The sequence below is a fragment of the Brevundimonas sp. LPMIX5 genome (genome assembly GCF_003576505.1).
GTDB classification, from domain to species: domain Bacteria; phylum Pseudomonadota; class Alphaproteobacteria; order Caulobacterales; family Caulobacteraceae; genus Brevundimonas; species Brevundimonas naejangsanensis.
In genome coordinates, this window is record NZ_QWTZ01000010.1 from 56,445 (window position 1) to 111,568 (window position 55,124).

The 55,124-nt window shown below is 68.0% G+C and carries 56 protein-coding genes (2 of these 56 cut by a window edge); 29 read left to right on the plus strand and 27 right to left on the minus strand.

What is annotated here, in order from left to right; all coding sequences use genetic code 11:
- From D1604_RS09915 to D1604_RS09940, 6 genes are all read right to left on the minus strand, one after another.
- On the minus strand, positions 1–270 hold the 5' portion of the coding sequence (locus tag D1604_RS09915; protein ID WP_003167517.1) for a Fur family transcriptional regulator. Its footprint begins 201 nt before the window's first position; only the first 270 of its 471 coding nucleotides appear in the window; the start codon lies at positions 268–270; the stop codon falls past the left edge of the window.
- 36 nt (positions 271–306) lie between these two features.
- Positions 307–744, minus strand: coding sequence for a ribosomal protein S18-alanine N-acetyltransferase (gene rimI / locus D1604_RS09920; RefSeq protein WP_024354393.1), 438 nt, complete (start codon positions 742–744; stop codon positions 307–309).
- The gene (gene tsaB, locus D1604_RS09925; RefSeq protein ID WP_119413151.1) at positions 741–1,454 is read right to left on the minus strand and encodes a tRNA (adenosine(37)-N6)-threonylcarbamoyltransferase complex dimerization subunit type 1 TsaB; all 714 of its coding nucleotides are present in this window, start codon (positions 1,452–1,454) and stop codon (positions 741–743) included. Before tsaB ends, rimI begins: the two co-directional genes overlap by 4 nt.
- A 57-nt stretch (positions 1,455–1,511) precedes the next feature.
- Entirely contained in the window at positions 1,512–1,880 is a 369-nt protein-coding gene (locus D1604_RS09930; RefSeq protein WP_119413152.1) for a helix-turn-helix domain-containing protein, read from the minus strand.
- 60 nt (positions 1,881–1,940) lie between these two features.
- Positions 1,941–2,573, minus strand: a complete 633-nt coding sequence (locus tag D1604_RS09935; RefSeq protein ID WP_233552030.1) for a helix-turn-helix domain-containing protein — start codon at positions 2,571–2,573, stop codon at positions 1,941–1,943.
- Between the two features lie 66 nt (positions 2,574–2,639).
- Positions 2,640–3,200 (minus strand): NifU family protein, encoded by a 561-nt coding sequence (locus tag D1604_RS09940; RefSeq protein ID WP_024354389.1) that lies wholly within the window; start codon positions 3,198–3,200, stop codon positions 2,640–2,642.
- A gap of 208 nt (positions 3,201–3,408) precedes the next feature.
- On the opposite strand from D1604_RS09940, the gene D1604_RS09945 reads away from it, so the two are divergent.
- The 4 genes from D1604_RS09945 (at position 3,409) to D1604_RS09960 (ending at position 5,855) form a co-directional block, all read left to right on the plus strand.
- Positions 3,409–3,876: a hypothetical protein gene (locus D1604_RS09945; protein WP_024354388.1), complete on the plus strand. Its 468-nt coding sequence runs from the start codon at positions 3,409–3,411 to the stop codon at positions 3,874–3,876.
- A gap of 104 nt (positions 3,877–3,980) precedes the next feature.
- Positions 3,981–4,538: a hypothetical protein gene (locus D1604_RS09950; RefSeq protein WP_119413153.1), complete on the plus strand. Its 558-nt coding sequence runs from the start codon at positions 3,981–3,983 to the stop codon at positions 4,536–4,538.
- A gap of 52 nt (positions 4,539–4,590) precedes the next feature.
- A complete protein-coding gene (locus D1604_RS09955) occupies positions 4,591–5,223 on the plus strand; it encodes a LysE family translocator (RefSeq protein ID WP_119413154.1) in 633 nt (210 codons plus the stop codon).
- A gap of 77 nt (positions 5,224–5,300) precedes the next feature.
- Positions 5,301–5,855 carry a CC0125/CC1285 family lipoprotein gene (locus D1604_RS09960; RefSeq protein WP_119413155.1) on the plus strand — a complete coding sequence of 185 codons (555 nt, stop codon included), beginning with the start codon at positions 5,301–5,303 and terminating at the stop codon, positions 5,853–5,855.
- A gap of 102 nt (positions 5,856–5,957) precedes the next feature.
- Here the strand turns inward: D1604_RS09960 and D1604_RS09965 are convergent, their stop codons facing one another.
- Complete coding sequence (locus D1604_RS09965; protein WP_119413156.1) at positions 5,958–6,698, minus strand: DUF6065 family protein; 741 nt, start codon at positions 6,696–6,698, stop codon at positions 5,958–5,960.
- Between the two features lie 92 nt (positions 6,699–6,790).
- Here D1604_RS09965 and D1604_RS09970 point away from each other — a divergent pair, with 92 nt between their 5' ends.
- The 7 genes from D1604_RS09970 to D1604_RS10000 all read left to right on the plus strand — a co-directional run bounded on the left by D1604_RS09970 (position 6,791) and on the right by D1604_RS10000 (position 12,437).
- The gene (locus D1604_RS09970; protein ID WP_119413157.1) at positions 6,791–7,345 is read left to right on the plus strand and encodes a prolyl-tRNA synthetase associated domain-containing protein; all 555 of its coding nucleotides are present in this window, start codon (positions 6,791–6,793) and stop codon (positions 7,343–7,345) included.
- Between the two features lie 52 nt (positions 7,346–7,397).
- Positions 7,398–7,616: a ParD-like family protein gene (locus D1604_RS09975; protein ID WP_119413158.1), complete on the plus strand. Its 219-nt coding sequence runs from the start codon at positions 7,398–7,400 to the stop codon at positions 7,614–7,616.
- Positions 7,613–8,383 carry a type I methionyl aminopeptidase gene (gene map, locus D1604_RS09980; RefSeq protein ID WP_119413159.1) on the plus strand — a complete coding sequence of 257 codons (771 nt, stop codon included), beginning with the start codon at positions 7,613–7,615 and terminating at the stop codon, positions 8,381–8,383. Before D1604_RS09975 ends, map begins: the two co-directional genes overlap by 4 nt.
- 129 nt (positions 8,384–8,512) lie before the next feature.
- Positions 8,513–10,279 (plus strand): tetratricopeptide repeat protein, encoded by a 1,767-nt coding sequence (locus D1604_RS09985; protein WP_119413160.1) that lies wholly within the window; start codon positions 8,513–8,515, stop codon positions 10,277–10,279.
- A gap of 239 nt (positions 10,280–10,518) precedes the next feature.
- The gene (gene trxA / locus D1604_RS09990; protein ID WP_119413161.1) at positions 10,519–11,418 is read left to right on the plus strand and encodes a thioredoxin; all 900 of its coding nucleotides are present in this window, start codon (positions 10,519–10,521) and stop codon (positions 11,416–11,418) included.
- Between the two features lie 10 nt (positions 11,419–11,428).
- Positions 11,429–12,088 carry an LON peptidase substrate-binding domain-containing protein gene (locus D1604_RS09995; RefSeq protein WP_024354378.1) on the plus strand — a complete coding sequence of 220 codons (660 nt, stop codon included), beginning with the start codon at positions 11,429–11,431 and terminating at the stop codon, positions 12,086–12,088.
- Positions 12,089–12,242: 154 nt separating this feature from the next.
- Positions 12,243–12,437, plus strand: coding sequence for a Trm112 family protein (locus D1604_RS10000; protein WP_003166576.1), 195 nt, complete (start codon positions 12,243–12,245; stop codon positions 12,435–12,437).
- An 81-nt stretch (positions 12,438–12,518) separates the two neighbouring features.
- On the opposite strand, the gene D1604_RS10005 is transcribed toward D1604_RS10000, so the two are convergent.
- Positions 12,519–13,772, minus strand: a complete 1,254-nt coding sequence (locus D1604_RS10005; protein ID WP_119413162.1) for a UbiH/UbiF/VisC/COQ6 family ubiquinone biosynthesis hydroxylase — start codon at positions 13,770–13,772, stop codon at positions 12,519–12,521.
- Between the two features lie 174 nt (positions 13,773–13,946).
- Here D1604_RS10005 and D1604_RS10010 point away from each other — a divergent pair, with 174 nt between their 5' ends.
- The 3 genes from D1604_RS10010 (at position 13,947) to xth (ending at position 18,413) form a co-directional block, all read left to right on the plus strand.
- Positions 13,947–16,427: an FtsK/SpoIIIE family DNA translocase gene (locus D1604_RS10010; protein WP_119413163.1), complete on the plus strand. Its 2,481-nt coding sequence runs from the start codon at positions 13,947–13,949 to the stop codon at positions 16,425–16,427.
- Positions 16,428–16,721: 294 nt separating this feature from the next.
- On the plus strand, positions 16,722–17,363 hold the full coding sequence (locus D1604_RS10015; protein ID WP_119413299.1) for a LolA family protein: 642 nt from the start codon (positions 16,722–16,724) through the stop codon (positions 17,361–17,363).
- A gap of 252 nt (positions 17,364–17,615) precedes the next feature.
- Positions 17,616–18,413: an exodeoxyribonuclease III gene (xth, locus tag D1604_RS10020; RefSeq protein WP_119413164.1), complete on the plus strand. Its 798-nt coding sequence runs from the start codon at positions 17,616–17,618 to the stop codon at positions 18,411–18,413.
- A 7-nt stretch (positions 18,414–18,420) separates the two neighbouring features.
- On the opposite strand, the gene D1604_RS10025 is transcribed toward xth, so the two are convergent.
- Positions 18,421–19,812 carry an SLC13 family permease gene (locus D1604_RS10025; protein ID WP_119413165.1) on the minus strand — a complete coding sequence of 464 codons (1,392 nt, stop codon included), beginning with the start codon at positions 19,810–19,812 and terminating at the stop codon, positions 18,421–18,423.
- Positions 19,813–19,898: 86 nt separating this feature from the next.
- On the opposite strand from D1604_RS10025, the gene D1604_RS10030 reads away from it, so the two are divergent.
- A complete protein-coding gene (locus D1604_RS10030; protein WP_119413166.1) occupies positions 19,899–20,792 on the plus strand; it encodes a hypothetical protein in 894 nt (297 codons plus the stop codon).
- A gap of 7 nt (positions 20,793–20,799) precedes the next feature.
- Here the strand turns inward: D1604_RS10030 and D1604_RS16025 are convergent, their stop codons facing one another.
- The 4 genes from D1604_RS16025 to D1604_RS10045 form a co-directional block, all read right to left on the minus strand.
- On the minus strand, positions 20,800–20,922 hold the full coding sequence (locus D1604_RS16025; RefSeq protein ID WP_003168275.1) for a hypothetical protein: 123 nt from the start codon (positions 20,920–20,922) through the stop codon (positions 20,800–20,802).
- A 95-nt stretch (positions 20,923–21,017) separates the two neighbouring features.
- Positions 21,018–21,959 carry a transcriptional regulator GcvA gene (gene gcvA / locus D1604_RS10035; RefSeq protein WP_119413300.1) on the minus strand — a complete coding sequence of 314 codons (942 nt, stop codon included), beginning with the start codon at positions 21,957–21,959 and terminating at the stop codon, positions 21,018–21,020.
- A 7-nt stretch (positions 21,960–21,966) separates the two neighbouring features.
- Positions 21,967–22,653 carry a response regulator transcription factor gene (locus tag D1604_RS10040; protein WP_003168277.1) on the minus strand — a complete coding sequence of 229 codons (687 nt, stop codon included), beginning with the start codon at positions 22,651–22,653 and terminating at the stop codon, positions 21,967–21,969.
- Positions 22,654–22,715: 62 nt separating this feature from the next.
- Positions 22,716–23,426 carry a YggS family pyridoxal phosphate-dependent enzyme gene (locus D1604_RS10045; protein WP_119413167.1) on the minus strand — a complete coding sequence of 237 codons (711 nt, stop codon included), beginning with the start codon at positions 23,424–23,426 and terminating at the stop codon, positions 22,716–22,718.
- Position 23,427: 1 nt separating this feature from the next.
- Between D1604_RS10045 and D1604_RS10050 the strand changes: the two genes are divergently transcribed.
- Positions 23,428–24,072, plus strand: coding sequence for a thiamine phosphate synthase (locus D1604_RS10050; RefSeq protein WP_233552031.1), 645 nt, complete (start codon positions 23,428–23,430; stop codon positions 24,070–24,072).
- A 3-nt stretch (positions 24,073–24,075) separates the two neighbouring features.
- Here the strand turns inward: D1604_RS10050 and D1604_RS10055 are convergent, their stop codons facing one another.
- Positions 24,076–24,480 carry an NtrZ family periplasmic regulatory protein gene (locus D1604_RS10055; protein ID WP_119413168.1) on the minus strand — a complete coding sequence of 135 codons (405 nt, stop codon included), beginning with the start codon at positions 24,478–24,480 and terminating at the stop codon, positions 24,076–24,078.
- 353 nt (positions 24,481–24,833) lie between these two features.
- Here D1604_RS10055 and D1604_RS10060 point away from each other — a divergent pair, with 353 nt between their 5' ends.
- The 4 genes from D1604_RS10060 (at position 24,834) to holA (ending at position 29,504) form a co-directional block, all read left to right on the plus strand.
- A complete protein-coding gene (locus D1604_RS10060) occupies positions 24,834–25,289 on the plus strand; it encodes a DUF3576 domain-containing protein (RefSeq protein WP_024354367.1) in 456 nt (151 codons plus the stop codon).
- Positions 25,290–25,376: 87 nt separating this feature from the next.
- Positions 25,377–27,956, plus strand: a complete 2,580-nt coding sequence (gene leuS / locus D1604_RS10065) for a leucine--tRNA ligase (protein WP_119413169.1) — start codon at positions 25,377–25,379, stop codon at positions 27,954–27,956.
- The gene (gene lptE / locus D1604_RS10070) at positions 27,953–28,441 is read left to right on the plus strand and encodes an LPS assembly lipoprotein LptE (protein WP_119413170.1); all 489 of its coding nucleotides are present in this window, start codon (positions 27,953–27,955) and stop codon (positions 28,439–28,441) included. The genes leuS and lptE overlap by 4 nt, the downstream gene beginning before the upstream one ends.
- Before the next feature lie 10 nt (positions 28,442–28,451).
- Positions 28,452–29,504, plus strand: a complete 1,053-nt coding sequence (holA, locus tag D1604_RS10075) for a DNA polymerase III subunit delta (RefSeq protein ID WP_119413171.1) — start codon at positions 28,452–28,454, stop codon at positions 29,502–29,504.
- A 294-nt stretch (positions 29,505–29,798) separates the two neighbouring features.
- On the opposite strand, the gene D1604_RS10080 is transcribed toward holA, so the two are convergent.
- The 10 genes from D1604_RS10080 to hemE form a co-directional block, all read right to left on the minus strand.
- Positions 29,799–30,686: a ParB/RepB/Spo0J family partition protein gene (locus D1604_RS10080; RefSeq protein ID WP_119413172.1), complete on the minus strand. Its 888-nt coding sequence runs from the start codon at positions 30,684–30,686 to the stop codon at positions 29,799–29,801.
- Between the two features lie 30 nt (positions 30,687–30,716).
- Complete coding sequence (locus D1604_RS10085; RefSeq protein WP_119413173.1) at positions 30,717–31,553, minus strand: ParA family protein; 837 nt, start codon at positions 31,551–31,553, stop codon at positions 30,717–30,719.
- On the minus strand, positions 31,543–32,163 hold the full coding sequence (gene rsmG, locus D1604_RS10090) for a 16S rRNA (guanine(527)-N(7))-methyltransferase RsmG (protein ID WP_119413174.1): 621 nt from the start codon (positions 32,161–32,163) through the stop codon (positions 31,543–31,545). The genes D1604_RS10085 and rsmG overlap by 11 nt, the downstream gene beginning before the upstream one ends.
- Complete coding sequence (gene mnmG / locus D1604_RS10095) at positions 32,163–34,076, minus strand: tRNA uridine-5-carboxymethylaminomethyl(34) synthesis enzyme MnmG (protein ID WP_119413175.1); 1,914 nt, start codon at positions 34,074–34,076, stop codon at positions 32,163–32,165. Before mnmG ends, rsmG begins: the two co-directional genes overlap by 1 nt.
- A gap of 63 nt (positions 34,077–34,139) precedes the next feature.
- A complete protein-coding gene (gene mnmE, locus D1604_RS10100; RefSeq protein WP_119413176.1) occupies positions 34,140–35,453 on the minus strand; it encodes a tRNA uridine-5-carboxymethylaminomethyl(34) synthesis GTPase MnmE in 1,314 nt (437 codons plus the stop codon).
- Positions 35,454–35,477: 24 nt separating this feature from the next.
- Positions 35,478–35,717 (minus strand): DUF6489 family protein, encoded by a 240-nt coding sequence (locus D1604_RS10105; protein ID WP_003166554.1) that lies wholly within the window; start codon positions 35,715–35,717, stop codon positions 35,478–35,480.
- A gap of 74 nt (positions 35,718–35,791) precedes the next feature.
- Entirely contained in the window at positions 35,792–37,288 is a 1,497-nt protein-coding gene (gene rho / locus D1604_RS10110; protein WP_199683751.1) for a transcription termination factor Rho, read from the minus strand.
- Positions 37,289–37,537: 249 nt separating this feature from the next.
- Positions 37,538–38,005 carry a CopD family protein gene (locus D1604_RS10115; RefSeq protein WP_119413177.1) on the minus strand — a complete coding sequence of 156 codons (468 nt, stop codon included), beginning with the start codon at positions 38,003–38,005 and terminating at the stop codon, positions 37,538–37,540.
- A gap of 10 nt (positions 38,006–38,015) precedes the next feature.
- A complete protein-coding gene (hemH, locus tag D1604_RS10120; RefSeq protein WP_119413178.1) occupies positions 38,016–39,095 on the minus strand; it encodes a ferrochelatase in 1,080 nt (359 codons plus the stop codon).
- Positions 39,092–40,126, minus strand: coding sequence for a uroporphyrinogen decarboxylase (gene hemE / locus D1604_RS10125; protein WP_119413179.1), 1,035 nt, complete (start codon positions 40,124–40,126; stop codon positions 39,092–39,094). The genes hemH and hemE overlap by 4 nt, the downstream gene beginning before the upstream one ends.
- Positions 40,127–40,610: 484 nt before the next feature.
- Between hemE and D1604_RS10130 the strand changes: the two genes are divergently transcribed.
- From D1604_RS10130 to dnaQ, 5 genes are read left to right on the plus strand one after another with little or no spacing between them, the layout of a single operon-like run.
- Positions 40,611–41,480 carry a pyruvate, water dikinase regulatory protein gene (locus D1604_RS10130; RefSeq protein WP_119413180.1) on the plus strand — a complete coding sequence of 290 codons (870 nt, stop codon included), beginning with the start codon at positions 40,611–40,613 and terminating at the stop codon, positions 41,478–41,480.
- Entirely contained in the window at positions 41,477–42,076 is a 600-nt protein-coding gene (locus D1604_RS10135) for a Maf family protein (protein ID WP_119413181.1), read from the plus strand. The genes D1604_RS10130 and D1604_RS10135 overlap by 4 nt, the downstream gene beginning before the upstream one ends.
- Positions 42,073–42,945, plus strand: coding sequence for a shikimate dehydrogenase (gene aroE / locus D1604_RS10140; RefSeq protein WP_119413182.1), 873 nt, complete (start codon positions 42,073–42,075; stop codon positions 42,943–42,945). The genes D1604_RS10135 and aroE overlap by 4 nt, the downstream gene beginning before the upstream one ends.
- Entirely contained in the window at positions 42,942–43,583 is a 642-nt protein-coding gene (gene coaE / locus D1604_RS10145; RefSeq protein WP_119413183.1) for a dephospho-CoA kinase, read from the plus strand. The genes aroE and coaE overlap by 4 nt, the downstream gene beginning before the upstream one ends.
- 5 nt (positions 43,584–43,588) lie before the next feature.
- A complete protein-coding gene (gene dnaQ, locus D1604_RS10150) occupies positions 43,589–44,314 on the plus strand; it encodes a DNA polymerase III subunit epsilon (RefSeq protein ID WP_119413184.1) in 726 nt (241 codons plus the stop codon).
- Here the strand turns inward: dnaQ and D1604_RS10155 are convergent.
- The gene (locus tag D1604_RS10155) at positions 44,272–44,613 is read right to left on the minus strand and encodes a putative quinol monooxygenase (protein WP_119413185.1); all 342 of its coding nucleotides are present in this window, start codon (positions 44,611–44,613) and stop codon (positions 44,272–44,274) included. The two genes, dnaQ and D1604_RS10155, sit on opposite strands and share 43 nt — an antisense overlap.
- 153 nt (positions 44,614–44,766) lie before the next feature.
- Positions 44,767–45,294 (minus strand): protein-export chaperone SecB, encoded by a 528-nt coding sequence (gene secB, locus D1604_RS10160; protein WP_119413186.1) that lies wholly within the window; start codon positions 45,292–45,294, stop codon positions 44,767–44,769.
- Between the two features lie 254 nt (positions 45,295–45,548).
- Here secB and timA point away from each other — a divergent pair, with 254 nt between their 5' ends.
- The gene (gene timA / locus D1604_RS10165; protein WP_119413303.1) at positions 45,549–46,166 is read left to right on the plus strand and encodes a TIM44-related membrane protein TimA; all 618 of its coding nucleotides are present in this window, start codon (positions 45,549–45,551) and stop codon (positions 46,164–46,166) included.
- The gene (locus D1604_RS10170; protein ID WP_119413187.1) at positions 46,166–47,287 is read left to right on the plus strand and encodes an MltA domain-containing protein; all 1,122 of its coding nucleotides are present in this window, start codon (positions 46,166–46,168) and stop codon (positions 47,285–47,287) included. The genes timA and D1604_RS10170 overlap by 1 nt, the downstream gene beginning before the upstream one ends.
- A gap of 6 nt (positions 47,288–47,293) precedes the next feature.
- Here D1604_RS10170 and D1604_RS10175 read toward each other — a convergent pair whose 3' ends face one another.
- Positions 47,294–48,808 carry a helicase HerA-like domain-containing protein gene (locus D1604_RS10175; protein ID WP_119413188.1) on the minus strand — a complete coding sequence of 505 codons (1,515 nt, stop codon included), beginning with the start codon at positions 48,806–48,808 and terminating at the stop codon, positions 47,294–47,296.
- A 116-nt stretch (positions 48,809–48,924) separates the two neighbouring features.
- Here D1604_RS10175 and D1604_RS10180 point away from each other — a divergent pair, with 116 nt between their 5' ends.
- A complete protein-coding gene (locus D1604_RS10180) occupies positions 48,925–50,082 on the plus strand; it encodes an AI-2E family transporter (protein ID WP_119413189.1) in 1,158 nt (385 codons plus the stop codon).
- Positions 50,083–50,506: 424 nt separating this feature from the next.
- A protein-coding gene (locus D1604_RS10185; RefSeq protein ID WP_119413190.1) for an NAD-glutamate dehydrogenase crosses the window boundary here: on the plus strand, positions 50,507–55,124 show its 5' portion. 245 nt of this gene lie beyond the right edge of the window; only the first 4,618 of its 4,863 coding nucleotides appear in the window; it begins with the start codon at positions 50,507–50,509; the stop codon falls past the right edge of the window.

Consider the following 55,124-nt stretch of genomic DNA (forward strand, 5'->3'; position numbering starts at 1 on the left):
CAGGTGGTCGTGGTGATCCTCGCCCGCCTCTTCATAGCGGCTGCGACCGTCGCCGAAGTCGTGCTTCTCGACCACGCCCGCCTCTTCAAACAGGCGCACGGTGCGATAGACGGTGGCGATGGAGATGTGCGGGTCGATCGCCGAAGCGCGGCGATACAGTTCTTCCACATCGGGGTGGTCTTCGGCGTTCGACAGGACGCGGGCGATCACCCGACGTTGCTCAGTCATGCGCATGCCGCGCTCGGCGCAGAGTTTTTCGATCCGGTCCATGCGGCGAAGATAGGATGGACCGTCGCCTTATGGAAGCTACCCAGAGAAGTTCAGGACAAGCGTCAGGGCGTCCTCGCGACGGCCGTCCGTATGCGAATAATAGCCGCGCCTGCGGCCCATCTCGACGAAACCGCTTCGGGCGTACAGGGCGCGGGCGGCGACGTTGCCTTCAGCCACCTCCAGGAACATGCGCTCAGCCCCCAGAGCAGCGGCGCGCACCACCGCCGCCTCGACCAGACGCCTGCCCAGCCCCGCCCGCCGCGCCGTCGGTCGCACCGCCAGGGTCAGGATCTCCGCCTCATCGACCACGACGCGGACGAGGATGAAACCTTCGGCCTCAGCCACTGCAAAAACGCCCGGCGAGGCCAGAAGCTCGGCCAGCGCCGCAGAGTCCCACGGCGTCTCAAACGCCTCAGCGTGGATGATCGCCAGATGGACGGGATCGACCGGCGGAAAAATCGGAGCCTCGCTCACGCGGCGGGTTGGCGTGGCTGGCCCGGCAAGCGGCTGGGCGGCGTAGCGTCGGGCGCGCGCAGATACAGGGGCGCCGGCGGCGAGGTCGCCGGATCGGCGGCCATCGTCAGGCGCGCCAGCGCTTCGGGATTTGGCGCGGCCAGCGGTTCAAGCCCGGCCCCGGCCAGTTCTGGAAAGGTCTCGGCCAGAAGCGTCGCCCCGCTGCCGACCAGAAGGACACCGCCCAGAACGGCGCTCCCCTGACCGGCCTCGGCCAGAATGCGGTCGCGCGCCGTCTCCAGCGGCCAGGCCTCGGCCTCGCCCAGAGGCGCCCCGTCGCGGAACAGCCGCCCATAGACCTGGCCCCGACGGGCGTCGATCACGGCGGCGACCAGACCCGGCGCCGCAACCGAGGCGGCCAGGCCGTCCAGCGTCGAGATCCCGACCACCGGCCGACCCAGCGCCGCGCCCAACCCGAGGGCGAAGGCCAGCCCGACCCTCAGGCCCGTGAAGGAGCCCGGCCCCACCGTCACTCCGATCCGGTCCACGCCGTCGAAACCGCCCGCCTCGGCCGCCGCATCGCGCGCCAATCCGCCCAGCCGCTCCTGATGGCCCTTGGTCATCAGCTCCCGGCGCAGGCCCAGACCGCGCACCGCGCCGCTCGCCGCATCGTCCGCGAACACCCCGGCGACGCAGGCGCCCAGCGCCGTATCAATGACCATGACCTTCATGATCCTGTCCCTAACGCCAAACCGGCGCCGATGCGACCGCTCAGCGTCTTGCGTCCGTCAGGCCGCCGCCATCGCCTGGGCTACACGGGTCAAGGCCCGTCGCGCGGCGACATCGGGAATACGGGCGAAAGCCTCGGCCAGGCCTCGCCCCTCTGCGCTGATCAGCACTGGGTGCAGGATGGCGCCTTCCCCCTCGACGCTCGAACGCGCGGGAAAGAAATCGGCCACCGAACATCCCATGGCGACGGCCGCCTGATGCAGGCGGGAAGCGGAGACGCGATTGGCCCCGGTTTCATATTTCTGGACCTGTTGGAAACTGACGCCCAGTTCCCGCCCGAGAACCGATTGCGACCAGCCCAGGGCCGACCGGCGCGCGGCGATCCGCAGGCCGACGGCCTGGTCGATATGATGACTGCGACGCGACATGACCCCTCCGATTTCAACCAGAGAGTTTCACGATCAAGCCCTCATTACAACTATTTTGTTTCACTCATCATCAAGACGGCTGGTGACCGCGGACATTGACTGGATGCGCGAGCGCGCGATCCGTTCCGACTGATCCAGCGCGCCAGCGCCGAGGACGACCACCTCCGCATCATCGGCCCGGTCATAGAGGCGAACCTTCCGCACCCCGTCTTCCATCTGGATGACGCAGCCCTGCCCCCGACGCGGCCAGCGCCCCAGCACATATTCCAACACCGTGCCTGCCGAGGCCCAGGGCGCCAGTTCATCGGTCTCAAGCCGCAAGCGCCGGGCCTGAGCGGGGACGTCTTCGAAGGCGCGGCCGCGCGCCGAAAGCCCTTGCGGCGCGGCGACTTCAGGAGAGGATTCTGGGCGGCGCGGCTGCCTGGACACGGCTGGATCGTCCTGCGATTGCAGCACCAGCGCCTCGGGCGTCGCGTCCAGGGCGCCGGTCAGACGTCGCTGAACATCGGGACGAAACAGACCGGGACGCTTGCCCGCCTCATAGAGGCCCCAGCCCTGGCCGGTCATGCCGATCCGGGCGCCGGCTTCGGCCTGGCTCAGCCCGCAGTCGCGCCGCAGCGCCGCCAGCGCCTCGCCCAGAACCCGCGCCTCGCCCAGAGCCCGCGCCTCGGATGTCTCGCCTGAACCTGCCATCGCGCCATCATGCCCCGCCGACCCGCCGGGCGCGAGCGTTTCATGTGAAACAGATCGGCGAAGGCGTCAGATGACCTGTTCGACGCTGGTCACTTCGGGAACATAGTGGCGCATCATCTGCTCGACCCCGGCCTTCAGCGTCGCTGAGGAGGACGGGCAGCCGGCGCAGGCGCCGCGCATCCGCAGGCGCAACACCCCGGTCTCTTCGTCAAAGTGGTCGAACAGGATGTCGCCGCCGTCCTGGGCCACGGCCGGGCGGATGCGGGTGTCCAGCAACCCCTTGATCTCGGCCACGATCTCGCTGTCGGGCGCTCCATCTTCCGGCGCCGCTTCCGCCCCCGCCCGCATCAGCGGCGCGCCCGAGACGAAGTGATCCATCACCACCGACAGGATCGGCGCCTTCATCGCCGTCCAATCCGGCCCGTCCGCCGCGCGCGTGACCGAAACATAGTCGGCGCCGAAGAAGACGCCCTCGACGCCTTCCAGCTCGAACAAAGCCTCGGCCAGGGGCGAGGCCGCCGCCTCGTCGATGCTGCGGTATTCCAGCGTCTGTTCGCCCGCGACATCGCGGCCGGGCAGGAACTTCAGGGCGTTCGGATTGGGGGTGGCTTCGGTCTGGATGAACATGACCCGCAGATGCGCCCTGTCGCGCACGGGTTCAAGAGGCCGGCCGGGCCGTGCTCGTGCACTTTCATGCCCAAATGCGCTTTCATACAAGGTCACGCTTGCGCTTCGTCGACGGCGCCCTCACCGTGGCGGCCATCTCCGGTCGCTCCCGGCCGGCGAGTTCTTAGTCTGACGGGCGCCGCGCCCGTCGCCTGCCGGAGCCCCCGACATGTCCCGCCTGACCCTCGCCGCCGCCGCTGCGGCCCTGGCCGTCTGCGCCGCCCCCGCCGTCGTCGCTGCTCAGGACGCCGCTCCCGCCGCGCCCGCCGCCCAGCCCGCCCCCTCGCCCGAGGAAGCCGCCTTCGAGGCCAAGGGCGAAGCTTTCAACGCTGAGGCTGAGCGCATGAAGGCCGAACTGGACGCCGTGATCGAGGACCCGGCTCTGGATCCCGCCGCCAAGCAGACGCGCGCCGACGCCATCATCACGCGCTATGAGCCGACCTTCAACGCCTTCGCCGACGAACTGGCCGCCTTCTTCCGCACCTTCGCCGAGAAGCCCGAGAACGCCGAGAACAAGGACCAGATCCTGGCCGCCGCCGAGGCCGCCCCGGCCCAGATCCGCGCCGTTCCGGCCCAGATCCGTCAGGCCGTGGCCCAGGCCGTGACCGCCCCGGCCGCCCCCGACGCCCAGGACTGATCAAACGGGAGAGAGGGCGCCCTTCCCGGCGCCTTACCGCGATTTCACTTGAGCGCGCGCGCCCTTCGGCGGACCCTGCCGACATCCGCTGAAGGAGCCTCGTCATGGTCCGCGCCCTCTCTCTTGTTCCCCTGTCTCTGGCCCCCCTGTCCCTGGCCGCCGCCCTGGCCCTGCTGCCGGTCTCGACCGCCGTGGCCGAGACGCAGAAGACCTCAGCCGAACTGCGCCTTGAATCCGCTGCCGCCGTCTTCGAACAGAAGATGGAGGAGTTCGGCGCAAGGGCGGAACGCATCCAGGCCGACGACAGCCTGAGCGAAACCCAGAAGGGCCTGCGCATCGCCGCCCTCTGGTCGGACTATCAGCCGCACGTGGCCGACTTCACCGCCGAGGCGACGCGCCAGGCCGGACAGATCGCCCAGGCCGCCCTGGCCGAAATCGACATCGAAGCCATCGTACGCGAGGCGACCGCCGGGATCGCGCCGATGGTCGAGAGCGTGTCGACCAACGGCGCCTGGGCTCAGGCCGACCCCGACCACATGGTCACCTATGGTCTGATCGCCCAGTACGGCATGGACCAGGCCCTGGATGCGATGGACGAGGTCGAAGCCGCCCTGGCTGTCCCGCCCTCGCCGCCCGTCCCGCCGATTCCCTCTGAAACCTGATCCGATGACCGCGACGGCTTGACGCAGCGCCCGGCGCGCTCGAAAGGGCCTCATGGCCGCGCTTCCTGTCGATCCGCATCTGTATCTGGCTTTTGTCGGCGTCATGGCCGTGATGGCGGTGACGCCCGGCCCCGCCAACATCTTCGCCGTCGCCACGGGCATGGAGAAGGGCAAGGCCGCCGCCCTGACCGCTGTCGTGGGCATGAACTCGGCCACCCTGGTCTGGTTCGGCGCCGCCGCCCTGGGCCTGGGCGCCCTGGTGATGGCCTTCCCCCAGGTCTTCCGCGTCATCGCCGTCCTGGGCGCCCTCTATGTCGCCTGGCTGGGCGTAAAGGCCCTGCGCGGCGCCTTCGCCACCGCCGCCGAGCCTTCGCACATCGAGGTCAAGCGCGGGCGCAGCGCCCTGATCGACGGCTTCATGGTTCAGATCGCCAATCCCAAGGCCATCCTCTTCTTCACCGCCGTCCTGCCGCCCTTCCTGGACATCAACCGCCCGCTGACGCCCCAGTTGGCCCTGTTCGCCGTCACCACCATCGGCATGGACGGCCTGTCGATGTGCGGCTACGGCCTGGGCGGGGCGGCGCTGGCGCGACAGATGACCGCGCCGCGTTTCCGCAAAGGCTTCGGCATAGTCGTCGGATGTCTTCTGCTGCTGGCCGCCGTCCTGATCGTCTCACGTCTGTGAAGCGCGATTTGGAACTTGGCCGTTCACCCGTCGTTCAGACCGAAGAGCGTTCACTGAACGCTCAAGGAGAGTTTTCCATGATCAAGCTTCGCAAGACCCCGGTGCTGATCGCCCTGGCGGGCGCGCTCGCCCTCAGCGCATGCGCCACGGCCACCCCTTATCAGCCCGCCGGCGTGAACGGCCAGCGCGGCGGCTACGCCGAGCAGCGCCTGGAGGCCAACCGCTACGCCGTCAGCTTTTCGGGCAATTCCGTCACCTCGCGTGATCAGGTCGAGATGTCCCTGCTGCTGCGCTCGGCCGAACTGACGGTCGAAAACGGCTATGACTGGTTCGCCACCGTCACCCGCGCCACCGACCGCGACACGCGCTTCTACACGACGCCGGACCCCTTCTACTACGATCGCTACGGCCCCTACTGGGGTCCGTCCTGGCGCTTCTACCAGCGCGGCTACTGGAGCACCTGGGACCCCTACTGGGGGCGGGACCGCGACATCCGCCAGGTCGACCGCTATGAGGCCACGGCCGAAATCGTCATGGGGCGTGGTCCCAAGCCCGCCGGCGACATGAACGCCTTCGACGCCCGCGAGGTCATCAACAACCTCGGCCCGCGCGTGATGCGGCCTGGGTCTTAAGTAGGCCGCTAACGCTCGCGACGCGGTCGCTCGCTGCTTGAGCGACGAGAGGCCCTGAAACGACAACGCCCGCTTCCGGCGACGGAGGCGGGCGTTTCTGCGTCAGCCGACGCGGGGGTTCTTCAGGCGGCGCTTGTTGGAGTGGGTGGCCGGCGCCGTGCCCAGGGCCTCCGGCACCTCGCCCTTGAAGTAGAAGCGCTGCCACGCCTCCTTGGCCGCGTCGGGATCGCCCGAAGCCAGACGAGTGTTGAAATCCGTCCGCGACCGGTTCCAGGCGTCGAACTGCCCCTTCATGCCGGGGTTGGACTCCAGCGAGCGGATCACCGGCTCGAACTGCTCCACCTTGCGGTGTTCGACCGGCAGGATGAAGCAGAAGGGCTCGCCCTTCTCGAACTTCACCCGTCCCGGCCGCGTGAAGATCCAGTTCATGGTGAAGGGAAACGGCAGCCAGTCCGTCTCGATCAGGCCGCTCAGCGGCTGGATGCCGTCCTTGACGTGGTTGGGCGAGCCCTGCGCGATCAGGCCCCAGCCCGGCGGCGTGCGGAACAGATACTGCGGGTGCATCGTCAGCACCCCGCGCGAGAAGTGCGAGCTGACGAAGTGGTCCATCTCCGGCTGATGCCGGTCGGGCGTGATGGTGATGTCGTTCTGCGACGGCCCGCCGTTCCACTCGGCGGTGAAGCCGAACGGGCACAGGATCTCCCAGCCCGTGGTGTTGGCCATCGTCAGAGGCAGACAGCGATAGGGGTGTCGACTGGCGAAGGCGTCCATCCAGTTGCGCGACTGGCGGCCCGGCACCAGGTCGCACGGACGCGCATTCATCGGATAGCATTCCAGTTCCAAGACGCGGCTCCCCAAGCTTGACGAATGAAGTGACGACCCTGAGGGTCGCCCCACTCCCCTATCGCCCTCGCCGCCCGCCCGACAAGACCGAGATGACCGCCAACACCGACCTCGCCGCGCAAACCCCGACTTCGCCCGCCCCCGAACCCGCCTACGATCGCGCCCGCCTGCTGGCCTGGATGGCCGAGCACGGGATCGCGCAGACCACCCACGACCACCCCGCCGTCTTCCGCGTCGAGGAAGGACTGGAGTTGAAGGCCGCCCTGCCCGGCGTCCACACCAAGAACCTGTTCCTCAAGGACAAGAAGGGCCGCCTGTGGCTGATCTCGGCCGCTCAGGACACGGTCATCGACCTGAAGCGGGCGCACCGCGCCATGGGCTCGGACCGCCTTTCCTTCGGCAATGAGACCCTGTTGTGGGAGACGCTGGGCGTGCGCCCCGGCTCGGTCACGGCGCTGGGTCTGATCAACGACCTGGACCGCCGCGTGACCTTCGTGCTGGACCAGCGCCTGTGGGAGGCCGACGTGGTCAACTTCCACCCCCTGGCCAACACCGCCACCACCGCCCTGAGCCAGAACGACTTCCGCAAGGTGCTGGCGCTGCTGGAGCGGCAGCCGATTGTCGTGGACTTCGACGCGCTGGACTGAAGCCAGCGCCTTCTATATGAACCATATACATATCGTATATGGAGAAGCCCCCATGGGCATCGTCAACATCGAGGACGAACTGCACGAACAGCTGCGCCGCGCCAGTCGCGTCTCGTGCCGCTCGATCAACGCCCAGGCCGCCTTCTGGATCAGGATCGGCATGTTGGGCGAACTGAACCCCGGCCTGTCCTTTCAGGAACTGGCCGCGCGCGAGCTGAAGGCGGCGGGCGTCGCCGCCCCCGACCAGACGACGGATCAGGCCGCCGCATGACCAAGACCCCGGCCGAGATCGAACTGATGGCCGAATCCGGGCGCCTGCTGGCCTCGGTCTTCACCTGGCTGGACGGCCTGCCGCTGGCGGGCATGAACACGCTGGAGATCAATGACCGGGTCGAGGCCTTCATCACCCACGACCTGGCCGCCCGTCCCGCCAGCAAGGGTCAGTACGGCTATGGCTTCGTGCTGAATGTCTCGCCCAATCAGGTCGTCTGCCACGGCGTGCCGTCGCGCGACGACGTGCTGAAGGACGGCGACATCGTCAATCTGGACATCACCCTGGAAAAGAACGGCTTCATCGCCGACTCCAGCAAGACCTATCTGATCGGTCAGGTCGCCGGTCCCGCCCGACGTCTGGTCGAGACGACCTATCAGGCCATGTGGAAGGGCATCCGCGCCGTGCGTCCCGGCGCGACCCTGGGCGACGTCGGCTACGCCATCGAGCGGCACGCGACGCGGCGCGGCTATTCCATCGTGCGCGACTTCTGCGGCCACGGCATCGGCCGCGAGATGCACGAGGCGCCTCAGGTGCTGCACTTCGGCCGCCCCGGCGCCGGCCTGACCCTGCGCGAAGGCATGGTCTTCACCATAGAGCCCATGCTGAACCAGGGGCGCCGCACCATCCGCACCGAGGATGACGGCTGGACCGTGGTCACAGCCGACGGCAAGCTGTCGGCCCAGTTCGAGCACACCGTCGCCGTCACCCGCGACGGCGTCCGCGTCCTGACTCTTCGCCCCGACGAGCGACGTCTGAACGCCTAGCCAGCGCTCGACACGGAAAGCTCTGTTTCCGCACTATTTCTCGGGAGCGGCGAAGCGTAAGATCAACGTTCGATCACACGCCGCATGCAAGGCGGTTCCATCGCGTCAGGCCCTGGAAGGGGACGGTGCATGAGACTGTTCTGGAAAGCCTTCGCCGTGGGCGGCGCCGGTCTGGTGTTGGCCGGGCCGATGACCGCCCTTCCATCGTCGGACGCCGCAATGATGCTACGCCCCAAAGGCCTTTTCGGCGGCGTCTGCGGGGAAGGCCGGGGCGGCGGCGGCCTGACCCGCAGCCTGCTGGTCGCCTCGGCCGTAGCGGCGCCCGCCAGCCAGACGCAACCCATCCCCCTTTATCCCGACCTGACCGCCTCGCCGTTCAGGGCGACCACCGACGACGCCGAGGCGCAACGCTATTTCAGCCAGGGGCTGACCCTGGCCTACGGCTTCAGTCACGCCGGGGCCGTGCGCTCCTTCCGCGAGGCGCAAGGCCGCGATCCCGACTGCGCCGCCTGCTGGTGGGGCGAGGCGATGGCGTTAGGCCCCAACATCAATGCGCCGATGGATGAGCGCGACCGGGAGGCGGCGCTCAGGGCCTTGAACCACGCCCTGGCCCTGCGCGACCGGGCCTCACCGCGCGAACAGGTGCTGATCGAGGCGCTGGCGCTGCGCTATTCGAACGATCCGGCGGCCGATCGCGCCACGCTCGACGCCGCATACGCCGACGCCATGCTGGCCGCCGCCGCCCGCTTCGCCGCCGATGACGACATCGCCGTCCTGGCCGCCGAGGCGGCGATGGACACCACGCGGTGGAACTATTGGGCGGCGGACCAGCGCACCCCCGTCGGCCGCATCGGCGAGGCGATCCGCCTGATCGAGACGGTGCTGGCGCGCGCCCCCGATCACCCGCAGGCGGCCCACCTCTACATCCACCTGATGGAGGCCGCCGATCCCGCGCGCGCCGAGGCGGCGGCCGACCGCATGGCCGTTTCCCGCCCCGCCAGCGCCGGCCACCTGGTGCATATGCCCGGCCACATCTACGTCCGGCGCGGCCGTTACGCCGACTCCATCCGCCTGAACGTCGCGGCGGCGCGGGCGGATGAAGCCTTCATCCGCGACACGGGCGACGAGAGCCTGGTCCGCTACGGCTATTATCCGCACAACATCCACTTCATCGTCGCCTCGGCCCAGATGGCCGGCGACATGGACACGGCCCTGAGCGAGGCGCGGCGTCTGCGCACCGTGCTGGACCCTGACACTTCGGCCCGCATCGCCTGGGTGCAGTTGATCGACGCCGCACCCTATCAGGCCCTGGCCCAGTTCGCCGGACCGCGCGCTATCCTGGCCGCGCCTGAAGCCGACGCCCGCCTGCCCTACGCCGTCGCCATGCGCCACTACGCCCGCGCCGTCGCCTATGCCCGGCTAAGGGACCAGCGTGGCTTCGACCGCGAACTGTCGCAGTTGGCCGCCCTGCGATCCTCCGACGCCTTCGCCGACATGGTGGAACAAGGCGTCCCGGCGCCCGAACTGCTGACCCTGGCCGAGGCCGTGGCGCGAGGCCGCATGGCGATGGCGCGCGGCCGTCCGGCCGAGGCGGCCGGCCACTATCGCCGCGCCGCCGATCTGGAAGCCGCCCTGCCCTATACGGAACCGGCCTACTGGTATTATCCGGTGCTTCAGTCGCTGGGCGCCGCCCTGTATCAGGCCGGTCGTCCGGATCAAGCCGCCGAGGCCTTCCGCCTCGCCCTGGCCCAGACCCCGAACAACGGCTGGGCCCTCTACGGCCTGGCCCGCGCCGAAGCCGCCCAGGGCCGCGCCGCCGAAGCCGCCGCCGCCGATCAGGCGCTGAAGACCGCCTGGCTGGGCGACGCCCGCTGGCTGAGAATGGACCGGTTGTAGATCCTCTTCCTTCTCCCACAAGGGGAGAAGGATACGGCGCAATCAACCATCCCCCCTCCGCCCCTGTGTTAGACTGCCCCCTCTCATAGGGAGATTTCAGACGATTCAGACGAATTGGACTCTCTTTTTCCGCTTCTGGCGCCTTCCCATGCGGCAAGGCGCGCTTGCGGCTTGATGCGCACGCATCCCGACGCCATCTGATCCGTTATCTTCCTTCGTCTTGCCTTGCGGACCCGACCATGACCTTCGCCGACCCGTCCCTGACCACCCCGCCCGACCTGATCAAGGACGGCACGGACGCCTCCTTCATGCAGGACGTGGTCGAGGCCTCGAAGCATCAGCCGGTCATCGTCGATTTCTGGGCCACGTGGTGCGGCCCGTGCCGCACGCTGGGCCCCGCGCTGGAGAAGGCCGTGCGCGCCGCCAAGGGGGCGGTGAAGATGGTCAAGATCGACGTCGACGCCAACCCGGCCTATGCGGGCCAGCTGCGCGTGCAGTCGATTCCGACCGTCTACGCCTTCGTCAACGGCCAGCCGGTCGACGGCTTTCAGGGCGCCGTGCCCGACAGCCAGATCAAGGCCTTCATCGACAAGCTGACCGGCGGCGAAGGCGTCAACACCGACGTCGAGCAACTGCTGTCGCTGGGCGAGGAGTCCCTGACCCTCAATGATCTGGGCGGCGCCGCCCAGGCCTTCGCCCATGTGCTGACGATGGAGCCGGACAACCAGAAGGCCATCGCCGGCATGGCCCGCGTCTATCTGGCCGAGGGCGACGCCGAGCAGGCGGCCCAGACCATCGCCATGGCCCCGGCCGACTCGACCGAGCCGACGGTTCAGGCCGTACGCGCCCAGCTGTCCCTGGCCTCGGCCGCCCCGACCGGCGCGACCGCCGAGCTGGAGGCCAAGCTGGCGGCGAACAAAAACGACCACGAAGCCCGCTTCGACATGGCCAAGGCCCTGGCCTCGGCGGGTGATCTGAAGGGGGCGGTCGATCATCTGCTGGCCATCGTTCAGGCCGACCGCGAGTGGAACGAACAGGCCGCCCGCAAGCAGCTGCTGACCGTATTCGAGGCCGCCGGCCCCAACAGCGAAGTCGCCCGCGATGGACGACGGCGCCTGTCCTCCATCCTGTTCTCGTAACGGCGCGATCATGGCTCAGGGCTACGTCAAGGCCAGCGAACTTCCGCAGGTGATCCCGGTCTTTCCCTTGCCGGGGTCCATCCTTCTGGCGCGGGGCCAGCTGCCGCTGAACGTGTTCGAGCCGCGCTATCTGAACATGGTGGATGATGCGATGGCGGGCGACCGGATGATCGGCCTGATCCAGCCGGTCGGCCCCGCCGGGGTCAATCCGCCCCTGACCCGCGTCGGCTGCGCCGGGCGGATCACCAGCTTCGCCGAGACCTCGGACGGGCGCTATCTGATCACCCTGACCGGGGTGTGCCGTTTCGTCGTGGCGACCGAGATGCAGGTGCGCACCCCTTATCGGCAGGTGCGCGCCGACTTCCTGCCTTATGAAGCCGACCTGCGCGCGCCCGATCCCGACGAGGCCTTCGACCGCGAGCCCTTCCTGTCGGCCCTGGCGCCCTATCTGTCCGGGCGCGGTCTGGACATCGACTGGGACACCGCCCGCGCCGCGCCGCAGGAGGCGCTGGTCAACAGCCTGGCGATGGGCCTGCCCTTCGAGGCGCCCGAAAAACAGGCCTTGCTGGAGGCCCTGACCCTGATCGACCGCGAAGCCGCCCTGACCGCCCTTCTCCGCATCGAAGCCATCGCCCCCGACGACGACGAACCCGGACCGGCGATGCAGTAGTCTCAGCAAGCTCGACGCGATAAACACACGGCCAACAGAATGGGGCGCCCGGCGCCCTCAAGCAGCAAGCGCCCGCGGCGCGAGCGATAGGGCCGGGCTCTAACTTCCTCAAGCAGTGAGCGCCCGCGGCGCGAACGATAGGAAACTAAAAATCATGAGCGACGCCTTCAACACCCCCGTCTCGGTCGATCCCCGCCTGCTGGAGGTGTTGGTCTGCCCGGTCACGCGCGGCCGCCTGACCTATGACCGCGAGCGCAACGAGCTGGTCTCGGCGGGCGCCAAACTGGCCTTCCCCATCCGCGACGGCGTGCCGATCATGCTGGCCGAAGACGCCCGCCCGCTGGACTGACACGCTCTACGCGCGGGCAAAAGAACGCCGACAACGGCCCTCAAGCAGCGAGCCGCCGCGCGGCGAGCGATAGGGCCTCTTTTAAAGCGCTTCTCCTCGGAGAAGCCTCGGCAGATCCCCCGTCGCTCCGCCCGCCTCGTGCATGAAGGCGCGGCGCAGGGGGGCGATGCGGTTGACCGCCGCCATGCCCAGATCGCGGGCCAACCGCACCGGGGCGATGTCGTTCGAGAACAGGCGCACGAAGCCGTCAAAGCCCGCCGCCAGCGCCGCCGTGTCGAACCGGCGCCAGCGGGCGTAACGCTCCAGCACCAGCTCCGAGCCGATATCCTCGCCGATGCGGGCGGCCTCGGTCAGCACCTCGGACAGGGCCGCGACGTCCTTCAGGCCCATGTTCAGCCCCTGCCCCGCCACCGGGTGCACCCCGTGGGCGGCGTCGCCGATGATGGCCATGCGCGGCGCGGTCAGGCGCTCGGCCAGCTGCAGCGACAGAGGATAGACGAAGCGCGGCCCCTTGATCGTCAGCCCGCCCAGAAAGTCGCCGAACCGGCGCGTCAAATGGGCGTGGAAGGCCTCGTCCGAGGCCGAGCGCAGGGCCTCGCCCCGGCGAGCGCTCTCGGTCCACACCAGATTGGCCCGGTTCTCCGTCAGCGGCAGGATGGCGAAGGGGCCGTCCGGCAGGAAATACTCATGGGCGACGTTGCCGTGCGGCTTCTCCATGCGGACGGTGCAGACCACGCCGCTCTGCTGATAGGTCCAGCCGAAGACGTCGATGCCCGCCGCGCGGCGCACGGTCGAGTTGCGGCCCTCCGCCCCGATCACCAGCGGCGCCGACAGGGTCGACCCGTCCTTCAGCGTCACCGTCGCACGACCCGGCCCGACGGCCACATCGGCCACGGCGGCGGGAGCGCGGACCTCCAGCCCCTGAGCGTTCACCAACTCGGCCAGGGCGGCGCGCAGGCGGCGGTTCTCGACCATATAGCCCAGCGGCTCTCCGCCATTGCGGTCGCCGATCTCGTCCGCATCGAAACGGATATAGGCGGCCGAAGGCTTGCGGCTGGCGGCGCCCGGACGGCGACCGTCCGTCACCAGAATGCGGTCCATGCGGCAGGCGTGCGGCTCCAGCGCCTCGCCCAGCCCCAGAGCCTTCAGCATGCGGAAGTTGGCGTAGGAGATGGCCGTCGCCCGCCCGTCGAAGGTCGGCGCCATCTGGGCGTCAAAGGGCTGAGGGTCCACCATGACAGGGCGCAGGCCGCCCTGCGCCGCCGCCAGTGCAAAGGTCGCCCCAACCAGCCCGGCGCCGGCGATGATGATGTCGTAGTCGTCCGATCCGCTCATGCTCTCGTTCTAGGCCCCTATCGCGCGTCACGCCACCTCAAGCCCGCCCGCCGAATGGGACATAAGGGCTCATCCCGCCCGCAAAGACCGGGCTGGTAAATGCCGCTTTAACCTTATGCGAGGCATTAGGGATCGGAGTCCCGCTGTCAGTCCCATTTCTGGGGGTCCGCCTTCATGTCCGCCGCCCTCGCGCTCGGTCAACGCGTCTGGAGCACCGTCCGCATCGTCTGGGCGGCGCCTTTCGCCGTGCGGTTCAGGGGAGTGCTGCAGGCCATGCTGGCCGCCCTGCTGCTGGTGGCCCTGATCTCGTGGAACCCGGCCGACCCCAGCTGGAACGCCGCATCGGCGCAGGCGCCGACCAACTGGCTGGGCGGCGCGGGCGCGACCTTCGCCGATCTGATCATGCAGTCGCTGGGGCTGGCCGCATGGCCGGCCGTCCTGCTGCTGATCGCCTTCGGGCTGGCGGTGGCGATCGGCGACGCCCTGCAGCACCGGCTGCAGCCGACGCCGTTCAAGGTTTTCTGCGCCGTCGCCGGCGTACTGCTGCTGTCGGCCGCCCTGTCGGCCCCGGCGGCGGCCGCGAAATGGCCGCTGGCGGCGGGCATGGGCGGGCTGTGGGGCGACGCCGTCACCGGCCTGGCCGCCAACGGTCTGGGCGCGCTGAAGGTACCGGCCGCGCGCATTATTCTGGGCCTGCTGTTCCTGGCGCTGGCGCTGTGGAGCCTGGCCTATACCGTGGGCCTGCGCCTGCGCGACTTCACCGACACCGCAGGCTGGGCCGCCCAGAAGGGCGCCGAGGCCCGCGCCGCCCGTCCTGCCAAGGCCGCCAAACCGGGCAAGACCCCGCGCGCTGCCGCCGAGGCCGCCGCCCCGGCCCGCAAGCCGCGCCATCGCCTGCCGGACGCCGACGAGATGGAAGCCGACGGTCCTCTGTCTGCACCCGCCCCGGCTGCTTCGGCTTCGGTTGCAGCCGCCTATGATGAGACCGACGAAGCCGACGCCTATACTCCGCCGTGGGAGGACGCGGCGCCCGCCCCCATCGCCCCGCCCTCGGCCCGCGCGAACCGGCCGGCCGAACCCAAGGTGGCGGCGGTCAAGGCGCCCAAGCCCGTCCGCAGCGACGCGGACCAGCAGGCCTTCGACTTCGCCAATGAGGGCGGCTTCGAACTGCCGCCGCTGGGCATTCTGGCCAAGCCCGGCCAGCGCGGCGGCGCCGTCGACGAGGAATCGCTGAAGGCCAACGCCAAGATGCTGGAGGGCGTGCTTCAGGAATTCGGCGTGCGCGGCCAGATCGACCAGATCCGCCCCGGCCCCGTCGTCACCCTGTATGAGCTGGTGCCCGCGCCCGGCGTGAAGCACGGCCGCGTCGTGGCCCTGGCCGACGACATCGCCCGCTCCATGTCGGCCCGCGCCTGCCGCATCAGCGTGGTGCAGGGCCGCAACGCCATCGGCATCGAACTGCCCAACGCCAAGCGCGAGACCGTCTTCCTGCGCGACCTGCTGGCGTCGGGCGAATACGACAAGAAGAGTCATCTGCTGCCGCTGGCGTTGGGCGAGACCATCGGCGGCGAGCCTTATGTCGCCGATCTGGCGCGAATGCCCCACCTGCTGATCGCGGGCACCACCGGCTCGGGCAAGTCGGTCGGGGTCAACGCCATGATCCTGTCGATCCTGTATCGCCACTCGCCCGCCGAGTGCCGCTTCATCATGATCGACCCCAAGATGCTGGAGCTGTCGGTCTATGACGGCATCCCGCACCTGCTGGCGCCGGTCGTGACCGATCCCAAGAAGGCGGTCGTGGCCCTGAAGTGGACCGTGCGCGAGATGGAGGACCGCTATCGCCGCATGTCCAAGCTCGGCGTCCGCAACGTCGCCAGCTACAACGACCGCGCCCGCGAGGCGCAGGAAAAGGGCGAGCATTTCGAGCGCACCGTCCAGACCGGCTTCGACGAACAGGGCCGCCCCGTCTACGAGAGCGAGAAGATCCGCCCCGAGCCCATGCCCTATCTGGTCGTGGTCATGGACGAGATGGCCGACCTGATGCTGGTCGCGGGCAAGGATGTGGAAGGCGCCGTCCAGCGTCTGGCCCAGATGGCGCGCGCTGCGGGCATCCACCTGATCATGGCGACGCAGCGCCCGTCGGTGGACGTCATCACCGGCACCATCAAGGCCAACTTCCCGACCCGGATTTCTTTCCAGGTCACCTCCAAGATCGACAGCCGCACCATCCTGGGCGAACAGGGCGGCGAGCAACTGCTGGGTCAGGGCGACATGCTCTACATGGCGGGCGGCGGACGCATCACCCGTCTGCACGGCCCCTTCGTCGGCGATCAGGAAGTTGAGGAAGTCTGTAAACACCTGCGCGCCCAGGCCGAGCCCGAATACCTCGACCTGATCACCGACGAACCGGACGGCGACGGCGACGGCGCCATGGGCGAAGACGGCGGCGGCACCGGGGACGACCTGTATGACCGCGCCGTGGCTGTGGTCACGCGCGACCGCAAGGCCTCAACTTCTTACGTCCAGCGCCGCCTTCAGATCGGCTACAACCGCGCCGCCACCCTGATCGAACGCATGGAGCAGGAAGGCGTCGTCAGCCCCGCCAACCACGCCGGCAAGCGCGAAGTGCTGGCCGGGCCGCCTCCTATGGTGTGATCGGCTTCGCCGAGGCGGCGGCTTTGCCGCCGGGCGCTATCACTCGCCGCGCGGCGGCTCGCTGCTTCAGCGCCAATCACGAGCGCACGCTTGGGAACCCAGCGGTTCAGTCGACGCTTAAACGCCTCACGTCCTCAAGCAGCGAGCCGCCGCGCGGCGAGCGCTATGACACTAAACAATGAACGCCGCTTCATCGGAGCGCCGGAATATGGTCAGGCTGGCGTCATCAGCCTGCCGGATGAAGTCCTCATCCTCATCGGGTCGAAAACCGTTCAGAACGGGAGAAGAAAAGACATGAGCATTTCCCGCCGCGCCTTCGGCCTCGGCTCCGCCGCCCTGGTCGCGCTCGCCGCCGCACCCGCCGCCGTCCTGGCTCAGGCCGGGCTGTCGGCCGAGGATCAGGCCGTGCTGCGTCAGGCCCAGACCTATCTGACCGCCATGACCACGGCTCAGGGGGCCTTCGTCGAAACCGGTCCGAACAATCAACGCCGCACCGGTCGCTATTATCTGCAGCGCCCCGGCAAGATGCGGTTCGAATACACCGAACCGGCTGGCCTGCTGGTGGTGGCCGACGGCAATAACGTCAGCCGCTGGGACCCGCGCCTGAATGTCTTCCGTCAGGCGCCGCTGGGCCAGACGCCGCTGTCGACCTTCCTGGCGCGCGAGGTCCGGCTGGATCAGGGCGTGACCATCGACCGGGTGACACGCATGGATTCGGGCGCCTTCGCCATCACCGCCCGCGACGCCAAACGGCCGAACGAGGGCTCTGTCATCCTGGCCTTCGCCGGGTCGCCTGTCCGCCTTCAGGAGTGGACCATCACCGATGCCCAAGGCTCGCGCACCCGAGTACAGCTGACCACGCTGGAGCCCGCGCCCGGACTGGCCGCCAGCCTGTTCCAGCTGCGCGATCCGACCCGTCGCAACCGCCGCAACTGACGTCACAAACGTGACGTGATCGGCACACATAAATTACAACGATGACAGTTTGACCTTTTTTGTTGCCCGTGACACTTTGGGCACAGGACGGCGGCGGCCGTCCCGCCCGCCACGGATTCATCCCCGCCTGGCGGCGAGAGAGACGAACTTCAAGCGCCCGGAGCAAGGCTCCGGGCGTCTTTTTATTTAGATGACGGCCCTGCCCGATCGTCGGCTTAGACCCTGCCCCGCCAAGCTGCTAAGGCCCGTGGCATGAGCCTTCGCATCGTTACCTGGAACATCAACTCGGTCCGCCTGCGCATCGATCAGGTCGCCCGTTTCGTCGCCGAGAACGCCCCGGACGTCCTGTGCCTGCAGGAGATCAAATGCACCGAGGATCAGTTCCCGCGTCAGGCCTTCATCGACATGGGCCTGCCCTACCTGCGGATCGGCGGCCAGAAGGGGTGGCACGGAGTAGCCATCGCCAGCCGTCTGCCCATCCTTGACAGCCCTAGGCTGGACGTCTGCCGCGAGGGTCACGCCCGCTGCGTCTCGGCCGTGGTCGAAGGCGTGGAGGTGCAGAACTTCTACATTCCAGCGGGCGGGGATCTGCCGGATCGGGCGCTGAACCCCAAGTTCGATCACAAGATGGACTTCTATGAACGGCTGACCGCCGAGATGAAGACCCGCGACCGCCAGCGGCCTCTGGTCCTGGCCGGCGACTTCAACATCGCGCCGGGCGAGAACGACGTCTGGAACCACCGCTTCATGTCCAAGGTGGTCAGCCACACCCCCGGCGAGGTCGAGACCCTCTACCGGCTTCAGGACGCCGGAGGCTTCGCCGATGTGGTGCGCGACCAGATTCCCGATCCGGTCAAACTGGCCAGTTGGTGGAGCTATCGCGCCAAGGATTTCCGCAAGTCGAACCGGGGCCTGCGCCTCGATCACCTGTGGACCTCGCCCGGCCTGACCCCCGCCGTGGTAAAGGGCAGCGCCCGCATCCTCGACACGGTGCGCGAATGGGAGCGGCCCAGCGACCACGCCCCGGTCGTGATGGATCTGGACGTCTGAACCCGCCTCAGAACGGGAAGAAGATCGGGATCGCCGCCATGCCTGTGGCCCAGGTGATCAGGTTCAGCGGCAGGCCGACCTTCACGAAGTCCATGTAGCTGTAATTGCCCATCTGATAGACCAGCACATTCGTCTGATAGCTGAAGGGCGTGGCGAAGGCGGCCGACGCCGCCATCATCACCGCCACCAGAAACGGTCGCGCATCCACCCCCAGCGCCGCCGCTATGGCCACGGCTATCGGCGAAAACAGCACCGCCACCGTGGCGTTCGACAGGATGTCCGTCGCGAACAACGTCACGCCGTAAAACACGAACAGCGCCGCCCACGGCCCATAGGGGCGGATCACGTCGATCAGGGCGTCGGCGCCGGCCTGCGCCAGACCCGTCACCTCCAGCGACGAGCCGATGACCACCATACCCGCCACCAGCAGCAGGATTTCCGGCCTCAGCCCGGCATAGGCTTCCTCGGCGGTGATCACCCGCATCAATATAAGAGCCACCGCCCCGGCGAAGGCCGAGGCCGCAATGGGCGCCAGACCGAAGGCCGAGGCGACGACCACGGCGACGAAAACGGCCAGAGACGCCAGGGCGCGTTTCAGCTCCAGCGGCCGCTCGGCGCCTTTTTCATACAGATCGACATTGCCCAGCACCGCATCGCCCGACCCGCCGGGGCTGGCGCGCTGTTCCATCAGCCACGGCAGGCGGAAGGACGACAGCAGGCTGCGCTTGCCCTTACCGGCCTCCTCGGCTTCCCGGCGCGCCGCCATTTCGGCCTCATCGCGCGCGGCGGTCTTCTCCAGCACCCGCGAGCCGATGAAATACAGATAAAGGCCGCCGACCGTGGCGATGCACAGACCCACGCCCGTGATTTCAAACAGAGAGAAGACCGGCTGACCCGTATTGCGGGCCATGTCGCTGACCAGCAGATTGGTCGAGGTGCCTATCAGGGTCAGCAGACCGCCCATGATGACCGCATAGCTGAGCGGCATCAGGAACCGCTTGGGCGACAGGCCCAGCGACAGGGCCATGTCGCGGACCACCGGCGCCGCCAGCACCACCACCGGCGTGTTGTTCAGAAAGCCGCCGACCGCGCCACACAGGCCGATCACGATCCACACGGCGTGTCGCCCGAACACCCGGGTCATGCCCTTGGCCTTGCGGATCAGCCAGGCCAGCAGGCCCGACAGCTCCATCGCGTAGGCGATGACGAACAGCCCCGCCAGGGCCATGATGGCCGGGCTGGCGAAGGCGCCCTGAACCTCCACCGGGCGCACCACGCCGAACAACAGCAGGGCCGCCGCGCCGCTGAGCGCCACCACATCGGACCGCAGACGTCCATGGATCATCACCCCGACCACGACGATCAGGACGACGAGAGCGATAATCTGGTCCAGCGTCACCCGCGCAAGAGCCCCTGTTCCGCCAGACGCCGGACCCGTTCACGGGCCGGGGCGCCAATCCGTCATTCCCGTGTTAGGCTGCTTCCATGTCGATCACAACGACCCGTCTCGCCGCGCCGATCGCCCTGGCGGCCGTCCTGCCCCTTCTGGCGTCGTGCCAGAAGCCGTCCGAGCCCGCCGCGCCCGAAGCTCCGGCGCCCGCCCCGCCGACGGTCGTGCTGGACTCCACCCTGAACCGCGCCGCCCTGCTGGCCGCCCTGACCGAAGCGAGAACCGCCACGGCCGACGGCCGCCCGCGCGACGCGGCTCTGAGCGGACGGACCGTATCGGTGCGTCTGCCTTTCGGCTGCGAAGGCGCAGGATCAACCGAGCAGGCGCAGCCGGGCCTGCCGACGCTGGCGCGCGGAGACGACGGCAGCCTGATGCTGAGAGTTCTGCCTGAAGATTTCGCCGCGTCCGGCCTGGTCGTCACGGCGGGCGCTGACGACGCGGCGACTTCCAGTCCCTGGGAGGCGGTCGAAGGATTCTGGATCGCCCGTCCCTGGAGCGGGCTGGAAACCTGTCGCCCAAGCGAGGCCGCGCAGACGGCTCTCCAGCCAGCGCAAGAAGCTGAAGTAGAAAGCAAATCCGAGGCCGAGGGTGTCGTTTCGCCTGCGCCTCAGCCGTCCGTTCAGACGGAGCGCACCTCAGGACTGGCGGCCGTGTTCGAGACGGGCGGCTCGCGCCTGGGCCGCCGTCAGGGCCAGGCCTATGTCCATGTCATTCGAGGAGACAGGGGCGTCGATCCGACACCGGCGCCGGGAGGCTATGCGCTGCGTCTGGAGGGGCGGTTGACCGCCTTTGCGGACGGAAAAGCCGTCCACTGCGTCCAGAAGGACGCCGAAAGCCGTCCGGTCTGCGTCGCCGCCCTGCGGCTGGACCGGCTGGCCTTCGAGGATGGAGCCACGGGCGCCCTTCTCAGCGAATGGCGCCCGCGTTGAGCTGATGTCAGGCAGCGCCCAGCAGGGCGGCGCCGGCCAGGACGCCCAGCAGGATCAGGGTGACGCTGCCGGTGAAGACGACGACGCCTTCGAACGAGAAGCCCGAAGCGCGGGGATGCACGAGTTTCATGATTGAGTTCCTTTCGGCGAGGGAGTTCCGAACAGCCTCAAGATAGGAAGCGCGACCCTGAAAGACAAACCACGGTTCGGCCGCATCGAGTGAGTTTAAGTCACCTGATCCGCTTCTGCGTCCCGATCGGGCCGTGATTCCGCCACGATCCAGTTGAGGAAGCGGCGCAGCTTGGGTTCGTCCGCCCGTTCGGGCAGGACCACGGCCCAATAGGCCAGATCATTGGTCAGGGCGTGGTCGACCGGCTGGATCAGCCGCCCCTCGCGAAGCTCCTCCGCCGCCAGGGGCGCCGAGGTCAGGGCCACGCCCCGCCCCGACAAGGCGGCTTCCAGCGCCAGATGGCTGTGGCTGAAGTGAGGGCCGCGCAGATGGTTCACGCGCGGATCCTCGACTCCGGCGCTTTCGAACCAGGCCTTCCAGCCGAGTCGGTTCGCGTAGGGCATGTCGTGCCAGGTCTCGTGGATCAGCACCACGTCCAGCAGATCGGAAGGCTGGTTCAACCGCCGCGCAGCGGCGAAGGACGGGGCGCAGACCGGGATCAGCCGCTCATTGACCAGCCGCCGCGCTACCTGGCCCGGATAAGGGCCTTCGCCATAGCGCAACGCCACATCCGCCTCGCCGTTCGACAGGTCGGCGATGCGGTCCTCGGCGAAGACGATCAGGTCGAGGTCGGGATTGTCCTCGCTGAACCGATGCAGACGCGGGGACAGCCATTTGCTGGCCAGGGACGGAAGGGCGCTGATCCGCAACTGACGCGAGCGGCCGGGCCGCACGGCGTCCAGGGCGCTTTCCAGCCGCTCGAAGGCGTCGGCGACGCCCTGGGCCAGGCGGACGCCATCGGCGGTCAGCCGCACCGAGCGGTTGAAGCGGTCGAACAGGCGCAGGCCCAGCCGCATCTCCAGCGCCTTCACATGGCGGCTGACGGCGCCGGGGGTGACGCCCAGTTCCTCGGCCGCCTCGCGGAAGCTGCCGTGGCGGGCCGCCGCGTCGAACGCCCGAAGCGCCACCAGCGGCGGGGTCGGGCGGCGTTCGCTCATCAGCAAATCAAGGCTGGAGGCGGTAGCCGCCGGCGTCGGTCAGCAGCAGCCGCGCCTGACCCGGCTCGGCCTCGATCTTCTGACGCAGGCGGTAGATGTGGGTTTCCAGCGTGTGGGTGGTGACCCCGGCGTTGTAGCCCCACACCTCCGTCAGCAGCTCTTCGCGCGACACCGGCTTGGCCCCGGCGCGATAGAGGTACTTCAGGATGTTGGTTTCCTTTTCCGTCAGCCGGACCTTCTTGCCCTTGTCGTCGACCATCAGCTTGGAGGCCGGGCGGAACTCATAGGGGCCGACCTGGAAGACGGCGTCCTCGGACTGTTCATGGCTGCGCAGGTGGGCGCGGATGCGCGCCAGCAGGACGGCGAACCGGAACGGCTTGGTGACATAGTCATTGGCCCCGGAGTCGAGGCCCAGAATGGCGTCGGAGTCCGACGACTGCGCCGTCAGCATGATGACCGGGGTCGAAATCCCGGCCTTGCGGATCAGGCGACAGGCCTCGCGGCCGTCCATGTCTGGAAGGTCGACGTCCAGCAGGATGAGGTCGGCGCGCGCCTCCTTGGCCTGACGCACTCCATCGGTCGCCGTCGCAGCCTGAGCCGGGCGGAATTCCTCGTGAAGCGCCAGCTGCTCGGCCAAGGCCTCGCGCAGGTCGTCGTCGTCGTCGATGATCAGAATGGTCTTGGGCGTGCGCATGGTCTCTTTAGAATGGCGAGGCTTGGGCCGAACGCCAAGGGCGCCGGACAGGATATTGCGTCCTAAGAGGTCGCAGGCGCCGTATTTCGTTCCCCGAACAGGGCCGAACCGACCCGAACATGGGTCGCCCCCGCCGCAATCGCCGTCTGATAATCCCCACTCATGCCCATCGACAGCACACCCAGGCCGTTACGCGCGGCGATGGCGGCCAGCAGGGCGAAATGCGGAGCCGGGTCTTCATCGGCGGGCGGAATGCACATCAGGCCCTCGACCTTCAGGCCGTATCGGTCGCGGGCGGCGGCGATCAGGGCGTCGGCGTCGCCGGGCAGCACCCCCGCCTTCTGCGGCTCGGCGCCAGTGTTGACCTGAACCAGCACGCTGGGGCGCCGTCCCGCCCGCGTCATGGCGGCCGCCAGAGCGGCGGCGAGCCGTTCACGGTCCAGCGTCTCGATGACGTCGAACAGTTCGACCGCTTCCAGCGCCTTATTGGTCTGCAAAGGGCCGATCAGGCGCAGTTCCAGATCCGGCAGGGCGGCGCGACGGGCCGCCCAGTGGCCTTGCGCCTCCTGCACCCGGTTCTCGCCGAACACGCGCTGGCCGGCGTCCAGCGCCGCCTGCAGCGCCTGTGCCCCTTGCGTCTTGGACACGGCGGTCAGCACCACCGAGGCCGGGTCGCGGCCCGCCGCCTTTGTCGCCTCGGCGATGCGGCCCCGCACCTGGGCGAAGCGGTCAGCGATGGACGAAACGGCGGCGGCGGGATTAGGGACGGTCATGATGCCCCTGTCTGACACCCTGTCCGAAGAAGCGCAAAGTCTGTGGGACGCCGCCCGCGCCCTGGCGCTCACGGCGCCGCAGGGCGGTCGCACCCTGCCTCCCCTGCTTTTCTTCACCGACCCGGCGCGTACGCCCCGTCCGTGGGAGACAGCCGCCCGACTGCCTGCCGGAGCAGGCGTGGTCTTCCGTCACTTCGGCGCCGCGGATCGAGTGGAGACCGGACAGCGCCTGCGCGAGGCGACGCACAGGGCCGGGGTTCGGCTGCTGGTGGGGCTGGACGCCGAATTGGCCGAGCAGATCGGGGCGGACGGCGTGCACCTGCCCGAACGGGCGCTTTCGGCCGCCTATGCCTTGTCAGGACGACGGCCGGACTGGTTGCTGACCGGGGCGGCCCATTCCACGAAAGCAGTGCGGACGGCGCGGGATCTGCACGCCCTTGTGCTGTCGCCGGTCTTCCCCGCGGGCGGCGCTTCTGCGGTCAAGCCAGCGTTGGGGGTAGAAGGATTTTCGGCTCTGGCGGCCCTGGCCCCCTGCCCGGTCTACGCTCTGGGCGGAATCACGGCGGCCAACGCCTCCCGGCTGCCGTCAACAGGCGCGAGCGGGCTAGCGGGCGTGGAGGCGATCCAGACGGCCTTCGCCGGCTAGGACTTAAAACTTGAAGATGGTCTCAAGCCGTACGCGCGGCGCGGCGCGGCGGTCGGCGGCGCTTTCGGGCGCCCGGGCCGGGTCGACTTCAGGCGAGGCCAGGTTCGCGGCGGCGCCGACGCGCAGGCGCGGGCTGAGGCGGTAATAGGCCCCGGCCTCGACATCGCCCCAGTCGGCTTCGCGGCCGACCGGCTGGTTCAGGTTGAAGTTCAGACCCCAGCGGCCGTTCTCGTTCCAGCGCAGGCCGCGACGCTGGGCCGGGGTTGTAGGCGTGGTCGAGGACTGGGCGGCGATATCGCTGAGATTGACGGAGGGGGTGCGGGCTCGCGTCTGAGCCGAGGCGTCGTTCGTCATCCCGGCCAAGGCCAGGGCGCCCACGCATCCAGCGATGACGGCGACGAAACGCATTCCACCTACCCAAAAGACCGACTTGAGCCGCCGATCCGTTATTGACGAGCCGGAACCATCCGACCTGGGGATAAGATATGGACTCGAGCCTCGCGGTCAACGCATGGAAGCCAAGCGATCACGGTTAGAGGCGACTCCGGCGGCCCCTGTGGCGCCTGCGTCACGCCGTTCCGACCTTTTGCCGTCGATATTGGCGGCGAGGAACGCCGGTTCGCCTTGTCATAGCCCCTTTTCAGCGTGTTATAGAGCGTCGCTGCGGCGCGTGCGCGCGCGGTCTCTTTCGATGATCGCCCCTCGGGGGGCCCTCGGAAGCGCCCGGCGTACGTCGTCCACCCCTTTACGGAGACTATGGAATGGCTCTTGTTCGCGGCGCTGCGGTCGCCCTGATCGCCTCGGGACTGCTGCTCGGCGGCTGCTCCAGCCTGCCCTTCGTCGGCGGCGGCTCCAAGGCCAAGGCGCCCAGCATGGAAGCCCAGCTGGGCATCGGCGTGAACGCCTATCTGTGGCGCGCCACCCTGGACACCCTGTCCTTCATGCCTCTGGCCAGCGCCGACCCCTGGGGCGGCGTGGTGAACTATGACTGGTACGTCAATCCGCAGACGCCGAATGAGCGTTTCAAGGCGACCGTCTTCATCCTGGATCGCCGTCTGCGCGCCGACGCCCTCAACGTCGCCGTGACCAAGGAAGTCAAGGACGCCTCGGGCGCCTGGGTCTCGGCTCCGGTCGCGGCCCAGACCGAAACCGATCTAGAGAACGCCATCCTGACCAAGGCGCGCCAGCTCAACCTCGCCAACGCGGCCCGTCGCTAAGGACCGGCCGCGCCTCACCTTTCGTCTCAAATGCGTCCTCAGGCCCGCCTCAAGCTTTGCGCCTGAGGCGCCGCCTCAGGATACGCCGTGGCCCGTTACGAGCCTAAGACCGCCGAACCCCGCCAACAGGCCCGATGGGCCGAGGCCGACGCCTTTTCGGTGTCCAACGCCGACACCGGCCGCCCGAAATACTACGTCCTGGAGATGTTCCCCTATCCGTCGGGCAACATCCACATGGGCCACGCCCGCAACTATGTGATGGGCGATGTGGTGGCGCGCTGGAAGCGGGCCAGCGGCTATGACGTGCTGCACCCGATGGGCTGGGACGCCTTCGGCATGCCGGCCGAGAACGCGGCGATGGAGCGCGGCGTCCACCCCGGCGACTGGACCTGGTCCAACATCGCGACGATGCGCGACCAGCTGAAGCTGCTGGGCCTGTCATTGGACTGGAGCCGCGAGTTCGCCACCTGCGACCCCGAATACTATGGCAAACAGCAGGAATGGTTCCTCGAACTGTTCAAGCGGGGCCTGGTCTATCGCAAGGACGGCGTGGTCAACTGGGACCCGGTCGACAACACCGTCCTGGCCAATGAGCAGGTCATTGACGGGCGCGGCTGGCGCTCGGGCGCCGTGGTCGAAAAACGCAAGCTGAACCAGTGGTTCCTGCGCATTACTCAGTATGCGGATGATCTGATCGACGGCCTGGCCGAGCTTGAAGGCCGCTGGCCGGAAAAAGTCCGCCTGATGCAGGAAAACTGGATCGGCCGATCCAAGGGCCTGCAGATGAAATGGGCCTGGGCGGGCGCCGCTCCGGCTGGTTTCGATGACGGACTGGAGATCTACACCACCCGCCCGGACACCTTGTTCGGCGCCAGCTTCATGGGTCTGGCCCCGGATCATCCGATCTCGAAGCAACTGGCCGAGGCCGACCCCAAGGTCGCCGCCTTCGTCGCCGAATGCCGCAAGGGCGGCGCCAGCCAGGCCGACATCGAACAGGCCGAGAAGATCGGCTGGGATACGGGCCTCAAGGTCATTCACCCCTTCACCGGCGCCGAGGTTTCGGTGTGGATCGCCAACTTCATTCTGTCCGACTACGGAACGGGCGCCATTTTCGCCTGCCCGGCGCATGACCAGCGCGATCTGGACTTCGCCCGCAAATACGATCTGCCGGTGATCCCGGTCGTCCGCCCCGAAGGCGCGGGCGACGACTTCGCCGTGGCCGACGAGGCCTATACCGGCCCCGGCTCCATCTTCCATTCCGACTTTCTGAACGGTCTGGACATCGAGACCGCCAAGGCCGAGGCCATCCGCCGCATCGAGGCAGCCGGAACGGGCCAAGGCGCGACCATCTACCGCCTGCGCGACTGGGGCGTCAGCCGCCAGCGCTACTGGGGCTGCCCCATCCCGATCATCCACTGCGAGGCCTGCGGCGTCGTGCCGGTTCCGGCCGACCAGTTGCCGGTCGAACTGCCCAAGGACGTCACCTTCGACGTACCGGGCAACCCGCTGGACCGTCACCCGACGTGGAAACACGTCAACTGTCCGTCGTGCGGCGGCGCCGCCCGACGCGAGACGGACACGCTGGACACCTTCGTCGATTCCAGCTGGTATTTCGCCCGCTTCGCCGATCCCAAGGCGGCCGAGCCGATCAACAAGGCCGCCGCCGCCAAATGGCTGCCCGTCGATCAATATATCGGCGGCGTAGAGCACGCGGTCCTACACCTGCTCTACGCCCGCTTCATCACCCGTGCCCTGTCGGACGCCGGCCTGATGGACGTGAAGGAGCCGTTCGCGGGCCTGTTCACCCAAGGGATGGTGGTCCACGAGACCTATTTCGACGGCCATGAAGACAGCGGCAAGCCGCGCTGGGTCGAGCCGTCCGACGTGCGCATCGAGACGGTGGACGGCAAACGCGTCGCCACCCGCCTGTCCACCGGCGCCGCAGTCTCCATCGGCGACATCGAAAAGATGTCCAAGTCCAAGAAGAACGTGGTCGCGCCTCAGGACATCATCGCCGCCTATGGCGTCGACGCCGGCCGCCTGTTCATCCTGTCGGACAGCCCGCCCGAACGCGACATCCAGTGGTCGACGGGTGGCGTCGAGGGCGCCGCCCGCTTCGTTCAGCGCGTCTGGGGCGAATACGCCTCGTTCGACCCGGCTGTCCCGGCCAACGCCGATGTGGACGCCGCCCTGATCCGCGAGACGCACAAAGCCATCAAGGCCGTCAGCGAGGGCGTCGAGCACTTCCGCTTCAACTCGGCCGTCGCCAAGCTCTACGCCTTCCTGGCCACCATCCGTCAGCACGACAAGGCGGGCGCCGAGGCGAAGAAGACCGCCCTGTCCGCCCTGGCGCGGCTGATGGCGCCCTTCACCCCGCACCTGGCCGAGGAATGCTGGACCCAGCTGGGCGAGGCGGGAATGGTTCTGGACGCGCCCTGGCCCGTCTATGACCCGGCCCTGGCCGCCGACGACCAGGTCACCCTGCCCGTCCAGATCGGCGGCAAGCGTCGCGGCGAGGTCGTCCTGCCGCGCGGTTCGGACAATGCGACGGTCGAGGCCGCCGCTCTCGCCAATCCGACCGTTCAGGCCTACCTTGCCGCCAACAACCTCAGCATCCGCAAGGTGATCGTCGTGCCCGACCGTATCGTCAATCTGGTGGCCGGATGATGCCCGGCGGGCGTCGTCTCCTGCTGGCCCTGGCCGGGACGGTTCTGCTGTCCGGTTGCGGCTTCACGCCCCTGTATGGCGATGCGGGGGTCAGCGGCGCCCTGTCGCGCATCGCCGTGACGACGCCCGACGACCGGCTGGGCTATCGTCTGCGCGAACAGCTGGAGGACGCCTTCGGGCGCGACGGCGCCCAGGCGCCGCTGTACCGTCTGGCGACCGAGGTCGAGCACAAACGCCGCCCGCTGGGCCGCCGCATCGACGACACGGCCAGCCGCTATGAACTGACGGTCAGGGCCGCCTGGTCCCTGACCCCCGTAGCGGGCGGCGAAACCCTCAAGGGCGTGCAGACCACCACCATCACCTACGCCGCCGCCGACCAGCCCTACGCCGCCATCGCCGCCCAACAGGACGGCGAGGACCGCGCCGCCGCCGATCTGGCGCGCCTGATCCGCCTGGACATGATGCGCGTCCTGGCGGGGCGTTGAAGGCCGCCGCATGATCCTGTCCCGGCGGCCCGACGTCGACCGCTTCCTCAAGGCGCCGGACGCCGGCGTCCGCGCCGCCGTCATCCACGGCAAGGACCGCTCGGGCGTGACCGAACGCGCCCTGACGCTGTGCAGGACGATCACGCCGGATCTGAACGACCCCTTCAACGTCACCCTGCTGACCGAAACCGACATCGACAGCGATCCCGTCCGGCTGGAAGAGGCCCTGACGGCGCTGAGCATGATCGGCGGGCGGCGTCTGGTGCGGGTGCGCATGGGCGACGCCAAGGGCGGCGTCGACAAGGCCGTGGCCGCCGCCCTGAGCGCCCACGCCGAGGGCGCCTACAACCCCGACGCCATGCTGGTGATCGAGGCCGGGGCGCTGGGTCGCGAATCGGCCCTGCGCAAGGCCGCCGAAAAGGCCCAGGGCGCGGTGGCCATCGCCTGTTATGAGGATGAGGTCGGCGACGTCGCCCGCATGACGCGCGAGGCCCTCGGCGCCGATAAGGTGGGCCTGACCTCGGACGCCCTGGACCGCTTCGTCGCCCGACTGCCCCGCGAGCGCGGCCTGATGCGTCAGGAGATCGAACGGCTGATCCTCTACATCGGCCCCGGCTCGGGCCGCACTATCGACGTGGAGGAGCTGGACGCCCACCTCGGGGTCGAACCCGACGCCTCACTGTCCGACGCCGCCTTACAGGCCTTCGGCGGCCGTCCCGCCCCCGCCCAGGCGGGCCTGCGCCGCGCGTTGGCCGAGGGCGAAAGCGCCGTCATGGCTGTGCGCATGACCTCGCTTCATCTCGGAAAGCTGCGCCGGATCAATATTCTGCAGGCCAACGGCGCCGGCGCCAAAGAAGCCGCCAAGGCCGCAGGCGTCTTCTGGAAACAGGAGGCGGAAATGCTGCGCCAGGCGCGCGGCTGGCGGCTCGAACTGCTCGACGAGGTGCAGGACAGCGTCAACACCGCCGACGTCATGACCAAAACCACAGGCATGCCCGAGGCCCTGATCGCCGAACGCCTGCTGCTGGAGATCGCCGCCCGCGCCAAACGCATGGGGCTATGACGCGCTCGCTCTCTCACATTTCTGGGTCATGGGCGTGCCCCCATCATGAGGCCAGAAAGAGGCCTCAGTCCATGCATCAGCCAGTCCTCCCTAGGGCCCTTAGGGGCTACCGATCACGTCAGACACGCAGTATTGACAGAAACGTATATAAGCGTTTCCTATAGGGAGGATCGGTCCTCGATCATTGATCGGATCATCCGGCGCGCTCCCACCTGCTGGCGTGTCGGCCCCGCTCTCATCCCCGACTTGCCCGTCCCGGCTCAGCCCTGGACGGGCTTTTTTTCGCTCAGTTGCTCAACCGCGCATCAGACGCCGGCACAGGTCGTCGAGTTGCTCCAAAGTGCCGTATTTGACGGTGATCTCGCCCTTGCCGCCCTTGTCGGCCAGCGACACCTTCAGACCCAGAGCGTCAGACAGATCCTGCTCCAGGGCGGCGATGTCGGCCGCGCCCTCCCCGTTCGGCATGGGCCGGGCCTTGGGCGTTTTCGGTCCCTCGGCCGAACGACGGGCCAGCGCCTCGGTCTGGCGAACGTTCAGGCCCTTGGCGATGACCTCAGCCGCCAGTTGTTCGGCGTTCGGCGCCGTGATCAGGGCGCGCGCGTGCCCCGCCGACAGTTCGCCGCGCACCACATGGTCGCGCACCGCCTCGGGCAGTTGCAGCAGGCGCAGGGTGTTGGCCACGTGGCTGCGGCTCTTGCCCACGACCCCAGCCAGGGCGTCCTGGGTACGGCCGAAACGCTCCATCAGGACGGCGTAGGCGTTGGCCTCTTCCATCGGGTTCAGATCGGCGCGCTGGACGTTCTCGATGACGCCGACTTCCAGCACCTCGATGTCGTCCATCTCGCGCACGACGATCGGCACCTGAGTAAGGCGGGCGGCCTGGGCGGCGCGCCAGCGGCGTTCTCCGGCGATGATCTGCCACACGCCCGCTTCCCCCGGCTGCGACCGCACGAGGATGGGTTGCAGGACGCCCTTGTCGCGGATCGACGCCGTCAGCTCGTCCAGATCGGTCTTGGCGAAGATCTTGCGCGGCTGATCCGGGTTGGGTTTCAGCGCCTCGATCGGGGCGCGTTGCACGCCAGCGGGAGCCGGACCGGCCGCATCGACAGCGACCGCTTCCTGCGCGTTTTCACCCAAGAGCGCCGAGAGACCCCGGCCCAGACCACGCTGACGTTCGGACAAGATGCTGTTTCCGTTTACTTATCAGGTTAATCAGGCCGCGACGGCCTGACGACGTTGGCGCTCGCGCGCCACCAGTTCACGCGCCAGCTTCAGATAGGCCTGACTGCCCGCGCACTTCAGATCATAGATCAGAGCCGGTTTGCCGAACGACGGCGCCTCGGACACCCGCACATTCCGGGGAATGACGCTGTCATAGACCTTGTCGCCGAAGTGGGCGCGCACATCGGCCGCCACCTGGCCCGACAGGGCGTTGCGGCGGTCATACATGGTCAGGACCAGACCCTGAATCTCCAGCGCGGGGTTCAGGCTCTGACGAACCATGTCGATCGTCCGCATCAGCTGGGTCAGACCTTCCAAGGCGAAGAATTCGCACTGCAGCGGCACCAGAACGGCGTCTGCCGCCGCCATGGCGTTCAACGTCAACAAGTTCAGCGACGGCGGGCAGTCGATCAAGACATAGTCATACCGGGAATGACCATTGCCCCCCTGCTTCGCCAGGGCGTCGCGCAGACGATAGGAGCGCCGATCCGCCTGGCTCAACTCGATTTCGACCCCCGACATGTCCGGGTCAGCGGCGACGATAAACAGGCCCGGCACGGCGGTCTCGATCGCCGCCTCATCAACAGGCCGTCCGTCGACGATGACGTCATAGATGGTCACCCGTCGTGTTTCACGTGGAACACCCAGTCCGGTGGAGGCATTGCCCTGCGGGTCCATGTCCACGATCAGCACTTTTTCGCCAATTGCAGCCAGAGCCGTGCCGAGGTTGATGGCGGTCGTGGTCTTGCCCACTCCGCCCTTCTGGTTTGAGACCGCCAGAACTCGGGTGTCACGAGAAGCAGACGACTTTACGGACTCAACGGACACGGCGAAGGCCCCCCAGTGAAACGATGCGGCCGCGCGGATCGCTGCGCGAGACGGTAAGCTCAGCTTCAAACTGCCAGACCCGACGGGCCTCTTTCAACTCAGCCTCGGCCTTCTCTCCCTTGAGGAACAGGCCTTTTGCACCGCGCTGGAAGTAGGGCTGTGCATAACCCAGTAGTTTCTCCATCGCCGCCACCGCTCGTGCTGTGACGACGTCGACCGTGATCGACTGTTCCTCGGCCCGCCCGTTGACCACGGTCGCGGGCAGGTCGAGCGCATCGACAATCGTCTGAAGAAAGCGGCAGCGCTTGCCAAGGCTGTCCACCAGCCAAACATGGGCCCCGGGCCGTCCCTTCAAAAGGATGGCCAGAACAACGCCGGGAAAGCCGGCCCCCGCGCCCAGGTCGGCCCAGGTCTTCGCCTCCGGCGCCAGGTCCAGAAGCTGGGCGCTGTCCCAGGCGTGGCGGTTCCAGAAATCGGGAATGGTGTCCGGCCCGACCAGGTTCATCACCTCATTGGCCTCGGTCAGCATGGCCAGAAAGGTCGTCAGGTCGGCGATGTTGGCGTCACTGGCCCCGGTCTGGGCGCGAAAGGCGTCGATGGCGTCCGACATCAGGCGACGACCGCCGCGAGATCTGCTTCCACGCCCTTCACCTTCTTCACATGAGCCAAAAGCGCCGTCAGGGCGCCCGGCGTCATGCCTTCAATACGGCCAGCCTGCCCCAGCGTCAGGGGACGGATCATGGACAGCTTCTCGCGCACTTCGTTCGACAAAGCCCCGATGGCCGCGTAATCGAGGTCGGCCGGCAGCGACAGTCCCTCCTCCCGTCGCAGCGCCTCGGCGTCCTGGGCCTGACGGTCCAGATAGCCGGCGTAGACGGCGTCGATCTCGACCTGTTCGCTCACCGCAGCGGACCAGTCTGCGATTTCGGGGCGGATCGCAATGAACTGATCCAGCGTCACGTTCGGGAAGGCCAGCAGGTCGCGGATCGAGCGACGCTGACCATCGGCGTTGACCGTGATACCCAGCGCCCCCGCCTCCTTGGGCGTGAACAGCGTTTCACGTGAAACACGATTGGCTGCGTCCAGAAGATCCGCCTTCTCCAGCCAGACCTTCGCCCGCTCTGCGCCGACGATACCCGCTTCAATTCCGATCGGCGTCAGCCGCTGATCAGCGTTGTCGGCGCGCAGGGTCAGACGATACTCGGCACGGCTGGTGAACATGCGATAGGGTTCGGTAACGCCGCGCGTCACCAGGTCGTCGATCATCACGCCGATATAGGCCTGATCGCGGCCGAGGATCAGCGGATCAGAACCGGCGGCTGCGCGGGCGGCGTTCAGGCCGGCGATCAGCCCTTGCGCGCCCGCCTCCTCATAGCCGGTCGTACCGTTGATCTGGCCCGCCAGATACAGGCCGGGTCGCTTCTTGACCTCCAGCGCCGGTGTCAGCTCACGCGGATCGACATAGTCGTATTCGATGGCGTAGCCGAAACGGAAAACCTCGACCTTCTCCAGGCCCGGCATGGTGTGAAGGAAGGCCAGCTGCGTCGCATCGGACACCGAGGTCGAAATCCCGTTCGGATAGACGCTGGGATCATCCAGACCTTCCGGCTCCAGGAAAACCTGATGGCTGGTCTTGTCGGCGAACCGCACAACCTTGTCCTCGATCGAGGGGCAGTAGCGCGGGCCACGACCCGAAAGCCGCCCGCCATATACGGCGCTTTCGCCGAGGTTGTCGGCGATGATGCGATGCGTCTCTTCGGTCGTATGGGTGACGCCGCAGGAGATCTGCGGCACCTCGATACCGCCCGTCATGAAGCTGAAGGGGACGGGCTGATCGTCCGCCGCCTGCATCTCCAGTCGGTCCCAGGCGATGGTGCGACCGTCCAGGCGCGCGGGCGTGCCGGTTTTCAGCCGCCCCATCATTAGCTCCGCGACATGCAGGTCGCCGGCCAGGCCCGTCGATGGATCCTCGCCATAGCGCCCGGCCGGGATGCGCAGATCGCCACGATGGATGACGCCGTTGAGGAAGGTGCCGGTCGTCAACACGACTGCCCCGGCGCGGATCGCTTCCGCTGCCCCGGTCTTCACGCCGACGACGCGATCGCCGTTCAGTATCAGGCCCTCAGCCGTGCCCGCCATCAGGGTCAGGTTTGGATAGTCCGCCAACTCCGCCTGCATGGCCTCGCGGTACAGACGGCGGTCGATCTGGCTGCGGGGGCCGCGCACGGCGGCGCCCTTGGAGCGGTTCAGCATCCGGAACTGGATGCCCGAGACATCGGCCAGACGGCCCATTACGCCGTCCAGGGCGTCGATCTCGCGCACAAGATGGCCCTTGCCCAGGCCGCCAATGGCCGGGTTGCAGCTCATCTCGCCTATAGTCTCAAGCTTCTGGGTCAGAAGCAGGGTGCGGGCGCCCGCGCGCGCGGCGGCCGTCGCGGCCTCGCAACCGGCGTGGCCGCCGCCAATGACGACGACATCAAAGGTATGATCGGGGATCGAACTCATGGCGTCCACATAGTCCATCCGGGCCGGAATCGCCACCGGCTCGAGAACGGTTGTTTCACGTGAAACAGGTGAAAGCCCGGCCTATTTGCCGATACAGAAGGAAGAGAAGACCTCGCCCAGGATATCCTCGACGCCAATAGCCCCGGTGACGCGGGCCAGGGCGTCGGCAGCGCGTCGTAGATCATCGCCCGCCATCTCCGGCGCCAGGTCTAGCGCACGACGCCCCGCTTCAACGCCAGCCAGAGCTTCCGCCAGGCGACGACGATGGCGTTCGCGGGTCACGGTGGGGAAGTCGGCGCCGGACAGGTCTCGCGCCAGGCGAGCGGCGATCCAGTCATGCAGTTCAGACAGCCCCTGCCCCGTCATCGTGCTGACGCTCAAGGCTTCGAGATCCGGCGCCGACGCCACCGCGCCCAGGTCAGCCTTGTTCAGCACCTGAAGATCGGCCGGACGCACGAAGGCTGCGGCGGGGTCCTCGGCCCCGTCGATGGAGGGTGAGCGGACCCACAGACGTAGGTCGGCGCCCTCGGCGCGCACACGGGCGCGGCGGATGCCCTCGGCCTCGACCGGCTCGTCGCTGTCGCGCAGACCGGCCGTGTCCGACAGGGTGACGGCGTAACCGCCGATCATGATGTCTGCATCCAGCACGTCGCGCGTCGTTCCAGCGATCGGCGTCACGATGGCCGCCTCCCGCGCGACAAGAGCGTTGAACAGCGACGACTTACCCGCGTTGGTCTCGCCGATCAGAACGATGCGATAGCCCTCGCGCACCCGCCGCCCGCGATCGGAATCGGCCAGCGCCGCGCGAAGATCGGTCGCCAGAGCGTCCAGCACCGGCCCGGCCGTACGCGCCAGATTGTCAGGCACTTCCTCGTCGGGGAAATCGATCTCGGCCTCGACCAGCGACAGAGCCTTCAACAGGTCGCGGCGAAATCCGGCGTAGGCGGCGGACAGGGCGCCGTCTAGTTGGCCCAGGGCCTGAGATTTCTGGGCTTCGGTTTCAGCGTCGATGAGGTCGGCGACGGCCTCGGCCTGCGCCAGGTCCATGCGCCCGTTCTGGAAAGCGCGGCGGGTGAACTCGCCCGGGTCCGCCGGACGCAAGCCGAGGGCGATCAGAGCGGTGCTGGCCGCCTCGACCACGGCGCGCCCGCCGTGCAAGTGCAGCTCGGCCGAGTCCTCGCCCGTGTAGGAACGCGGGGCGATGAAGCGCAACACCAGGGCTTCGTCAATCAAGCGGCCGTCGTGGCGCAGGCTGCGCACCGAGGCCAGACGCGGGGCAAGCCCCCCTGCCCCCAGCGCCGTCAAAGCCGTCTCCGTGGCCGGCCCTGACAGTCGAAGCACCGCGATGGCGCCCCGCCCCGGCGGGGTGGCTAGGGCAAAAATAGTGTCGCTCACGTCGTCAGGCCCACGTCGTCAGAGTCAGGGCTTGGCCGCGCCCGTGACGGCGGCTTCCATCAGGCGGCGGAACTGGTCCTGGGCCTGAACGCCGAAGCTGGTCCAGGTCTTCATCAGTTCGTCGGGCTGCATGGCGGCCATGTTGGCGTCCATGCGCTTCTGCATCTCGGCCACCAGATGATCGTTGAGCGGCGTCACGTCCGGCAGACCCAGAAAGGCGCGGGCCTCCGCCGGGGTGCAGTCGATTTCGATGTTCAGCTTCATAACGCCCTCACTTGTTTCACGTGAAACACGCCCTCAAGCAGCCGCCCGCCGCGCGGGCGGCGCTAGGGCAGGAATTATGTGTTCATCGACTGGAAGAAGTCGCCGTTGTTCTTGGACTGGCGCAGTTTGTCGAGCAGGAACTCGATCGCGTCCTGCGGGCCCATAGGGTTGAGGATGCGGCGCAGGACATAGGTCTTGGCCAGCTGATCCTTCGGCGTGATGAGGTCTTCCTTGCGGGTGCCGGACTTGAGTACGTCGATGGCCGGGAAGATGCGCTTGTCGGCGACCTTGCGGTCCAGCACGATTTCCGAGTTGCCGGTACCCTTGAACTCTTCGAAGATCACCTCGTCCATGCGGCTGCCCGTGTCGATCAGGGCCGTGGCGATGATGGTCAGCGAGCCGCCCTGCTCCACATTGCGCGCGGCGCCGAAGAAGCGCTTGGGCCGCTGCAGGGCGTTGGCATCGACGCCGCCCGTCAGCACCTTGCCCGACGAGGGGACGGTGGCGTTGTAGGCGCGGCCCAGGCGGGTGATGGAGTCCAGCAGGATCACCACGTCCTTCTTGTGCTCGACCAGGCGTTTGGCCTTTTCAATCACCATTTCGGCCACGGCGACGTGGCGCGAGGCGGGCTCGTCGAAGGTCGAGGCGACGACCTCGCCCTTCACCGTGCGCTGCATGTCGGTGACTTCTTCGGGGCGTTCGTCGATCAGCAGGACGATCAGGAAGACTTCGGGGTGGTTGCGCTCGATCGACTTGGCGATGTTCTGCAGCATCACCGTCTTACCCACGCGGGGCGGGGCGACGATCAGGCAGCGCTGGCCCTTGCCGAGCGGGGCGACGATGTCGATGACCCGGCCCGAGCGGTCTTTCAGCGTCGGGTCCTGGATTTCCATGTGCAGACGCTCTTCGGGATAGAGCGGCGTCAGGTTGTCGAACAGGACCTTGGTCTTGACCATCTCCGGATCTTCGAAGTTGATCGTGTCGACCTTGAGCAGGGCGAAATAGCGCTCGCCCTCGCGCGGGCCGCGCACGGCGCCGTGCACCGTGTCGCCCGAACGCAGGCCGAAGCGGCGAATCTGCGACGGCGAGACATAGACGTCGTCCGGACCCGGCAGGTAGTTAGCGTCGGGGCTGCGCAGGAAGCCGAACCCGTCCGGCAGGATCTCCAGCACGCCCGATGCGATGATCTCGACCTCTTCGTCGGCCAGGGTCTTGAGGATGGCGAACAGCAGGTCCTGCTTGCGCAGGTTGCCGGCGTTCTCGATGTCCAGACCTTCGGCGAAGGCGACCAGGTCTTCCGGCGTCTTCTCGTTCAGTTCCTGAAGCGTGATGCGGCCGTTGGGAACGATGGGCTCGCCGTCGTCGTCCTCATCGTCATCTTCCGCCGTGGTGTCGACGCCGTGATCGTCATCGTCGGAGGCGGGGTGAACGGCGACTTCAGGCTCGGCCTCCTCGACCGGCGCCGCCGTGCGGCTGCCGCCCAGGCTCAGAGTGCGACGCGGCCGCTCAACAGGCGTTTCCGCTGCGTTTTCAGTGACTTCGATTTCCGGCGTGTCAGGCGTATCGGTCATGATGGCGTGCTCGTTCGCGCGCCCGGACGCGGCAAGGCGGCCAGGGGCAGAAAGGTCGTAATGGCTTCAGCCGCAGGGGCTGGGAGGGAGGGCGACGGGCTCCCGCAGGGTCAAACCGGCAGGCGTCGCAAAAGAGAGGGACCGCGCTGCACGGATCGGCCGCACGGTTCACCGAAGCGGAACCACGAAAGACCCATGCGGGTCAAGGCCCTCAAGCAACGCGCGACCGCGTCGCTCGCGTCAGGGCTCTCAGAAACTCCACTCCATCGTCACCGACAGCACCATGATGATGGCCAGGACGAACGGAATCTCATTGGTCATGCGCCAGAAACGACCGGAGTATTTCGACGTGCCCGCCGCGATCTTCTTGCGCTGCCCCGCCAGAAAGCCGTGCCAACCGGCCAGCAGGAAGACGCCAATCAGCTTGGTCATCATCCACGGCTGATGGGCGAAGGACCAGTCGGCGCCGTCGCCGCTGCGCAGCCACAACAGCCAGCCGCCGAAGATGAAGGCCAGGATCATCGCCGGGTTGATGATGATGCGCAGCAGCCGCGTCTGCCAGACGCGCAGCAAGGCCTGCATCTCGCCGCGCAGAGGTTCAGGCTTGGCGTTCTGCTCGGCGTCATAGGCGAACAGACGCGGCAGGAAGAGCATTCCCGCCATCCAGGCGATCACGGCCAGAATGTGAAGCCCGCGGGCCAGGTTGTAATAGTCCATGTCGATCCCCTCAGGCCGCCCTAGAGCCCTTTGAACAGCCGGACGGGCAGGCTTTCAAGTGGGCGCATGGTCCACCCAGAGAAGCGCCCTGCGGCGCCGTCCCCGACGTCTCCAGCGCCCGCCCGACCGCATCGGCCAGGGCGGTGATGAAAACCGGGTCGGCGCTGACCGTCGGCGCGCGCAGATAAGGGGCGCAACCGACCTTATGGGCCAGTTCGCCGTATTCCATGTCCAGTTCGACCAGGGTCTCGATGTGTTCTGAGACGAAGGCGATCGGCACCACCAGCGCGCCCATGCCGTCTCTGGCCGCCTGTTCGATGGCGTCAGGGGTGGCGGGGCCCAGCCATTTCAGCGGACCGACCCGGCTCTGGTAGCAGATGGCCCAATCGGTCAGGCCCATGCGCTCGACCACGGCGGCCACAGTCGCCTCAACCTGGGCCTGATAGGGATCGCCGGCCGCGACCAGTTTCTCGGGGATGCCGTGGGCCGAGAACAGCACCCGAACCGGCTTGCCTTGCGCCTTGTCCAACGTCTGCTGGATCAGGCGGACCTGGGCCTCGATCAGTCCCTCCGCGTCGGGATAGCAGCAGACGACGTGGGTCTCGCCGGGGCCGTCGTAGCACTCGGTCCACTTTTTCAGCGACGAGGCCGTCGTAGTGGTCGAGAACTGCGGATAGAGGGGCAGAAGGATGATCTGGTCGGGCTGGAAGGCCTTGACCGCCGCCGCCGTCTCTTCCGTCAGGGGATGCCAGTATCGCATGGCGATGAAGACCCGGCTGTCGTCGCCCGGCGAAGCGTTCGCCAGGGCGCGCGACAGGGCCTCGGCCTGTTTCTGCGTCTCGGGCAACAAGGGCGAGCCGCCGCCCATCAGGGCGTAGTTGGCCTGGGCCGAGGTCTCGCGACGGCTGGAGATCAGCTTGGCCAGCGGCGTGCGGAAAATCCCCGGCAGGCCGATGATGGCCGGATCGTTGAACAGGTTGAACAGGAAGGGTTTGACCGCTTCGGGACGATCAGGACCGCCCAGATTGGTCAGGACGACCGCCACGCGCCGGTTGGGCCGTTCCTTCAGCTTCGTGGCGGTCTGGCTCATTGGGCGCCGATCCGCTTCAGAACCTGCTCGACATGGGCGATCGGCACGTCCGGCAGGATGCCGTGGCCCAGGTTGAAGATCCACGGCCCCTGGCCCCAGGCCTCCATCAGCTGATCGACGCGGCGGTCCAGCGCCTCGCCGCCTGCGCGCAGCAGCAGAGGGTCCAGCGCGCCCTGGATGGGTTTGATCTTCTGCACGCGCTGGCCGACTTCCAGCGGACAGGCGGTGTCCAGCGCCACGCCCTGCACCTCGCATTCGCGCGCATAGCGTTCAGCCAGGGCCGCCGAGCCTCTCGGGAAGCCGATCAGGGGCACGGTGACGCCCAGTTCGCGGGCGCGGGCCACCAGCTTCTGATGCGGCTTCAGCACCAGACTTTCGAACAGATCGTCGGGAAGGCCCTCGGCCCAGCTCTCGAAGATCTTCAGCACCTGGGCGCCGGCGTCCTGCTGCATCTTCAGATAGTGGGCGGTGGACTCCACCAGCACGTCCAGCAGGCCGTAGACGATCTCGGGCTGGGTATAGGCGTAGGTCCGCGCCAGACCGCGCTCGCCCTTGCCCATCGTCCGGTGCTCGCCGTCCAGCATATAGGTCGCCACGGTCCAGGGCGCGCCCGCAAAGCCGATCAGGGCGCGTTCAGGCTCCAGTTCCGCGCGCACCAGGCTGAGCGTCTGGCCCACGGCCTTGAGGGCTTCTCCAGCCTGCTGAGCCTTGTCGGCCATCGACTGCACCGACGGCAGGGCGCCCAGACGCGGCCCCTCCCCCGCCTCGAACCACACCTTCTGCCCCAGGGCGCCGGGGATCAGCAGGATGTCGGCGAAGACGATGGCGGCGTCGAAGCCGAAACGGCGCATCGGCTGCAGGGTCGCCTCCGCCGCCATCTCCGGGTTCAGGCAGAAGGCGATGAAGTCCGGCGCCTGGGCCCGCAAGGCCCGGTACTCCGGCAGGTAGCGCCCAGCTTGACGCATGAACCACACGGGCGGGCGGGAAAGGGTTTGGCCCTGGAGAGCCTGGATCAGAAGGGGCGTGCTCATGTCTTGGGCTTTAGGATGCACACCCCCAAGCCTCAATCCCTATTCAGATTTAAGAATTGAAAGAATTAGAGGTTGGAAGCAGGCCCGGGGAGCGCGGGGATAACCCTGGCCCGTCCCGGTCGGACTCCCTCTTGTCCCCGTTTCGCGGCGAACGAATCCGCGCAGTCGCCAGCGGGGGTGTGAGTCATGGGGATAAGCCGTGAAACACCCGCGGGACTCGGGTTTGCCTCTGGGCGCCGTTGTGGGTGAATCCACGGGCGCCGAATTTGGACAGGCGCTCCTGCCCACAGCATGGGATGAAACCTCGGCGCCCAGGCGGACGACTCCGGCGCCGATCATGGCAACGGCGCCCGCGATCCCCGCTCGCGACCGACGACGGGGCTTGCTACAGGATTCGGCGCCCGGTCTTTCACGAACGGCGCCCCGGCTTTTCAACAGGGCGCGGGGATGATCCGACCGTCGCCCAGAAGGAGACGCCGTCCTCATGAGCCCTGCCCGTCCTCCCGGCGCTTCGCGTCTGGCCACCTATTTTCATGTTCATCTCGTCTCGGATTCGACGGGCGAGACGTTGAACGCGATGGCCAAGGCGGTGATCGCCCGGTTCGACGGCGTCATTCCCATCGAGCACATCTACGCCCTGGTGCGGTCCAACAAGCAGATGGAGCGGGTGCTGGAAGAAATCGCCGCGGCGCCCGGCGTGGTTCTGCATACGCTGGTCGATCGGGAACTGCGTGAACAGCTGGAGGAAGGCTGTCGGCGGCTGAACATGCCGCAGATCGGGGCGCTGGACCCGCTGGTGGGCGCCCTGTCGCGCTATCTTGGGGCGGACGTTTCGGCGCGGGTGGGCGCCCAGCACGCTCTGGATACCGGCTATTTCAACCGGATGAGCGCGCTGGACTACGCCATCGCCCACGATGACGGACAAGGAACGCTAGAGCAGCTGGAACAGGCCGATGTCGTCCTGTGCGGCGTCAGCCGGACATCCAAGACGCCGACCTGCATCTATCTGGCTCACCGGGGCATCAGGGCGGCCAATGTGCCGCTGGTTCCGGGTCAGGAAGACGGCGAGCGGCTGACGGCGCTGAAGAACCCGCTGGTGGTCGGCCTGACCGTCTCGCCGGACCGTCTGGTGCAGATCCGCCGCAATCGCCTGGACGGGCTGAACGCAGGCCACGCCTCGGCCTATGTCGACCATGACTCCGTTCGTGAAGAGACCATCAAGGCGCGTCGCGCCTTTGAACGGCGCGGCTGGCCGACCATCGACGTGACCCGTCGCTCGGTCGAGGAGACGGCCGCCGCCATCATCAACCTGTTGAGCGAGCGGCGCAGCCGCAGGCTGGGAGCGCCGATGTGACCGAGGCCCCTAACGAACGGTTGATCCTGGCCTCCAAGAGCGCCGCCCGACGCGCCATGCTGGAAAACGCTGGCGTGCCCTTCGTCGTCCAGGTCGCTGATGTGGACGAAGACGCGCTGAAGACGCCGGGCGTCGATCCGGCTGAGCTGGCGGTGGAACTGGCCCGGGCCAAGGCGCTGGCGGTGTCGCGCCATGATCCCGAGGCCTGGGTGCTGGGGGCGGACCAGACTTTGGCTTTTGACGGCGGGCTGGTGTCCAAGGCGCCGACCTTGGGTGCGGCGCGCGCGCGCCTGGCGGCCATGCGGGGCCGCTCGCATCAGCTGCATTCAGGCGCGGCTCTGGCGCACAAGGGCCAGGTTGTGTGGAGCGGGCTGGATACAGCCGAAATGAAGGTCCGCGCCTTCTCCGACGCCTTTCTGGACGCCTATCTGACGGTGGAAGGCGAAGGCCTGCTGGCCTGCGTCGGCTCCTACCGGCTTGAGGGGATGGGGGCGCAACTTTTCGACGCCGTGCACGGCGACTATTTCACTGTTCTCGGATTGCCGTTATGGCCCGTCCTCACAGAGTTGAGGCGTGCGGGGATTATTGCGTCATGAAGATAGAAACGGAACCGGCGATCCGTCAGGCGCGCATCACGGGGCGGGTCCGTCTGGGCGGGGTCGTGGGCAATCCGATCGGTCATTCCCTGAGTCCGGTGCTGCATAACGCCTGGCTGGAAGCGGGAGCGGTCGACGGCTCCTATGTCGCCTTTCAGCCGAAGGACCCCAATGGTTTCCGCACCCTGGTCGCCGCCGGGCGGGCGGGCCTGATCCATGGACTCAACGTCACGGCGCCGTTCAAGGAGCAGGCCTTCGCCCTGGCTGACGACATCGCCCCGGCGGCCAAGGCGACCGGCTCAGCCAATATCCTGGTGTTTGATAACGGCCGGGTCCGGGCCGACAGCGCCGATGGGGCGGGCGTGCTCTACGCCCTGGCGGAACAGGCGCCGTCGTTTGATCTGAAGGGGGCCCATGTCGTCATGCTGGGCGCGGGCGGCGCCGCCCGCGCGGTCGCGGGCGCCCTGGTCGAGGCCGGGGCGCGCCTGTCGATCCTGAACCGCACGCGCAGCCGCGCCGAGGCTCTGGCCGCCGACCTGGGCGCGGGGGTGACGGTCGCCGAAGACGAAGGCGCGCTGGCTGGGGCTGATCTGGTCATCAACGCCCTGAGCGCGCCGCCGAGCATAGACCTCGGTGTCCTGAAGCCCGACGCGGTCGTCATGGATATGACCTATAAGCCGGTGCTCACGCCCTTTTTGGCTGCGGCTCAGGCGCGAGGGCTGATCACCGTCGACGGCCTGGCCATGCTGATTGGTCAGGCGGGACCGTCGTTTGAGGCTATTTTCGGCGTCCCGCCCCCGCCGCTGGATCTGCGCGCCGTGGCTATGGCCCATTTGGCGAGCGCGACGGACATGGACGCCGCCGCATGATCGCTCTGGGGCTGACCGGCTCCATAGGCATGGGAAAATCCACGACGGCGAAGATGTTCGCTGAGGAAGGCGCGGTGGTCTGGGACGCCGACGCCGCCGTTCATCGGCTCTATGGACCGGGCGGAGCGGCCGTGGCGCCGCTGGAACAGAGCTTTCCCGGCGTGATCGTGGACGGCGCCGTAGATCGAGGTCGCCTGGCTGAGGTTCTGGGGCGCGACGAGACCGCTTTTCAGCGACTGGAAGCCATCGTCCATCCCCTGGTCGCGATGGATCGCGCACAGGCGTTGAAGGCGGCGGAGGCGCAGGGCGCGCGCCTGGCGGTCGTGGACATTCCCTTGCTGTTCGAGACGGGCGGCGACGCCGCTGTCGACGCCGTGGTGGTGGTCACCGCCGAACCCGAGGTGCAGGCCCGGCGCGTCCTGGCCCGCCCCGGCATGACGCGCGAGCGCTTCGACGCCATTCTGTCGCGCCAGACGCCGGACGCCGAAAAACGCGCGCGCGCCGACTTTCTCATCGACACGGGGCAAGGGCTGGAAGCGGCGCGCGATCAGGTGCGCCGGATCGTGGGGACAGTGCTGTCGCCGTCGTGGACGCCGCCGCGCGGCGCTCTTTCGTTCAGGAGCGAACCCCGGCATTAAGGGACATGGCCCGCGAAATCGTCCTTGATACTGAAACCACCGGCTTTGATCCCAAGACCGGCGACCGGTTGATCGAGGTGGGCTGTATCGAGATCGAGGATCTGCTGCCGACGGGCCGGACTTTTCACCGCTTCATCAACCCCGAACGGTTGATCCCGCCGGACGCCATCAAGGTGCACGGCATCACCGACGACAAGGTGAAGGACGCGCCCAAATTTCATGAGGTCGTCGATGACCTGATGGAGTTCCTGGGCGATGCGCCCCTGATCGCGCACAACGCCAACTTCGACCGCAACTTCATCGACTTCGAGATCGGCCGCATCGGCCGCAAGCCGCCGCCGCAGGACCGTTGGATCGACACCCTGGCCCTGGCCCAGAAGCGGTTCCCGGGCATGGCCAACTCGCTGGACGCCCTGTGCAAGCGCTACAAGATCAGCCTGGTCGAGCGCACCCTGCACGGCGCCCTGATCGACGCCCGCCTGCTGGCCGAGGTCTATCTGGAGCTGCGCGGCGGCAAGGAGCGGGCGCTGGACCTGACCTCGACGCGCGGCGGTCCTGCGGAGACCGCGGTGCGCGCCGCCTATGGCGCCCGGCCGCGCCCCCTGCCCTCCTTCGTCACGGCCGAGGAAGAGGCGGCCCACCTGGCCTTCCTCAAGTCGACGATCAAGGATTTCAGCCTGTGGGCGGCCTATGGCGTGACGGTCGAGGCCGAGGCTGAAGAAGCCGCTTGATCAGCGGATTCCGCCAGGACGGGCTTCATCAGAATATAGGTTCCGGGCCTGGTCCGGCGGGCGTCGATCTGGGGAACCAGGCGGCGGAAATGTTCGCTGGCGCAATGGGCGTCGAGCGCGGCCTGATCGGGCCATTCCTCGATGAAGATGAAGTGTCCCGGCTGGTTGTGATCCTCGAACAGATCATAGGCCAGGCACAGCGGCTCCCGCCGCGTCAGCCGCACCAGCTCGGCGTAGAGAGGCCGCACCGTCTCGATAAGTTCAGGCTTGATGAAATCCTCGGCGATGACCTTGAGCATCAACCCATCCCTGAAAAGAAAGGGGCGCCCCTTAGGACGCCCCTTCCACATAAAATGTCGCTCAAGCAGCAGGACGCCGCGCGTCCTGCGATAGTGACCCATCTTGTCGCTCAAGCAGCGAGGCGCCGCGCGCCTCGCGTTAGCGACCTCTTATCAAGCCTGGCCGGTTTCGGCCGGGGCGCCGGCGATCTGTTGCTGGCGGGCGATGTAGATGGCGGCGAAGTCGATCGGGTCGACCATGAAGGGCGGGTAGAAGCCCCCGTCGGCCGTCGCCTGAGCGATGATCTGGCGCGCGAAGGGGAAGAGGTAGCGCGGGCATTCGATCAGCAGCAGGGGCTCGATGTCCTGGGGCTGGACGCCCTGCAGGGCGAACAGGCCGCCGTAGAGCAGTTCCACGTGAAACACCGGCGACTTGTCGTCGGCCGTGGCCTTGATCGACAGCTTCAGGTCGACCTCGAACAGGCCGTCGGGGCGGCCCTGGGCGTTCATCTCGACGCCCATGTCGATGGCGGGCTTGCCGTCGATGCGCAGGCTGTCCGGCGCCTTGGGGTTCTCGAACGACAGGTCGCGGACGTATTGGGCCAGGATGCGGAAGCCGGGGCCTTGCGGTTGGCCGTCCTGCGGTTGGGCTTGGTCGGGCGTCTGGCCGTTGGCGTCGGCGGGCGGCGTGGCGTCGGTCATGGGTATGGAAACCGTCTTGCAGAAATGAGGCGTCCGGCTCGTTCGTCGAGCAGGCATGAGGGGCGGCGGTAGCATGGCGAGACCCTGTGTCGCAACGTCGAGACCGGCGTTCGCCCCCTGCTTCGCCTTGCGCCCGCCCGGATCGGCCCCTAATCACATTGTACGCCCAGCCTTTTCGCTTGGGAGGAGAGCCCGCCGGGCGCCCTCTGACGCGCGACAGGCGGCCTGACTAAATCGAGGAACCCACCGTGCCGGTGACCTTTCAGATCGTGATCTTCGCCGTTATCGCGGCGGTTCTGCTGTTCCAGCTCTATAATGTGCTGGGCAAGAAGGTCGGCCGTCAGCCCGAGGACAATCCGAAACCGATTGCGGTTCCGGCGGCGTTGGGCGGCGCGGCCGAGGCGCCCAAGGGGCCTGTCGCCGATCCGGCTTTGACGGCGGCGATCGCGGGGCTGAAGGCGCGTGATCCGAACTTCGACCCACACCGCTTTCTGGAGGGCGCGCGTCAGGCCTATGAGACCATTGTGGGCGCCTACGCCAAGGGCGACCGTGAGGCCCTGCGTCCCCTGTTGACCGACAAGGTCATGGGCTCGTTCGAGGCGGGCATCGCCGCCCGTGAGGCGCGCGGCGACGCCGAGAGCGCCGAACTGGTCCACGCCCCGCGCGCCGATCTGGAGCTGGCCACGGCCGAGGGCGACCGCGCCCTGGCCAAGGTGCGCTTCCTGGCCGAGGTACGCGGCTCCCTGACCCCGTCTGGCGGCGAGACCGTGACCGAAGAGCGCCGCACCGCCGAAATCTGGACCTTCGAACGGCGCCTGGGAGCGTCAGACCCCAACTGGGCCCTGGCCCGCGTCGAGCCGGCGACCGCCTGATGATCGCTCGGTCCGCGTCCCTCGATCAGACGGGCGCGGCCCGTCCCCTTAAGGCTCCGCTTTCATGGGCGGGCGTGGCGGCCCTGACCCTGCTGGCGGCGGCCTGCGCCTCCACGCCCCGGCCGATTCCGACCCCCGGCCCTACGCCGCCCGTCGACAGGCCGACGCCCCCGCCGGTTGCGGGCGAGCTCAACCTGGCGGCCCTGCCCGGCTGGGCCGAGGAAGACCATCTGGCGGCCCTGCGCGCCTATGCCGCCGGTTGCGGTCCGTCCCGCATCGCGATCCAGACCTGTCGCGACGCCAACGCCCTGGTCGCGCGCGCCAATCCCAGCGACGCCCGCGCCTTCCTCGAAAGCCGCTTCGCCGCGACCGAGGTCCGGACCGACGACGGCGGACGCGGCCTGCTGACAGCCTATTTCGCGCCTGAATACCCGGCCCGCCGCATGCCCGACGCCGAGTTCGACGCCCCTGTGCTCAGCCGTCCGGCCAATCTGTCCAGCGTCGGCGATCGCGCCGCCATCGAGGCCGGATCGGCCCAGTCGTCGGTTCTGGCCTGGATGAAGGCGGAGGATCTGTTCTTCCTGCAGATCCAGGGCTCGGGAACCCTGACCTTCCCCGACGGCGCCCGCCTGCGCGCCGCCTACGCCGCCGACAACGGGGCGAAGTTCGTGGGCATCGCCCGCCCCATGGCCGACGAAGGCCTGCTGCCGCGCGACGGCACGTCGGGCGAGGCCATCCGCGCCTGGCTGGCCGCCCATCGCGGGGCTGAGGCGCGCCGCGTGATGGCGCTGAACCCGCGCTATATCTTCTTCACCACCAAGCCCGATGACGGTGATGAGGCGACGGGCGCCGCGGGCGTCCCCCTGCCTGCCCGACGCTCGGTCGCGGTGGACCCCTCGCGCTGGACCTACGGCGAGGCGGCCTGGATCGAGGCGGACGGCGGCAATCTGCGCGGCGCCCGCGCCAGCTATCGCGGCCTGGTCATGACGCTGGACACCGGCTCGGCCATTCGCGGCCCGGTGCGCGCGGACCTCTACATCGGGCGGGGCGACGCGGCGGGGCATGAGGCGGGCGCGGTGCGCCACCCCCTGCGGATGTGGCGCCTTATCCCGCGCGGCTGAGGACGCCTATCGCTTCTTCAGACTGCCCAGTACGCCGCGCAGCAGTTCGCGGGTGATGGTCGATCCGGCGGTGCGCAGCACGGACTTGGTGAGGGCTTCGACCGGGGTCTGCCGGTTGGACGGCGCGCGGGGGCGAGGCGTGGCCGGAGCGCGTGGAGCCGGCGCCGAACGCGCGGCCTTTTGCGCGGCCTTGGCCTCTGCGGCGGCGGCGGCGGTTTCGGCCTCGATGCGATCGGCCTGGGCGCGGCGGGCCTTCAGCACCTCTTCGGCGGACTCGCGGTTGACGGCGGTGTCATAGACCCCGCGCACCGGGCTGGCGGTCATGGTCGCGGCGCGTTCAGCCTCGGTCGCCGGGCCGAGGCGCGAGTCGGGCGGACGGATCTTGGTCTGGGCCACCACGGTGGGGGCGCCCTTCTCATCCAGAGTTGAAACGAGCGCTTCGCCCACGCCCAGCGCCTGAATGGCCTCAGCGGTGTCGAAGGCGGGATTGGCGCGGAAACTCTGGGCGGCGGCGCGCAGACCCTTCTGTTCGGCGGGGGTATAGGCGCGCAGGGCGTGCTGCACCCGATTGCCCAGCTGGGCCAGGACGCTGTCGGGAATGTCGGCCGGGTTCTGGGTGACGAAATAGACGCCGACGCCCTTGGAGCGGATCAGGCGGACGACCTGCTCGACCTTCTCCAGCAGGCCCTTGGGCGCGTCGTTGAACAACAGGTGCGCCTCGTCGAAGAAGAAGACCAGGCGCGGCTTCTCCGGGTCGCCGATCTCGGGCAGCTGCTCGAACAGCTCGCTCAGCAGCCACAGCAGGAAGGCGGCGTACAGGCGCGGGCTGTTCATCAGCCGCGTGGCGTCCAGCACGTTCACCTGGCCACGGCCGTCCAGGGCGGTGCGCATCATGTCCTCAAGCCGCAGGGCCGGTTCGCCGAAGAAGGCCTTGCCCCCCTGCTGCTCAAGCTGAAGCAGGGCCCGCTGGATGGCGGCGATGGAGGTTGGCGAGACGTTGCCGACCTCGCGGCCGATGGTCTGGGCGTTCTCGCCGACATAGGCCAGCAGGGCGCGCAGGTCCTCCAGGTCCAGCAGCAGCAGACCTTCCTTGTCGGCGACGTGGAAGGCGACAGTCAGCACCCCCTCCTGCACGTCGTTCAGCTCCAGCATCCGGGCCAGCAGGGTCGGGCCGACGTCGGAAATGGTGGCGCGGATCGGATGGCCCTTCTGGCCGTACAGGTCCCAGAAGACGACGGGCGCCGCCTTGCCGTTCAGCGTTAGCCCCATCTTGCCGGCCCGCTCGGCGAACTTCTCAAGCCCGCCGTCCTGGCTGATGCCGGACAGGTCGCCCTTCACATCGGCGCAGAAGACCGGCACGCCCGCCTCGGAAAAGCCCTGGGCCATGATCTGCAGGGTTACGGTCTTGCCGGTGCCGGTGGCGCCCGCCACGACGCCGTGGCGATTGGCCCGGTTCAGCAGCAGCCGTTCAGGCGCGCCTTCAAAGGACTGGCCGAGAAACAGGGCGGGGGCGTCGGTCATGAAGCGGGTCTCCTGCGTGACAAGCCATGCTTAATCGACCGCGCCGCGGCTGCAAGGCGGAACCTCGGCGGTTTACAGCGATTGACGCGGGTTCAAGCCACGACGACAGTCCCGACATGAAGCTTCCGATCACCGTCACTCATTCTTCGCCAGCCTCCAATGCGGTGGTGTTGATCGCTGTCGTGGCGGCAGGAGCGGCCCTTTATTGGCTCAGGGACATCCTGACCCCCCTGGCCATGGCCATGTTCCTGATGATCATGATCGACGGGGTGAAGCGGGCCATCGAGCGCCGCACGCTGATCCCGCCGCGGTTCGCCGGCGCTGCGGCCCTGATCGTCGTGGTGCTGGGCTTCCTGCTGTCGATCTGGATCATCGTCGACGGGGCGGCGGGCTTCTTCACCGACGCCTCGGGCGTGGCGGGCAGCATCGGCCCGCGCATCGACCAGATCAGCCGCGACGTGTCGGGGCTGGTCGGAGTCAGCGATCCACCGACCTTTCACGACATGATCGCCGGCATCGACGTGCGCGGCTGGCTGACCAGCGCCGCCTTCCAGGTGCAGGGAGCGGCGACCGGCGCCTTCTTCGTCATGATCTACCTGGGCTTCCTGCTGGCGTCTCAGGCGGGCTTCCGCAAGAAGATGGTCGGCATGTTCCCCGAGCGCGGCCCGCGTCAGGAGGCGCTGGAGGTGTTTGAGCGCGTGCGCGGCGGGGTCGAGGGCTATCTGTGGGTCCAGGCTGTGACCGGGGCGATGATCTGCGCCGTCGCCTGGGTGCTGATGCGGGCTGTGGGGCTCCAGAACGCCGAGTTCTGGACCTTCGTCATCTTCATCGTCGGCTTTATTCCGGTGCTCGGCGGGGCGGTCGCAGGCTGCGCTCCGCCCCTGTTCGCCCTGGTGCAGTTCGAGAGCTACTGGCCGGCGGCGGTCCTGTTCGTCGGGCTTCAGGTGTTGCTGTTCCTGGTCGGCAATCTGGTGCAGCCGCGGATGCAGGGCGACAATCAGAACATCGACCCCATCGTCGTGCTGCTGGCCCTGGCCTTCTGGGGCAAGTTGTGGGGCGTGGCGGGGATGTTCCTGTCGACGCCTCTGGCCGTGATGGCCATGGCTATCCTGGCCGAGTTCAAGGGCTCGCGGTGGATCGCCGTCCTGTTGTCCGGCGATGGCGAGCCCTATGCCCGCAAGCCGGACAAGGCGCCGAAACCAAAGGGCGGTTCTTCCTGGCTCGGACGGATTTTGGGCCGCGACGTCCCGCCGCAGGATGGAAGCCTGAAATAATCCTTCAATTGTCCTTGAAAGGCCGCAATCGACGCCTATCTCATCCTCACACGACGCGGCCCTCCCCTCCCCCTCCCGGGCCGCGGCGTCTGAGGCCGGCGCTTCCCCTCCCCCTCCTGAGCGCCGGACCGAGCAGGCCGTCGGACATCGTTCGACGGCCTTGTTCGTTTTTGGGGCCAGTCTGACAGTCTGTCGCCGGGCCGGTTTCTGTCAGAAGACGGCGGAAATGGGGCTTTTGCTGCTGCGATGCGCGGGGCTGACGCGGAAAACCGTCCACAACTGGGCCTCTAGCGCCACATGGTGCGCTGCACACTGAAAATCCATGCATTTCGGGGCTCAAGCGGCCTAGCCGTTCTCGCCGGGCGCGCTAAGGTGCCGCAGTTTTCCCCAGCGGTTTTCCACCGCGCCGTTTGAGACTGTCGTCATGTCCGCTGCTTCGCGCATCGTTCCCGCCGTTCCCGCTGACCTGGGAGCGCTGGAAGCGGCCTATGCGCGGATTGCAGCGCCGCCGGGAGCGCCCGAAAAGGCGCTGCTGGCCCAGGCCTTCGACGACTACGCCGCCGATGAGACGCCTGAACTGGGCGGCGACGATCTGGCGATCCTGCTGGCCGGCGCCTGGCGCGGCGCCCAGGCCCGCAAGGCGGGCGAGCCTGCCCGCATCACCGTCGGTCCTCTGGTCGACGAACACGGCGTCAACACGGGCTATGATCAGGTCCTGATCCTGCAGGACGACGGCCCCTTCCTGGTCGACAGCGTGCTGGGCGAACTGGCTGAGGCGGGCGTCACCGTGCGCGCCCTGTTCCACCCGATCGTCGAGGTCGAGGCCGGACGCCGCGACTCCCTGATCATCGCCGTCATCGACCCCCTGCCGCAGGAGCGCCGCGACGCCCTGGGCGAAGGGCTGGCGGCCGCCCTGGCCGATGTCCGCGTCGCCGTGCGCGACCACGCCTCCATGCTGGAGGCGATGGGCGCCGAGATCGCTCGCCTGGAAGCCCATCCGCCGGTCGGCGTGGCGAGCGAGGTCCTGGCCGAAAACCTGGCCTTCTTGCGCTGGGTCAAGGACGATCATTTCGTCTTCCTGGGCGCGCGTCAGTACGACTATCCGCGCCGCGCCGACGGCGCCTATGAGGCCGAGGCGCCTCTGAGCCAGTCTACCGACGGTCTGGGCGTCCTCAGCGACCCCGAACGCCGTGTCCTGCGCCGCGCCAATGAGCCGGCCGTGCTGACCCCCGCCATGCAGGCCCAGTTGAACGAGAGCGAGCCGGTCACGGTGGCCAAGGGCAATATGCGCTCTCGCGTGCACCGCCGCGCCTATATGGACTACATCGGCGTCAAGCGTTTCGACGATCAGGGCCGGGCCGTGGGCGAGACCCGCTTCGTCGGCCTGTTCACCCATGAAGCCTATGACGTCATGGCGCATGAGGTGCCGCTGCTGCGCCGCAAGGTCGAGAACGCCCTGGCGCGCGCCGACAAGGCGCCGGGCAGCCACAACCACAAGCGCCTGCGCACCATCCTGGAAAACTATCCGCGCGACGAGCTGTTCCAGATCGGCGAGGACGAGCTGCTGGATACGGCGCTGGGCATCCTGCATCTGTATGACCGCCCGCGCATCCGCCTGTTCACGCGCCGTGATCCGTTCGACCGGTTCGTCTCGGTGCTGTGCTTCGTCCCGCGCGAACGCTACGACGCCGGTCTGCGCCAGCGTATCGGCGCCATCCTGGCCCAGGCCTGGGGCGGCCGGGTGTCGGCCGCTTATCCGCAGATGTCGGACCAGCCGCTGACCCGCGTCCACTACATCATCGGCGTGACGCCGGGCGAGCATCCGGTTCCCGACCTCAAGGCGCTGGAGGCCGAGGTGGCCGAGGCCGGCCGCAGCTGGATCGACCGCTTCGAGCGCGCCCTGCGCCAGGCCGGGGTGGACGAAGCCGCCGTCGGCCCGACCAGCGCCCGCTGGGCCGAGGGCTTCGGCGTCGCCTTCCGCGACCGCTATGACGCGGCCGAGGCCGTGGCAGATCTGGAGCAGTTCGACCGTCTGAACGACGGCTCGGCGGCCGATGGCGTCCATGCCGAGCCGGTGGCGGTGCGCGCCTTCCGTACGGCGGACGAGACCAAGCTGCAGTTCCGCTTCAAACTGTATCGTCGCGGCTCGGCCGTGCCGCTGTCGGACGTCCTGCCGATCCTGGCCGACATGGGCCTGAAGACGCTGGAGGAATCCGACCACGTGGTGCGCGCGATCGGCCAGGAGCCGATCTATATCCACGACTTCCTGCTGGAAGACCCGCACGGCGCCGACCTGGTCTTCGCCGATCTCAAGACCCCGTTCGAAGAGGCCTTCAAGGCCGTCTGGAACGGCCGCACCGAGAGCGACGGCTTCAACCGTCTGGTGCTGGAGCTGGGCGTCGACTGGCGCGAGGCGGCCCTGATCCGCACCCTGGCCCGCTATCGTCAGCAGACCGGTCTGGATCCGTCGCAGGCGGTGCAGGAAGCGGCCCTGCGCGAATATCCCGACGTGGCGCGCGCCATCCTGTCGCTGTTCAAGGCCAAGTTCGATCCGGCCCACGGCGGCTCGGTCGCCGAGCGTGAAGCGACCGTGGCCGAGCTGGACGCCAAGATCGAGACCCTGCTTCAGGACGTGAAGAGCCTGGATCACGACCGCGCCCTGCGCCGGATCGCCGGGCTGATCGACGGGATCAAGCGCACCAACTTCTATCAGGTCGACGCCGAGGGTCACCCGAAGGCGCACATCTCGATCAAGATCGCCGGTCAGGAACTGGCCGACCTGCCCCTGCCCAAGCCGTTCCGCGAAATCTTCGTCTGGGCGCCGCACATCGAGGGTTCGCACCTGCGCTTCGGCCCGGTGGCGCGCGGCGGCCTGCGTTGGTCGGATCGTCGCGACGATTTCCGCACCGAGGTCCTGGGTCTGGTGAAGGCCCAGCAGGTCAAGAACTCGGTCATCGTGCCGGTCGGCTCCAAGGGCGGCTTCTATCCCAAGCAGCTTCCGGTCGGCGGCACGCGCGAGGAAATGCAGGCCGAGGCCATTCGCGCCTATAAGACCTTCCTGTCGGGCATGCTGGACATCACCGACAACATCGTCGGCGACGCCGCCCCGGTGCGCCCGGCTGACGTCGTGGCCTGGGAAGGCGACGACCCCTATCTGGTCGTGGCCGCCGACAAGGGCACGGCGACCTTCTCGGACATCGCCAACAGCGTGAGCCAGTCCTATGGCTTCTGGCTGGACGACGCCTTCGCCTCGGGCGGCTCAGCCGGTTACGACCACAAGGAGATGGGCATCACCGCGCGCGGCGCCTGGGAAGCGGTCAAGCGTCACTTCCGCGAGGTCGGCAAGGATATCCAGACCGAGCCCTTCACCGTGGTCGGCGTCGGCGACATGTCCGGCGACGTCTTCGGCAACGGCATGCTGCTGTCCAAGGCGACCAAGGTCGTGGCCGCCTTCGATCACCGTGACATCTTCATCGACCCGAACCCGGATCCGGCCAGGTCGTGGGAAGAGCGCATGCGTCTGTTCGAGACCCCGCGCACTAGCTGGCAGGACTATGACAAGAGCCTGATCTCGGAAGGCGGCGGCGTCTTCTCGCGCTCGGCCAAGTCGATCACCCTGACCCCGCAGATCAAGGACCTGCTGGACATCGAGGCCGACACGGTGGACCCGGTCACCCTGATGCAGGCCATCCTCAAGGCCCGCGCCGAACTGCTCTACTTCGGCGGCATCGGCACCTACATCAAGGGGTCGGGCGAGACCAACCTGCAGGTCGGCGACAAGGCCAATGACGCCATCCGGATCAACGGCGGCGACATCCGCGCCCAGATCATCGGCGAAGGCGCCAACCTGGGCATGACCCAGTTGGGCCGCATAGAGGCCGCCCGCGCAGGCGTGCGGCTGAACACCGACGCCATCGACAACTCGGCCGGCGTGGACTCCTCCGACCAGGAGGTGAACATCAAGATCCTGCTGGGCGGCGCCATCGCCTCGGGCCATCTGAAGGCCGAAGACCGCAACGCCCTGCTGAAGTCGATGACCGACGAGGTGGCGGACAACGTCCTGCGCCACAACTACGACCAGACCCTGGCCCTGACCCTGCAACAGGCCGAAGGCGCCGCGGCGCTGGACGCCCAGCAGGCGTTTATGCAGCACCTGGTCTCGATCGGTAAGCTGAACCGGGCGGTGGAATACCTGCCCGACGACGCCCGCATGGCCGAGATGAAGCTGCAGGGCCAGGCCCTGTCGCGGCCGGAGCTGGCGGTCCTGACCGCCTATTCCAAGCTGGAGCTGTTCGATGAGATCGTCGCCTCGGCGGCGCCGGACGACGCCTTCTTCGAGCGGATGCTGGTCGACTACTTCCCGACCCCGCTGGCCCAGTTCGAAGAGGACATGAAGGGTCACCGCCTGCGTCGCGACATCATCGCCACCGTGCTGTCGAACGAGATCGTCAACATGGCCGGGCCGACCTTCCCCGACCGCCTGCGCGCGGCGGCGGAATGCGACACCGCCGCCATGGTCACGGCCTTCGAGACCGCGCGCCACGTCTTCCGCCTCGATGAGGCCTGGAAGGCGGTCGAGGCCCTGGACCTGAAGATCCCGGCGGAGGCCCAGACGGCCCTGTATCAGGAGATCGCCCTGGTCCTGCGTCGCCAGACCTTCTGGCTGGCGCGCCGCGCGGCCCGCACCGAGACGACGGTGGGCGGCATGATCGCCGCCTATCAGCCCGCCGCCGACGCCCTGCGCGCCGCCGGTCCGGACGTGCTGTCGCGTTACGAGCACGCCCGTTACGAGAGCCGGGTCCAGACCTTCATCGGCCTGGGCGCCCCCGAAGAGCTGGCCCGCGACATCGCCATGCTGCGTCCGATGGTGGCTACGGCCGACATCGGCGACCTGGCCGGCGAACTGGGTTGGGACGCTCCGGCGATGGCCCGCGTCTACCACCAGGTCGGCGCCGCCTTCGACTTCGACCGCCTGCGCGTGGCGGCCGGGTCCGTGCCGTCGGGCGATCACTTCGATCGCCTGGCCGTGCGTCGCCTGATCC

What these genes read in the sequence shown, in the direction of transcription:
- tsaB (WP_119413151.1), bottom strand. Translation starts at nt 1,454, where the DNA reads ATGAAGGTCATGGTCATTGATACGGCGCTGGGCGCCTGCGTCGCCGGG.
- D1604_RS09930 (WP_119413152.1), bottom strand. Translation starts at nt 1,880, where the DNA reads ATGTCGCGTCGCAGTCATCATATCGACCAGGCCGTCGGCCTGCGGATC.
- D1604_RS09935 (WP_233552030.1), bottom strand. Translation starts at nt 2,573, where the DNA reads ATGGCAGGTTCAGGCGAGACATCCGAGGCGCGGGCTCTGGGCGAGGCG.
- D1604_RS09940 (WP_024354389.1), bottom strand. Translation starts at nt 3,200, where the DNA reads ATGTTCATCCAGACCGAAGCCACCCCCAATCCGAACGCCCTGAAGTTC.
- D1604_RS09945 (WP_024354388.1), top strand. Translation starts at nt 3,409, where the DNA reads ATGTCCCGCCTGACCCTCGCCGCCGCCGCTGCGGCCCTGGCCGTCTGC.
- D1604_RS09950 (WP_119413153.1), top strand. Translation starts at nt 3,981, where the DNA reads ATGGTCCGCGCCCTCTCTCTTGTTCCCCTGTCTCTGGCCCCCCTGTCC.
- D1604_RS09955 (WP_119413154.1), top strand. Translation starts at nt 4,591, where the DNA reads ATGGCCGCGCTTCCTGTCGATCCGCATCTGTATCTGGCTTTTGTCGGC.
- D1604_RS09960 (WP_119413155.1), top strand. Translation starts at nt 5,301, where the DNA reads ATGATCAAGCTTCGCAAGACCCCGGTGCTGATCGCCCTGGCGGGCGCG.
- D1604_RS09970 (WP_119413157.1), top strand. Translation starts at nt 6,791, where the DNA reads ATGACCGCCAACACCGACCTCGCCGCGCAAACCCCGACTTCGCCCGCC.
- D1604_RS09975 (WP_119413158.1), top strand. Translation starts at nt 7,398, where the DNA reads ATGGGCATCGTCAACATCGAGGACGAACTGCACGAACAGCTGCGCCGC.
- map (WP_119413159.1), top strand. Translation starts at nt 7,613, where the DNA reads ATGACCAAGACCCCGGCCGAGATCGAACTGATGGCCGAATCCGGGCGC.
- D1604_RS09985 (WP_119413160.1), top strand. Translation starts at nt 8,513, where the DNA reads ATGAGACTGTTCTGGAAAGCCTTCGCCGTGGGCGGCGCCGGTCTGGTG.
- trxA (WP_119413161.1), top strand. Translation starts at nt 10,519, where the DNA reads ATGACCTTCGCCGACCCGTCCCTGACCACCCCGCCCGACCTGATCAAG.
- D1604_RS09995 (WP_024354378.1), top strand. Translation starts at nt 11,429, where the DNA reads ATGGCTCAGGGCTACGTCAAGGCCAGCGAACTTCCGCAGGTGATCCCG.
- D1604_RS10000 (WP_003166576.1), top strand. Translation starts at nt 12,243, where the DNA reads ATGAGCGACGCCTTCAACACCCCCGTCTCGGTCGATCCCCGCCTGCTG.
- D1604_RS10005 (WP_119413162.1), bottom strand. Translation starts at nt 13,772, where the DNA reads ATGAGCGGATCGGACGACTACGACATCATCATCGCCGGCGCCGGGCTG.
- D1604_RS10010 (WP_119413163.1), top strand. Translation starts at nt 13,947, where the DNA reads ATGTCCGCCGCCCTCGCGCTCGGTCAACGCGTCTGGAGCACCGTCCGC.
- D1604_RS10015 (WP_119413299.1), top strand. Translation starts at nt 16,722, where the DNA reads ATGAGCATTTCCCGCCGCGCCTTCGGCCTCGGCTCCGCCGCCCTGGTC.
- xth (WP_119413164.1), top strand. Translation starts at nt 17,616, where the DNA reads ATGAGCCTTCGCATCGTTACCTGGAACATCAACTCGGTCCGCCTGCGC.
- D1604_RS10030 (WP_119413166.1), top strand. Translation starts at nt 19,899, where the DNA reads ATGTCGATCACAACGACCCGTCTCGCCGCGCCGATCGCCCTGGCGGCC.
- D1604_RS16025 (WP_003168275.1), bottom strand. Translation starts at nt 20,922, where the DNA reads ATGAAACTCGTGCATCCCCGCGCTTCGGGCTTCTCGTTCGAAGGCGTC.
- gcvA (WP_119413300.1), bottom strand. Translation starts at nt 21,959, where the DNA reads ATGAGCGAACGCCGCCCGACCCCGCCGCTGGTGGCGCTTCGGGCGTTC.
- D1604_RS10040 (WP_003168277.1), bottom strand. Translation starts at nt 22,653, where the DNA reads ATGCGCACGCCCAAGACCATTCTGATCATCGACGACGACGACGACCTG.
- D1604_RS10045 (WP_119413167.1), bottom strand. Translation starts at nt 23,426, where the DNA reads ATGACCGTCCCTAATCCCGCCGCCGCCGTTTCGTCCATCGCTGACCGC.
- D1604_RS10050 (WP_233552031.1), top strand. Translation starts at nt 23,428, where the DNA reads ATGCCCCTGTCTGACACCCTGTCCGAAGAAGCGCAAAGTCTGTGGGAC.
- D1604_RS10055 (WP_119413168.1), bottom strand. Translation starts at nt 24,480, where the DNA reads ATGCGTTTCGTCGCCGTCATCGCTGGATGCGTGGGCGCCCTGGCCTTG.
- D1604_RS10060 (WP_024354367.1), top strand. Translation starts at nt 24,834, where the DNA reads ATGGCTCTTGTTCGCGGCGCTGCGGTCGCCCTGATCGCCTCGGGACTG.
- lptE (WP_119413170.1), top strand. Translation starts at nt 27,953, where the DNA reads ATGATGCCCGGCGGGCGTCGTCTCCTGCTGGCCCTGGCCGGGACGGTT.
- holA (WP_119413171.1), top strand. Translation starts at nt 28,452, where the DNA reads ATGATCCTGTCCCGGCGGCCCGACGTCGACCGCTTCCTCAAGGCGCCG.
- rsmG (WP_119413174.1), bottom strand. Translation starts at nt 32,163, where the DNA reads ATGTCGGACGCCATCGACGCCTTTCGCGCCCAGACCGGGGCCAGTGAC.
- mnmG (WP_119413175.1), bottom strand. Translation starts at nt 34,076, where the DNA reads ATGGACTATGTGGACGCCATGAGTTCGATCCCCGATCATACCTTTGAT.
- D1604_RS10105 (WP_003166554.1), bottom strand. Translation starts at nt 35,717, where the DNA reads ATGAAGCTGAACATCGAAATCGACTGCACCCCGGCGGAGGCCCGCGCC.
- rho (WP_199683751.1), bottom strand. Translation starts at nt 37,288, where the DNA reads ATGACCGATACGCCTGACACGCCGGAAATCGAAGTCACTGAAAACGCA.
- D1604_RS10115 (WP_119413177.1), bottom strand. Translation starts at nt 38,005, where the DNA reads ATGGACTATTACAACCTGGCCCGCGGGCTTCACATTCTGGCCGTGATC.
- hemH (WP_119413178.1), bottom strand. Translation starts at nt 39,095, where the DNA reads ATGAGCCAGACCGCCACGAAGCTGAAGGAACGGCCCAACCGGCGCGTG.
- hemE (WP_119413179.1), bottom strand. Translation starts at nt 40,126, where the DNA reads ATGAGCACGCCCCTTCTGATCCAGGCTCTCCAGGGCCAAACCCTTTCC.
- D1604_RS10130 (WP_119413180.1), top strand. Translation starts at nt 40,611, where the DNA reads ATGAGCCCTGCCCGTCCTCCCGGCGCTTCGCGTCTGGCCACCTATTTT.
- aroE (WP_119413182.1), top strand. Translation starts at nt 42,073, where the DNA reads ATGAAGATAGAAACGGAACCGGCGATCCGTCAGGCGCGCATCACGGGG.
- coaE (WP_119413183.1), top strand. Translation starts at nt 42,942, where the DNA reads ATGATCGCTCTGGGGCTGACCGGCTCCATAGGCATGGGAAAATCCACG.
- dnaQ (WP_119413184.1), top strand. Translation starts at nt 43,589, where the DNA reads ATGGCCCGCGAAATCGTCCTTGATACTGAAACCACCGGCTTTGATCCC.
- D1604_RS10155 (WP_119413185.1), bottom strand. Translation starts at nt 44,613, where the DNA reads ATGCTCAAGGTCATCGCCGAGGATTTCATCAAGCCTGAACTTATCGAG.
- secB (WP_119413186.1), bottom strand. Translation starts at nt 45,294, where the DNA reads ATGACCGACGCCACGCCGCCCGCCGACGCCAACGGCCAGACGCCCGAC.
- D1604_RS10170 (WP_119413187.1), top strand. Translation starts at nt 46,166, where the DNA reads ATGATCGCTCGGTCCGCGTCCCTCGATCAGACGGGCGCGGCCCGTCCC.
- D1604_RS10175 (WP_119413188.1), bottom strand. Translation starts at nt 48,808, where the DNA reads ATGACCGACGCCCCCGCCCTGTTTCTCGGCCAGTCCTTTGAAGGCGCG.
- D1604_RS10180 (WP_119413189.1), top strand. Translation starts at nt 48,925, where the DNA reads ATGAAGCTTCCGATCACCGTCACTCATTCTTCGCCAGCCTCCAATGCG.